This is a genomic window from Actinacidiphila paucisporea, assembly GCF_900142575.1.
Lineage (GTDB): Bacteria > Actinomycetota > Actinomycetes > Streptomycetales > Streptomycetaceae > Actinacidiphila > Actinacidiphila paucisporea.
In genome coordinates this window covers 57,182-114,852 of sequence record NZ_FRBI01000014.1, presented here as the reverse complement: position 1 = coordinate 114,852, position 57,671 = coordinate 57,182, and the positions used below count along the sequence as shown (strand labels likewise).

Here is a 57,671-nt window from a genome sequence, read left to right as displayed (position 1 = left end):
GAGCGACACCTCACGGGAGGCCTGCCCGTAGGTGTCGTTGTAGCAGCCGGTGATCACCACGTAGCGCCCGCCGCGGCGCAGCAGCCGGGAGTGCTCGGCGAACAGCAGGTCCAGCTCCACGTACATGGAGGACTCGTTGTTCCAGGACGCCGCGTAGGCGCCCGTGGTGAAGCCGGTGTCCAGCATGTTGCGGTGGTGGTAGCGCACCTTGCCGTCGATGCCCCGGGCGCGCGCCTGGCTGTTGGCGAAGTCCGCCTGCTTGGTGGAGAGCGTCACGCCGTCGGCATGGCAGTTGTAGCGCTGGTGCGCCACCACGCTGCCGCCGCCGCGCCCGCACCCGGCGTCGAAGACCCGGTCGGCGGGGGAGAGCGGCCCGAGACGGGAGGCGAGCAGCTCGGCCTGCGCCTGCTCCAGTCGGTGCAGTTCCGCGGTGACCCGCTCGGCCCGCCGCGCGGGATCGGACTCGTCGAGTACGGACCACTTGACGTCACCGACGCCGTAGTGGTGGTGGTACAGGTCGTCGATCCCGCCGAGTTCGAGGTTGACCGGGTTCTGCTCGGCGTTCCAGTAGTCCGCGACGCGGCTCTGGTACGTGGACTGGGCGGGCAGCGAAACGGTGGCGCCGGACTGGGTGATGGCCAACGGTGGCTCCTCGTGCTGGTGCGTGTGCTGGTACGGGTGCGGTGCTGCCGGTCGCCGCGGGTGCGTCGCGAGGACGCGCGGGGACGCGGATGTGCGCGGATGTGCGCGGGGTCACCAGTAGTTGGGCAGGAAGTAGCGGTGGCTGTTGGTCGCGTGCCATTCGTGGTTGCCGGCCACCCAGTCGGACAGGCCCAGGGCGTAGCGCTCCACGACGGGCGAGGTCACCGACAGCGTCGCGGCCTCCTCCTCGAAGGCCGCCATGATCGCGTTGTGGATCTCGACGCTCCGCAGATAGGCGGCCTTCAGGCCGCGCCCCTCGTTGGCGGCCACCACCTGCGGCAGGTTGAGGTGCTCGGGGTCGCTCGCCATCTCCTTGGCGAAGGAGTACAGGTCGTTGACGATGGTGGTCGCGTTGCAGGCCAGCGCCGTGATCCGCTGGATCTCGGGGCGGGCGTAGACCGGTTCGGGCAGCTCGTAGCCGTCGATCGCGTCCACGAGCGACAGGCACGGGCGGAAGTTGTTGAACTGCCGCATGACCAGGTACTCCCACACCTTCGGGACATACCGCGTCTCCGCCCAGGCGGCCTCGGCGAGGTAGCCCTGGTGCAGGCGGGCCATGTCGTGCACGAAACGGTCGGTCTGGCTTGGGGTGGCGAAGGCGGCGTAGTCCTTCATCGCCCAGTGGTAGGAACGCAGCGGCCCGTCGGCCTGCACGCCCTGCCGCCACTCGGCTTCCAGCTCCGGCGTGCCGTGGAAGGGGTCGATCGCCGACTGGGCCATGACCAGCGGGCCGCCGAGCCCGCGGTGCGACCCGCCGCGGCCCTCGTCCTCCTCGCAGTAGCAGCTGTCGACCAGGTTCTCGGCGAGCAGCAACTGGCCGGCGACGGTCACCCGGTCCAGGTCGGCGGCGCGCGGGTGCTGGAGCACCACGGCCCGGCCGAACTGGAAGCCGGCGAAGTCGCCGTTCCAGGCCGGCGGGAAGAGGTCCAGCTCCCTCGCCCAGGCCTCCACCCTGCGGTCGACCTCCTCGACCTTCACCGGGTCCGCCGGGACGGCGGGCCGGTATCGGAGCCCGGGGATCGCTCCGCCGCGCCGGGGACGGACGAGGGTCGGCGGCCCGGGCAGCCGGCGCGGTGCGTCGGCGTTCACGGGAGTGCTCATGGCGTACTCCACTGGGTCGCTCGGCCGCGCGGCCGTTCTTCGGCCGCCGAACCGGTGACGCCTTCCGGTGTGGACACGTTTTTCCTCCCGGCGGATGGACGCAGGTACGCGGCCCGGGCGCCCCCCATGGCAAGGCGCCCCGACCGCGGAACCAAGCCAACCAGCGGGCGCTCGGACCTGGTATGGCGTGAAAGGGGGCGCTTCGCGCACTGGTGGTGCCAAACGTCCACCTGAGGCAGCGGCGGGGGCGCGCCCCCGCCCCGCGCGCCCCCGCGCCTGCCGCGAAACGATGGAGACGCCTGGGCGGGCAGAAAACCCGGTTGATCCGGACGCCGGCGGAGGAAAAATGGGTGTCGTCCCAGGTGATCCGGTCTCCTTCCGGCGTTCCGCGGGGGACTGGTGGAGGAGCGGGCGAGAGATGACCATGCACGATGACCAGCTGGACCTGAGCACCGAAACGGTTGCGGCTTTGGTCCGGGAACAGTTCCCTCAGTGGAGCGGCAAGGCGATCCGGCCCCTGCCGTCGACCGGGACGGTCAACGCCATCTTCCGTATCGGGAGCGACCTCGCGGCGCGTTTCCCACTGCGCCTGGCCGATGCCGCCGAGACGCTGGCCTTTCTGGAACAGGAAGCCCGCGCGAGCGCGGACCTGGCGCGGGTGTCCCGGTTCCCCGCCCCGGAACCCGTCGCCTTGGGAAAGCCCGGAGCGGGATACCCCATGCCGTGGGCGGTCCAGACCTGGCTGCCGGGAACGGTCGCCTCGGATGCCGACCCGAGTGGGTCGGACGCTTTTGCCGAGGATCTCGCGGCCTTCATCGCAGCCCTCCGAAAGGCCGACACGCGAGGGCGGCACTTCAGTGGCGAGGGCCGCGGCGGCGTTCTCACTCACCACGACGATTGGATGGCGAGGTGCTTCGAGGAGAGTGAGGGGCTGCTCGACGTGCCCCGGCTGCGCCAGGTGTGGAACCACCTCCGGGAATTGCCGCGCTCGGGCGCCGACGTGATGAGCCACCGTGACTTGATCCCCGGCAATGTCCTGGTCGCGGGAGACCGGCTCAGCGGCGTACTCGACACCGGCGGCTTCGGCCCGGCCGACCCCGCGCTCGATCTGGTCAGTGCCTGGCACCTCTTGCAGCCGGGTCCGCGGGAGGTGCTCCGGCGGTCACTGGCCTGTGACGATCTGGAGTGGGAGCGCGGCAAGGCATGGGCTTTTCAACAGGCGATGGGTCTTGTCTGGTATTACGTCGAGAGCAATCCGCCGATGAGCGGAATGGGGCGCCGGACACTCGACCGCATTCTGGGGTCGACGGTGTGACGTCGCCCCGGTTTCCGACCGTGACCACTCGACGGCGTCCACTGAAGCCCGGCCAGGATGAGGCGTATGGATGCTGAAGTGCAGGCCTATGTCAACGGGATCACGTCGGTGCACCGTCCCCTGTTCGAGCGGGTGCATCGGCTGATCATGGAGGCGTACCCCGAGGCGGGCCTCGTGCTGTCCTACGGGATGCCGACCTACCGGGTCGGCGGCCGAAAGCTGCACGTCGGGGTCTGGCAGCACGGGGTATCGGTCTACGGGTGGGACAAGGAGCGGGCTGCGCCCTTCACCTCTCGCCACCCGGACCTCGTCAGCGGGAAGGGGACCATCCGGCTGCGCTCGGAACAGGCGGCGGGCGTCACCGACGAGGAGTTGGGCGAGCTCATCCGTGCTTCGCTCGAAGCCTGACCCGTTGACCGGCGGGCCCGGTCGCACGTGGTGGCGTGCGACCGGGCCCGCCGGCTGTACGGGATCGGGTCAGAAGCCGGAGTTGCCCGATCCTCGGGTGACGGTGTAGTTGCCGGGGTTGTTGAGGCCGCCCGAGGCCGCGCCGCTGACGGTGGTGTTGCTGACCGTCATGCTGCCGGTGACGTTGTTGATGTCGAAGCCGTAGGTGCCGGCCCCGGTGATCGTGTCGCGGTCGAAGGTCAGATTGCTGATCGTGTGGCCGTAACTGAGCAGGACGGCCTGGTAGGTGCTGTCCTTGATGGTGTTGCCGGTGACCTTCACCGGCTGGGTGATGTCGCCCTGGTTCGCCGCGTAGATCCACAGGGCGCCGATGTCGGAGGCCCAGTTGGAGTGGTAGGAGCCGGTGCGTGTCAGCAGGTTGTCGCGGACGGTGGTGGGGCCGGAGAAGTTCTGGCCGAAGTAGGTGCTGACCGTGATGCCCGAGCCGAAGGCGACCGTGTCGCTGACGGCGTTGTTCTGGATCGTGTTGTCGCCGCCGCCGTAGACGCCGATGCCGTTGGCCTGGATGGGGCTCTGCGAGGTGTTGTGCGAGACGGTGCAGTTGGTGACGTTGCCGCCCTCGGTGTCCAGGGCGATGGTGTCGTCGCCGGTGTTGCGCACCGAGGACTGCTCCACGGTGGAGCCCGAGGAGCCGCCGTGGATGTGGACGCCGTCGGCGAAGACGTCGCGCACGCGCAGTCCGGCCGCGTCGAGACCGGTGCCCGGCACCGCCCACAGGCCGACCTTGGTGTGCTCCATCCAGACGTCGAGGATCAGCGACCCGGAGGCGAACGACCCCTCGATCGCGGCCGCGCCCTGGTCGTTGTTACGGGAGGTCTGGTCGCCGGAGACGGTCAGGTCGGCGATCTGGTTGCGGCCGCCGGTCGTGTAGAGGCCACCGGAGCCGTTCTCGGCGGTGGACCGGATCGTGGTGTACCACTGGCCGGCCCCGCGCAGCGAGACGTTGTTCAGCGAGACCCGCCCGGAGATGGTGTAGGTGCCGGCGGGCAGCCACAGCCCCTGGCCGGTGCTGGAGAGCTGGCTGAGCGCGCTGTTGAGCGCCGAGGTGACGTCGGCGCCGCCGGGGGTGACGCCGTAGCCGGCCGCGGAGACGTAGCCGGCGGGCATCGCGTAGGCCGCGTCGACCTGTTCGGCGTCGACGGTGTCGACGGTGAAGGTACCGCCGGCCGTGCTGTCCTTCTGCAGTTTCAGCACGGTTCCTGCCGGCCAGGTCGCGGAGTTGCGGAAGCGGACCTCGTCGTAGAAGTGGTGGCCCGAGCCGTCGGCAGGGTTGTTGGTGTCGTAGTAGCCGCCGCCGTACAGCCACGCGTACGTGTTGGTCAGCGTCAGGTCGGTGACCTTGGTGCCGCCGGCGTACAGCGCGAGCGGGGCGGTGGTGGGCGTGCCGGTCGAGGTGTCTGGAATCGAGTAGCGCACGACCACCGCGTTCGCCGGCTTGGTGAGGGTGACCTGGACGTACTTCCCGGTGCCGGTGAGCTGGACGGCGCTGCGGCCGGTGGCCTCGGAGCTGAGGGAGGGATAGGTGCGGCTCACCGGCAGCACCGTGCCGTTGGTGGCGCCGTCGGCCGCTCGGTATTCGGTGTACGGCACGGTCGCGCCCTGGGCGGCGAGCGCGGCGCCGCCGGCGATCGACACCCCGTCGACGGCGACGCCGCCGCTGTCGCCCGAGTCGTGCTGCAGGCCGATCAGATTCAGGCCGGAGCGCAGGGTCACCGTCCTGGAGACCGACAGCCAGCCACTGCCCGCGGGAAGGCTGAGCTGGCCGTTCCTGATGCCGTTGAGGTAGAGCGAGAGGGTCTGCGCCGTGCCGGTGGAATTGGCGTAGGTGAGGGAGACCGGGTAGTCGCCTGCTGCCGGCACGGCGGTGTCCACCTGGGTCTGTGCGCCCTGGGCGGTGAATCCGGTGAGGTAGCCGCTGCCGTTGTATCCGGAGATCGAGGTGCCGACCGAGGGGCCGCCGGTGAAGAAGGCGGTCGCGGCGTCGTAGACCTGGCCGCCGGGCGGCGGGGACGTCGGAGGAGTGGTGGGCGGGGTGGTCGTCGTCGTGCCGACGGTGATGTTGTCCAGGTTGACGTTGCCGTTGTCGGTGCTGTCGAAGCGGTAGGCGACGGTGTTGGCGCCGGCGTTGAGGTTCAGGTTCTCGGTGGTGGTGCCCCAGGTGTCCCAGTTGGCGGTCGCGGGCAGTGAAGTGGCCACCGCCTTCGTGCCGTTGACGTAGACGGACAGGGTGCGGGTGCTGCCCGTGCCGTTGGCATAGCGCAGCGTGACCGGTGTGCTGCCGGCGGTGGCGGCGGTCACCGAGAAGGTGGTGGCGGCGGTGCCCTTGCCGGCGTCGGTGTAGCCGCCGACGAAGCCGCTGCCGGTGTAGCCGGTGTGGTCGGAGACGATGACCGCGCCACCGGACAGCGCGGCCGACTCGGCTTCGTACTGGCCGCTGGGCGGGACCGGGGCGGCGGCGAGGGTGATGTCGTCGAGGTTGACGTTGCCGCTGTCGGCGCTGTCGAAGCGGTAGGCGACGGTGTCGCTGCCTGCCTTCAGCGTGACGGGGGTGGTGACGGTGCTCCAGGTGTTCCAGTCGGTGGTGGCCGGCAGCGCGATCTGTACGGTCTTGGCGCCGTTGACGTAGACGGAGAGGGTCTGCGTGGCGGTGGTGCCGTTGGCGTAGCGCAGGGCGGAGACGTACCCGCCGGCAGTGGCGGCGCTTACCGAGAAGGTGGTGGCGGCGGTGCCTTTGTCGGCGTCGGTGTAGCCGCCGACGAAGCCGCTGCCGGTGTAGCCGGTGTGGTCGGAGGCGACGACCGCGCCGCCGGACAGGGCGGCCGACTCGGCTTCGTAGACGGTGCCGGTCGACGCGGTGGCGCGCAGCGCGGTCCAGCCGACGAGGGCGGCCAGCAGGGCGAGCAGCGCGACGACCGCGGCCGGCGCTGTTCTGGGCAAACGGGTACCCCGGGGGGATTCGGGCATGGGTGGACTCCGCAGCAGGAGGGGGGTGCTTGAGTGAGCGGCACCGTAACGCCGCGTCAATCCCGGTGCAATGCGTGAAGGCGATTCCGCGCAATGTCGGCGCTACGCCGCGGAATCCGGAAGCCATCCCCTGCATGTGGCCTGACCTGCTGGAACGTTGGCTGCAGCGGGTCGGTACTGCGGCAGGCGATGCAGGCGGCGAAGCTTTCCGGTCGGTTTCTTGCTCGGATCTGCAGGGTGAGCTGGGCAGTGCGCGGTCGCTCCCGGTCGGGTCCTGCGCCTTCTCCGCGCTGCCGCCCGCCGCCGGCCGCTTACAGCCCGGCACCGCCTGGAGCCGGTGCGGTGGAGTGGCGGACGACGAGTTCGGGCTCGTGGAGGAGTTCTTTGGGGGTGGGGTTGGTGCCGTTGATCTGGTTGGCGAGGAGGGTGACGGCGGCGCGGGACATGGCTTCGATGGGTTGGCGCAGGGTGGTCAGGGGTGGGTCGGTGTAGTTCATGAAGGCGGAGTCGTCGTAGCCGACGACGGACAGGTCGTGGGGGACGGTGAGTCCTTGGCGGCGTGCGGCTCTGACGGCGCCGAGGGCCAGGATGTCGCTGCCGCATATGAGGGCGGTGATGCCGGTGGTGAGCAGTTCGGTGGCCACGGCCTGGCCGCCCTCGAAGGAGAACAGGGCGTGGCCGATGGGATGGGTCCCGGTGGCCGATTGCCTGGCCAGGGTGGTGAAGGCGGCGGCCTTGCGGCGCGAGGGGGTGTGGTCGGCCGGGCCGACCATCAGGCCGATACGGGTGTGGCCGAGCGAGGTGAGGTGGGCGTAGGCCTGCTGGACCGCGGCCACGTCATCGGTCGACACCTGAGGAAAACCGCCGTGGTCCACGGCGGCATTGAGCAGCACCACCGGTACGCCCCGCTCTTTCAGAGCCCTGCTCTCGTCGGGGGTGAGCCCGCCGCAGAAGATGACGCCGGAGACCTGCTGGTCCAGCAGCATCGTCACGTACTCGGCCTCGGTGAGGCCGCCGGCCGACCGCGTGCACAGCACGGGGGTGAAGCCGAGCTGGACCAGCGCGCCGCCGGCGACCTCGGCCAGCGCCGGGAAGATCGGGTTCTGCAGCTCGGGCAGCACCAGACCCACCAACCGGGCACGCACCCCCCGCAGTTGCGTGGGACGTTCGTAACCGAGCACGTCCAGCGCGGTCAGCACCGCCTGCCGGGTGCTGTCCGACACCCCCGGCTTGCCGTTCAGCACCCGGCTCACCGTCGCCTCGCTGACCCCGACTTTTTGGGCCACCTGCACGAGTTTGCGCACCATGTGCGCACTATATACGCCAGCGGCCGTGGATTTTATGCGTGATGTTTGCGCTGCTTTCATCGTGCGCTGACGAATCCCTAAGGTTTTTGCGTAAATGTGCTTTCATATTGCACGCCTGGTGAGAGCGACGTAACTTGTGCGTCACCTCGGGCAGCGGCCGCCCCTCCACCACCCTCATGACCAGGGACAATCCATGACCGGTTTCCCGGCGGGCAGCAGAGCCCGCGTCTCCCTCATCATCGCCACGACGGCAGTGCTCGCGCTCACCGCGAGCGCTTGCGGTGGCGGCTCGGGCTCCTCGACATCCGCCGACGGCACCGTCACCGTCACCGTGAACGACATGCCCGCCAAGACCGACCCGGTGAACCGGAAGATCTTCCTGCAGGACGTGGCGGCCTTCGAGAAGCTCCACCCGAAGATCAAGGTGGTGCCGCACGAGGGTCAGATGGACCCCCAGACCTTCGCCACCAAGCTGGCCGGCGGCCAGTTGGAGAACGCCTTCTACGTCTACTACACCGACCCCGCGGGTCTGATCGCCAAGCACCAGGCCGCTGACATCTCCTCGTACCTGTCGCAGTTCCCGGCCGTGAACCAGGTCAAGCCGCAGCTCCGCAAGGTGTTCCAGGACGCGAGCGGCCATACCTACGGCCTGCCCGAGGGCAACTACTCGATGGGCCTGGTCTACAACCGCGCGCTGTTCCAGCGGGCCGGACTCGACCCGGACAAGCCGCCGGCGACCTGGGACGAGGTGCGGGCCGACGCGAAGAAGATCGCGGCCCTGGGCAAGGGGGTGGTCGGCTACGGCGACTACAGCAAGTCCAACACCGGCGGCTGGCACTTCACCGCCGAGATGTACTCGCGCGGCGGCGCCGTCGCCAAGCAGCAGTCCGACGGCACCTGGAAGGCCGACTTCGACAACGCCACCGGCAAGGCGGTGCTCCAGCAGCTGCACGACATGCGCTGGACCGACGGCTCGATGGGGCAGCGGCAGCTGCTGGAGTGGGCGGACCTGCTGCAGATGATGGGCGCGGGCAAGCTCGGCATGTACCTGGCCACCGCGGACAACATCCCCACCATCGCCTCGCAGTACAAGGGCGACCCCAAGGACTACGGCCTCGGCCCGATCCCCGGCGGCAAGGGCACCCTGGCCGGCGGCGGCGGGTTCATGTTCAGCCCCAAGGACACCCCCGCGCAGATCAAGGCCGCCATGGCCTGGGTGACCTTCAAGTACGAGAACCCCGACCGCATCGAGACGGGCGTCCAGCGCGCGTCGCAGGCCAAGCAGCCGGTCGGTCTGCCGGAACCCAACATCTGGACCGGCGCGGCCGCGCGGACCAAGTCCGCCGCGGACCAGAAGTACGCCAACCAGCCGGTCGCCAACTACGCGCCCTTCCAGCAGGCGCTGCCCGGCATCCCGCTGATCCTCGAACCGCCGAAGGCCCAGCAGCTCTACGCCGTGCTGGACACCGCCATGGCCAAGGTCCTCACCCAGAAGGACGCCGACATCGACGCCCTGCTGTCGGACGCCTCCCGGCAGGTCGACTCCCTGCTCGCGGCCCCGTAAGCCGCGCCGGGACCCCGACCCGCATCACCCGCGGGCGGCGCCGACCGGCGCGGCCCGCGGGCACCGACCAAGGAGATTCCCCATGGCCACTTCGCTGGCCCCCCGCCGTCCCGGACCTCCCGCGGCACCCGCCCGCGGCCGGAGCGGGGAGCGCTCCGCGCGCCACGCCCGGCTGCGCCGCCGGGTCGCGGACAACGCACTGGCGTACGCCTTCATGGCAGCCGGCATCGTGTGCTTCGCGGTGTTCTCGTGGTACCCGCTCTTCCGCGGCATCGTCCTGAGCTTCCAGCAGGACAACCTCATCACCGACCCGCAGTGGGTCGGCCTGGACAACTACCGCCACCTGTTCGACGACCCGCTGTTCTGGACGGCCTGGAAGAACACCGCGGAGTTCACCGGACTCGCGCTGCTGCTCGGCTACGCGGTGCCGTTCGCGATCGCGGTGCTGCTCAACGAACTGCGCCACTTCAGGGGGTACTTCCGCATCGCGGTCTACCTGCCGGTGATGCTGCCACCGATCGTCAGCGTGATGCTGTGGCAGTTCTTCTACGACCCCGGCGACGGCCTGTTCAACACCGCCCTGCGCGGCGCGCACCTGCCGACCTCGCAGTGGATCCAGTCGCCGCACACGGCGATGATCTCGCTGGTGCTGGTGTCGACCTGGGCCAACATGGGTGGCGCGACCCTGATGTACCTCGCCGCCCTCCAGTCCATCCCGGGCGAGCTGTTCGAGGCGGCGGAACTGGACGGCGCCGGCGTCTGGGCCCGGCTGCGGTACGTCACGCTGCCGCAGATGCGCTTCATCATGCTGGTCCTGCTCCTGCTCCAGGTCATCTCCACGATGCAGGTCTTCATCGAGCCGTTCCAGCTCACCGGCTTCACCGACCCGTCGACCATCACCGTGATGACGCTGATCTACCGCTACGCCTTCGCCGTCAACAACGACTTCGGACTCGCCGCGTCCATGAGCGTGCTGCTGTTCGCCGTGCTCGGCGTCTTCGCCGCGCTGTACCTGCGACTCACTCGCGAAGCGGACTAGGACGACGCGCCGAGGACCACCGGCGACCACCGGTGGCCATCGGCGACCGAGGGCCACAAGGACCACGAGGACCAGAAGGACACCGCCATGACCGCACACGAGTCCGCCGCGCCGGCGACCCGCAGCCTGATCTCCGACCAGGAGCTGGCCAGGCCCGGCTACCGGGCCGCCTACTTCACCGTGCTGAGCCTCACCACCGTGCTGTTCGCCGCGGCCTTCCTCTTCCCCCTGTACTGGATGGCCAGTTCCGCGCTGGAGACCCCGCGCGAGTTCGCCGCGCAGACCCCGACGCTGGTGCCCAAGTCCGTGCACCTGACCGCGTACCACGACGCGTGGACCCAGATGGACATCGCGCACTTCTTCCTCAACACCGTCTGGTACGCGGCCGGCGGCTGGCTGATCCAGATATCGGTGGACGTGTGCGCCGCCTACGCGCTGTCCAAACTGCGGCCGGTCTTCGGCAAAGCGGTCTTCGCCGGGATGCTGGCCAGCCTGATGCTGCCCTCCGCGGCGCTGCTGGTACCCGCCTACCTGACCGTCTCCGACCTGCCGCTGCTCCACCTCAACCTGCTGAACACCCCCTGGGCGCTGTGGCTGCCGGGAGCGGCCAACGCCTTCAACATCTACGTGCTGCGACGGTTCTTCGACCAGATTCCCGGCGAACTCCTCGACGCCGCCGCCATCGACGGCGCCTCCCGGCTGCAGACGCTGCTGCGGGTGGTGCTGCCGCTGTCGCGCCCGGTGCTCGCGGTGATCTCCATCTTCGCCGTCGTCGGGATGTGGAAGGACTTCCTGTGGCCGCTGCTGGTGCTCCAGGACCCCGGCAAGCAGACCCTGTCGGTGGCGCTGCACCGGCTGTCCACCTCGACCACGCAGGTCCCGCCGACCGAGATGATCGCGGGCCTGTCCATCGCGGCGGTGCCGATGATCGTGCTCTTCCTCTTCTTCCAGCGGCACATCCTGGGCGGCCTGTCCGCGGGAGCGCTCAAGGGCTGACGAAGCCACGACCGACCGCGGCGGAGGGACCACCGAGCGGCCCCTGGGGTCGCCGCCGTCCCGCTGCCCGCCCTTTACCGCATGAGCCCCCTGCGCGAACCTCCCCCATCACACAAGGAGCCAGCCCCCGTGGCCGATCAGCACGCCGCAGCCGAACCCGCCGAGTGGTGGCGTGACGCCGTCATCTACCAGGTCTACCCGCGCTCCTTCGCCGACGGCGACGGCGACGGGATCGGTGACCTGACCGGCGTCCGCGACCGCCTGCCCTATCTGGCCGACCTCGGCGTGAACGCCCTGTGGTTCAGCCCCTGGTACGCCTCCCCGCAGGCCGACGCCGGGTACGACGTCGCCGACTACCGCCGTATCGACCCCGCCTTCGGCACCCTGGAGCAGGCCGAGGCGCTCATCGCCGAGGCCCACGCGCTCGGCCTGAAGATCATCGTCGACGTGGTGCCGAACCACGTCTCCGACCGGCACGCCTGGTTCCAGGAGGCGCTGGCCGCCGGTCCCGGCGCCGAGGCCCGCGACCTGTTCTGGTTCCGGGCCGGCCGCGGGCCGCACGGCGCGCTGCCGCCGAACGACTGGCAGTCGGTGTTCGGCGGACCGGCCTGGACCCGTACCCGCAACCGGGATGGCGCGCCCGGCGAGTGGTACCTGCACCTTTTCGCCCCCGAGCAGCCCGACCTGAACTGGAACAACGCCAAGGTCCGCGAGGAGCACGAGAGCGTCCTGCGCTTCTGGTTCGACCGCGGCGCCGACGGCGTGCGGATCGACTCCGCGACGATGCCCGCCAAGGACCCCGCCCTCCCCGACTTCGGCCCGGACGCGTCGCCGGCCCCGCACCCGTACATCGACCGCGACGAGGTGCACGAGATCTACCGGGCCTGGCGCGCGCTCGCCGACAGCTACCCCCGGCCGCGGGCGCTGATCGGCGAGGTGTGGCTCGCCGACCCCAAGCGGTTCGCGCACTACCTGCGGCCCGACGAGATGCACAGCGCCTTCAACTTCGACTACCTCAACTGCCCCTGGGACGCGGCCGCGCTGCGCCGGGTCATCGACGCGACGCTGGCGGCGCACGCCTCCGTCGGAGCGCCCGCCACCTGGGTGCTCTCCAACCACGACGTCACCCGGCACGTCACCCGCTACGGCCGGGCCGACACCTCCTTCGGGCTGTCGCTGCGCCAGCACAAGGCCCCCACCGACCTGGAGCTCGGCACCCGCAGGGCGCGGGCCGCGCTGCTGCTCGACCTGGCGCTGCCCGGCTGCGTCTACCTCTACCAGGGCGAGGAACTCGGCCTGTGGGAAGTCGAGGACATCCCCGACGCGCTGCGCCAGGACCCGATCTTCCACCGCACCGGCGGCACCGACATCGGCCGCGACGGCTGCCGGGTGCCGCTGCCCTGGTCCGGCGACGCGCCGCCCTTCGGCTTCAGCCCCGCCGGCGCCTCCGCCCCGCCGTGGCTGCCCCAGCCGCGGCAGTGGGCCGCGTACACCGCGCAGGCCCAGGACGGCAGGCCCGGCTCGATGCTCACCTTCTACCGTGAGGCCCTGCGACTGCGCCGCGGCGAAGCCGGCCTGCGCGGCGCCGACTTCCGCTGGCTGCCCGAAGGATCCCCCGGCGTCCTGGGCTTCACCCGTGGCGACGGCTTCTCCTGCCTGGCGAACCTCTCGGGCGCCCCGGTGCCGCTGCCGGCCGGCGCGGACGTGGTCCTCGCCAGCGACCCCGGCGTCGGCCCGGGCGTCGACGAACTGCCGGCCGACACCACCGCGTGGCTGCGGCAGCGCTGAGCGGCGCGGCGGCCGGCATGAAGAAGCAGACGAAGACATCGGCCTGGAGAGCGGACGGCGAGTCATGACGCGGAGACTGGCGGAAGTGGCCAAGCGGGTGGGTGTCAGCGAGGCGACGGTGAGCCGGGTGCTGAACGGCAAGCCGGGGGTGTCGGACAGCACCCGGCAGGCGGTGCTGACCGCGCTGGACGTGCTCGGTTACGAACGTCCCACGCAACTGCGGGGGGTGCGGGCCCGGTTGGTGGGTCTGGTGCTGCCCGAGCTGCAGAACCCGATCTTCCCGGCGCTGGCCGAGGTCGCCGGCGGCGCGCTGGTCCAGCTCGGCTTCACCCCCGTGCTGTGCACGCGTACCGCGGGCGGCCTCACCGAGGCGGAGTACGTGACGATGCTGCTGGACCAGCAGGTCTCCGGCGTCATCTTCTGCGGCGGACTGAGCTCCGACGAGTACGGCACGCTGCTCCAGCGCGGCGTGCCCGTCGTCCTGCTCAACGCCGCCGTCGACTACGCCGCCGTCCAGGCGGAACTGTTCGCCGACCGGTCCGCCGCGGTCGTACAGGACCAGAGCGTCCGGGACCCCGGCCGCCCCGCGGGTCACCTCGTGGGGCGCCGGCCGAACCACCGCAGCTTCCGCACCCCCGGTTTTCCCCAGGTGTCGACGGATGACGTGGCCGCGGTCCAGCAGGCCTACGCCCACCTCACCTCGCTCGGCCACACCCGTATCGGCCTGATGGTCGGCCCCGCCGACCACACCCCCTCCCTGCGCAAGGCCGCCGCCTTCACCACCCTGGCCAGGCAGTCGGCCACCGGCGGCGGCACCGGGACGGGCCCGGGGACCCATCCCATCGGCCACGCCCTGTTCTCCTTCGAGGGCGGCCAGGCCGTGGCCACCGAACTGCTCACCACCGGCATCACCGCCCTCATATGCGGCAGCGACATCCTGGCCCTCGGCGCCGTCAGAGCCGCACGCCGCCAAGGACTCACCGTCCCCCACGACCTGTCCGTCGTCGGCTACGACGACTCCGCCTTCATGAACTACACCGACCCACCCCTGACCACCCTGCGCCAACCCATCGAAGCCATGTCCCGCGCCGCCGTCACCCTCCTCGCCAACCAGATCAACGGCACCAACCCGATCCCGAAGGAACTCCTCCACGAGCCCGAACTCGTCGTCCGCCACTCCACCGCACCCAGGCGCAACAGGGCGCTCCCCCCGATGGGCCTGCACGCCGTGACGGCCGACCGGCCCGCCGGTTGACAGTCGGCCAACCGCCGCCGGACTGCGGGAAACGCGGAGGGCCCGGAACCGCGAACGGCTCCGGGCCCCTGGTGCGCGAGCGCTCAGCCGCTCAGGCACCTCTCTCGGGGTCGTCGGCGTTGCCGCCGTAGGACCTCTGTGCCGCGTCGACACCGCGGTCGATCTGCTGGTCGTGCCGGTGCCCGGTGTGGTCCTGCACGAAGTCCTGCACCTTGTCGGCTGCCTTGTCGACCTGATCGGGGTGCTCTTGCGCCGCCTTCTTCGCCTTGGCGGCGAGGTCTCCCAGTCCGCTCATGTCCTTCTCCTCGCTTGTCCGTTCCCGGTCGGTGTGTTCGGCTCCGCGGGCGTGTCAGACGGTGCCCTGCCCGGAGCCGCGGACTTCGTCGATGCCGTCCCGAGCCGTCGAACGCAGGCCGTCGGCCGTCTCCTGCCCGGCCTGCCGCGCGTGGTCCCCAGTCGTCCTGGCACCCTCCGTGGCGGTGTCCTTCACCGACTGCACCGCCTCGGCGGCCGGCTCGCGCAGCTCCTCGCGTACTTCCTGCGCCGCCTGCAGGGCGGTCTGCTTGGCCGGTTCGACGAGTTGGTCGGCGTGCTCGCGCAGGTGACCGCCGACGTGCTCCTCCGCCTTCGTGGCCGGGATGAGTGCGGCGGCCAGCATGCCTGCTCCGAAGGCGATGACGCCCGCGGCCAGGGGGCTGCCCTGCGTCTGTTTCCTGATCTGCGCCGGTGCCTGCTGTGCCGCGTCGCCGACGGTGGAGGCGGTGCCGGTCACGGCGTCACCGACCCGTCCGGCGGCCTGGCCCGCGTGGTCGGAGAGGCCGTGCGCGGTGTCCGCCACCGTGTGGCCGCCGCTGTGCGCTGATCCCATGACACGCTCCTTGATTCCGCTCAGCCGGCTCTGGGTGGCGTCGATCTTGCGGCGGGCCACCCGGCCGGGCACCACCCGGTCGGCGAGACGGTCGACGTTGCGGGCCAGATGCGCTCGCGTCTGGTCGACGTCGCGCCTCAGTTCGTCGGGTTCCGTACCCATCGGGCATCCTCCTTCAGCGTTTCCACCGTCTGGTCGGGCTTGAGTTTCACGGCGCGCAGTCGCTTGCGGCCGTTGACGTACAAGATGCCGGCGGCGATCGCCCAGACCGCGGTGACGATCAGCGCCGCCCAGGCCAGGTCCATGACGTTGCCGAGCGCGAAGACCACCGTCAGGCTGGCGAGCAGCACGGCCAGGTGTCCCGCGTAACCGGCGCCGGCGAGCATGCCGCCCGCCTTGCCGGCCTTCACCGACTCCTGCTTGAGTTCGGCCTTCGCCAGTTCGATCTCGTTGCGGACGAGTTGCGACAGATCGCTGCTGATGTCGCTGATCAGCTCGCCCAGCGAAGGCTCGCCCGCGGCAGTCCCGGTGTCGGGACCCGCCTGCGGCGGGTAGTGCTCCGAGTCCGACAGGGCCATCGTTCAGTTCCCCTCGGGGTACGAGGCGCGGCCCTGGTCCGGCGTTGCGGCGGGCGGGTACACCGGGGCGGCAGGGACGGCGGCCCGCGGCTGGGGTGCGATCTGCGGCAGCGCCTCCGCCGACCCGGTGGCGCGCGGGCGGCTCGCCGTACCGGCGACCGCGCCCTGGCCGTTGGAGGACCCGGCGGCGGCTATCCCCTTGCCCAGCCGTGCCGCGGCGAAGCCCGCGACAGCCGCGCCGGCCAGGAACAGTCCGGGCCTGCGGCGGGCGAAGTCCCGCAGGTCCTCGACGACGCCCTCGGGGCCGCGGTTCTCCAGGTGCGAGGCCACCTGCCGGCCGCTGTCGGCGACCTGCCGCACCACCGCGGTGGCGGTCGAGTCCGGCTTGCCGTTCTCGCTCATCTCGTGCAGCTCGTCGGCCAGTCGGCGCACGTTGCCCGCCAACTGCTGTGCTTGCGCGCGGGATTGCCCCTGCAGCTGCTCCCGCAGCTCGCCCAGCAGGTCACGCGCCTGCGTGGCGACTTCCTGCGCGGTGTTCACGGCCTGGTCCTTGGCGGTGCCGGCGACGTCGGCCGCCTTCTCACCGACGAGTCCCGCACCTTCGGCCGCCTTGTCCTGTGCGGTGTGCGCTACCTCCGCCGAGCGAGTCGTGTCGGGTGTCTGCGCGGGGTCGAAGTCACTCAAGGCTCCTCCAAAACATGTCGATGCGGACGCCTTCCCTCCGCCGCATGCCCCTGCATTCTTCGAACAACGCGAAAAGGCCGCTCGAAAAAAGTCCCCCCGGTCGCATTGCCCCGGCAAAGGGTTCCGACGAGTGGCGGACGCCGTGCTGTGCCGCGAATCGTCCGGCTCGGACGGATAGGACGAGCGATCCAGGACAGGCGCACAGGGTCGGGCGGGCACCGGAAGCATGTGACCGGCCTGACTTTCCGTAAACGATTCTCACCCACAGTTACCATGACCACCGTCCACCACGGTCCCGCACGGGAGTCCGCCGGAGAAAGCGGCTTCCCGCCGCCCCGTCCCGCGCCAGGGCAGTGCCGGGTACGCGCCGGGCACGCAGAACGCGCTCACCGCGCGGTGCCGCAGCTCTCAGGAGGTTTCCCATGTCAGTTCCCAGCGCGTCCGACCCGCTCGCCGAGCTCTCCGCCGCCGGGGTGTCGGTCTGGCTGGACGATCTGTCCCGCGAGCTGCTGGCCGGCGGCGAGCTGAGGACGCTGATCGCCGACCGGCACGTCGTGGGGGTGACGACGAACCCCACGATCTTCGCCTCCGCGCTGTCCAAGGGCGACCGCTACAGCGAGCAGTTGCGCCGGCTGGGCGGCGAGGGCGCGAGCGTCGACGACGCCGTCTTCGCCCTGACCACCGACGACGTACGGGAGGGCTGCGACGTCTTCCGGCCGGTGTACGAGCGCACCGGCGGGACCGACGGGCGGGTCTCGATCGAGGTCGACCCGCGACTGGCCCGGGACACCGCAGCAACGGTCGACCAGGCCCGGAAGCTGTGGGCAACCGTCGACCGGCCGAACCTCCTGGTCAAGATCCCGGCCACCGAGGAGGGACTGGCCGCGATCACCGCCGTCATCGCCCAGGGCATCAGCGTCAACGTCACGCTGATCTTCTCCCTGGACCGCTACCGCGCGGTGATGGACGCCTACCTGAGCGGGCTGGAGCAGGCCCGCGACGCCGGCCGCGACCTGGCCGGCATCCACTCGGTCGCCTCGTTCTTCGTCTCCCGCGTCGACACCGAGGTCGACGCCCGGCTCGATGCCCTCGGCACGCCGGAGGCCCGGGCCCTCAAGGGCAAAGCCGCGATCGCCAACGCCCGGCTCGCCCACCAGGCGTACGAGGAGATGACCGCCGGACCCCGCTGGCAGGCCCTGGCCGCGGACGGCGCCCGCCCGCAGCGGCCCCTGTGGGCCTCCACCGGCGTCAAGAACCCGGACTACCCCGACACGCTGTACGTCAGCGAACTCGCGATCGCCGGCACCGTGAACACCATGCCGGGCAGCACCCTGGCGGCGTTCGCCGAGCACGGAACCCTCCCCGCCCACGCGCCGGCGCCCGACGGCTACGCCGCCGCGGCAGCCCACTTCGCGGCCCTGGAGCGAGCCGGTGTCGACTTCGCGGACGTCACCGAGACCCTGGAACGCGAGGGGCTGAGCAAGTTCGAGGCCAGCTGGACCGAGTTGGGGGCCTCCGTGGACCGCGAGATGCACAGCGCCTCCGGCGCCGACGAGCCCGCAGGCCGGCCCCACGGGGCGCCGCAGAAGGCGCCGGACGACGCCGGCCTGCTGGCGATCTACCTCAACGACCACCTGTCCGGCGCGACGGCAGGCCTGGAACTCTTCCGCCGGGCCGCACAGAACCGCAAAGGCCAGGACGACGCCGAGACGCTGGCCGAGCTGTGCCGGCAGGTGCAGCAGGACCGCGACTCGCTGACCCAGATCATGGCCGACCTGGGCGTATCCGCCGACCACTCCAAGGTCGCGCTCGGCTGGCTCGCGGAGAAGGCGGGCCGCCTCAAGCCCAACGGCCACCTCTTCTCCCGGTCGCCGCTCAGCGACCTGCTGGAGCTGGAGTCCATGCTGCTGGGCGTCCAGGGCAAGGCGGCGTGCTGGCGGTCCCTGCGGGAACTGGCCCGGACCGACAACCGGCTCTACCCCGAACACCTCGACATCCTGCTGGAGCGCGCCGAACACCAGATCGGCGTGCTGGAGAGGCTGCGTCTCGACGCGGCGGCCCGCGTCCTGCCCCCCACCCGGGCGTCCGTGTGATCGGCGCTTCTCGTCCCGCAGATCCAGGGCGGCGGCGATGGCGCGATCTCCCGCGCGCGAGCCGCGGCGCGTGCTGACACCGCCGGACCGGAGCCCTCAGCGGCTCGTCCCCTTGCCCGGGCAGACGTTCCGGTAGGCCGGGCCGGCCGGGATCTCGCCCTTCCACTCCTGAGGGGTGAAGGGGGCGATGACGCGTGCGCAGAGCGCGTCGGCGGTGGCCGTCACGTACGAGGTGTCCCACAGCTGGACGGTGCCGTTGCCGAGCCCGGCTGCCAGGATTGCCCGGCCGGGGTCGAATGCCACCGCGTTGACCGGGGCTGTGGTCACCAGGGGCGCACCGGCGGGACTGACGTCCGAGGTGCCGTAGAGCTGGATCGAGCCGTGGGCGCCATCGGCCATGCCGGCCGCGAGGACGTCCCCGTGCGGGTCGAGGGCCACGGACCTCACCGACGAGCTCGTGGTGATCGAGTACGTCGGCGTCAGGTCGGCTGAGGACGCCGCGTCGAAGACGTCCACGGTGCTGTCGGAGCGGGCGGCCGCGACCGTCGTCCCGTCGGGGCCGAAGGCAAGGGAGGTGTAGAACCGGTCAGCAGACGGGAAGTACGTTCCCGTGGCCTTGCCGGTCACGCTGTTCCACCGGACGAGCGGACCTTCGTCCGTCGCGGCGACGACCAGCGGGCGCCGGGGGGCGAACGCGACGGCGAACGCCCCCGACACGTCGAGTCCGGCGGGCAGGTCCAGGGCTTTGAGTCGCCTGCCTGTGGCGGTGTCCCAGCGCTGCACGCCGTACGCGCGACAGGTGCCGTCGCCGTCACCGGGGACGCAGGTGATGGCCACTGCCAGCGTGCTTCCGTCGCCACTGAAGGCGAGGGACTCCACCTCGGCGTCCACCACGTCGGGCGCGTTGACCGCCAGATCACGGGACTCGCGGCCGTCGAGTTGCAGTCGTACCGTGCCGTCGTAGGTACCGACGGCCGTCGTCGTCCCGTCGTGGCTGAAGGCCACCGTGTCGGCCCGGTCGGAGTCACCGACCGGGCTGCCCTTCGCGGGCGCGGCGGCCGCGGTGTCCCAGGCGGTGGCCCTGCCGTGGCCGCCGCCGGCGGCGACCAGCCTGCCTCCGCTGCCGGCGAAGGCGATCGAGTCCACCGTGCCGTGATGGCCGGCGAGGGTGGCGAGCGGCCGGCGGCCGAAGGGCCGCCACAACCGCACCCCGCCGACGTCCGTGGAGCTGGCCACGGTCCTGCCGTCAGGGCTGAAGGCGATGGCCCGGATCGAACCCTGCTGGCCGGTCAGTGAGGTGCCGGACTGCTGTCCGGTGGCCGTCGCCCACAACTCCATCCCCCTGTCCTCGACGCCTCCTGCCAGCGTGGCGTCGTCCGGGCTGAAGGCCAGGGCGTTCACCGCGCCGCCGGGGGCGGTGAGGTGCCGGCCTGTGGGCCTGCCCGTCGCCGTGTTCCACAGGCGTACGGCAGGACTCCCTCCCGTCGTGGTCGAGGTGCCGCCTCGGCCCGTGTCAGCGGTGGCCAGGGTGGCGCCGCGCGCGTCGAACGCCAAGGCGGTGACCGGACCGCCCGTCGCGCCGAGCGGCACAGGAGGTCCGGCGGGCGCGCGTAAGTTCCACAGGTACACCGGGGGCAACGGGCCTTCGCTCAGGAAGTGGACGTTTTCGTCCTTGACGGCGACGGCGAGGACTCCTGTCGCGCTGAACGCCAAGCCGGCTGTCGCCGCTCCGCCGCGCCTGCCCGTGGTCAGTCGCCTGATCATCGTCCCGGTCGTCACGTTCCACACCGGCACGCTGTCGTTCGGGCCGCCCTCGGCGAGCATCTTCCCGTCAGGGCTGAGCGCCAGGCTGGTGATCCGGCCCGCGCTGTCGGCCGGCCGGTCCAGGAGCTTGCTGCCCGTCGTCATATCCCACACCTGCACGGTGTCGCTCCCGCCGAACGCGCCCTGCGGCGTGAGGGCGACCGCGAGGAACCGCCCGTCCCTGCTGAGCGCCTTGCACCCCACCGCCCGATCGGTCACCGTCTCGTGGACGCCGGTGCCGGCGCCGACCGCGGTGTCCCAGCGGGAGACCGCGACGCCGTGTGTCGAGAAGTCGTCGCCCGCGACGACGAGCTTTCGCCCGCCGGGATCGAACGCGATCGCCTCGGCCGTATCGCCGATCGCCCCGAGGTCGGCCACCGCCGGACGTTCCAGGGAATGGAGCATGGCCTGGCGTGCGGCCGCGGTGGGCGAGATCCGCCAGGCCGCGAGGCTGAGCAGCGCGGCGGACGCGGGATCCTGGTTGCCTTCGGCCTCGCTCTTCGAGGCGAGTTGCAGCGAGATGTTGAGGTCGCGTCGCACCTCGGCCGTATGGCGTTGGCTGACCGCCTCCGCGTGTTGGCGCGCGGCCTCCGCGTCCTTGTTCTTCACATACGCCACTCCGCCCGCCGCGAGGACGGCGAGTGCCACGCCGGCGGCGACCGACGCACGGCGCAGCAGCCGACCGCGTCGGGCGTGGCGCGCGCCCTCCGCCAGGAACTCCCGCCCGACCGGGCCGAGGTCCTGTTCGTGGTTCGCCGCCCGTGTCGTGGCGCGGGCCGCGGCCAGGTTCGCTCCCCGGTAGAGCAGGGAGACGTCCCGGCCCCGGTCCTTCCATGCGGTGGCGTCGGTGACGATCCGCTGCCGGACGTGGAGCCAGTCCCGGTCGTCCTCGATCCAGCCGCGAAGCCGCGGCCAGGACCTCAGCAGCGCCTCGTGGGTGATGCCCGCGTACTCCCGGTCGAGGGTCACCAGCCGGGCGCGCGCGAGCGTGTCGAGCACCTCGCGACCGACCCTCGGATCGGGCAGCTTGCCGAGCAGTTCGGCGACGGCGACCCGCTGGGCCACCTCGGGGGCGCCTTCGTTGAAGCGGATCATCGACAGCAGTACCTGCCGGACGCAGTCCAGCGCCGCTTGCGACCCGGCGAACCTCCTGACCGTCTTCTCGCCGCTGACCTCGACCGCCCGCGCGATTCCCCCCGTGCTCAGGTACCCCTTGGCGGTCAGCGTCCCGTCCTCCTGCTGCCCCCACGTCCCTTGCAGGGCGTGCGAGAGCAACGGGAGCCGTCCCGCTTCGTATCCGCCGACGCGGTCGGCGCCCAGGTCGCCCAACAGGAGGTCCACCAGCTCCTGCTGGACGGTGAGGCCGGCCAGTGCGGCGGGCTCGGTGATCGCCGCGCGCAGCTCGGTGCGGCTCATCGGCCCGACCAGCACCGTGTCCTCCAGGGCGCCGGCCAGCTCCGGAGAGCGCGCGCAGTGCCCGTAGAACTCCGCGCGGAGGCCGAGCACCACCACGGCGGCCGCGGGCTCGGCTCCGTCCCCTCGGGCGAGCGCCGCGAGCAGCCGGATGAAAGCACCGCGCCCCGCCTCGTCCACGCTGTGCGTGAACAGCTGCTCGAACTGGTCGACGACGATCAGGAGCCGGGTGTCCGGCTGGTTCGGCTCCGTCCTGAGCCTGCCGGCGACCCGGCCGGGATGTTCGAGCACCGCGGCCGGGTCACAGCCGGCCAGTTCACCGATCCGCGCGGCCAGGGCGCCCGCCGGATCCTTTCCGGGCGTCATCGTCACCGTCGGCCATCCGCCGGAGCGCGGCACGCCCAGTTCACCCCGGCCGACCGCGGGCAGCAGCCCCGCGTGCAGCAGCGAGGTCTTCCCCGCGCCCGACGGACCGGTCACCACCAGCGGGTGATGGTGCCACAGCCGCTGGGCCACCCGCCGCACCAGATGGTTGGTCAGCTCGGTCCGGCCGCAGAAGTAGCCCTCGTCAGCTGCGAGATACGGGTGGAAGCCGCGGTACGGGCACGGTACGTCGGCACCGTGGGCCACCGGTCCCGCAGGGGCCGGCGGCTGCGCGGGACGGTAGGCCGCGTTCGGGCCCAGCACCAGTGCGCCGGAGAGGTCACCGGCCTGGCGACGCGGTACGGGACGCCCGCTCTCCCGGTGCGCCCGCCACTGGTACCGGTAGAGGTGGTCGAGCGTCAGGAAGGGCGGTGCGCCCGGATCGCCCTCGCGCAGCAGCTCGATCATCGTGCCGGTGAAGGCGGTGTACGGCTCGCCTGCGGGAGCCAGTGCCATTTCCTCGCCCGAGGCCGAGACGAGAAGGTGGCCGCGCCGGGTCGGTGGATCGGCCCGGCCGGAGAAGCAGCAGTCCAGGATGACGACCGTCGTCGGCGCCCGGCTGGTGCCCACGGCGGTGGCCAGGTGCTCGTACCGGACGGCCTGGTGATCGGCGAGGGCCGGGTGGAGCGTGCTCGTACCGGCGGTCGCCAGGTACAGGCTCCCGTTCCAGGACAGCAGCCCGTGGCCCACGTAAACGACCACCACCACCTCGTCGGCCAACTCGGCGGCCCGCGCCACCGCGAGAAGGACGTCCTCGGGGGCGGCCGGGTCCTGGACGACGAGCAGGTTCTCCGGAAGGAGGCCGCACGCCTCGACCAGTACCCGGCCGAGGTCACGCAGGGTCGCCTCGACCGCGGGCACGTCGCCGAGCACGGAGTCGGCGTCATGGCGCCCCGTACCGATCAGAACGACCCGCACGCCAGGTCCGGACAGGCCCGATCTCACGACGCCGCCGCACCGTGGCTGCCGCAGTCGTCGCCCTCCCCGCCGGCTTCGGGAGTGCCCGCGCCCGCCGGTGACTCCTGGCGCAGCAGCGCCGCCAGGCCGTCGATCCGCTCGGTCAGCTCGGCAGCGGTCCACGCCTCGGCGACCGCGGTTTCGATGACGATCTCGACCCCGTCGGCGCTTTTGAGCGACACCTTCAGAGGAACGACCGGCTGCCCGCCCCCACGCCCGTGGCGTATCCATTCCACGACCCCGCCCACCAGCACGGCGAGCGCACCGCCCGAGGCCACGGACGCCGATACCGCCTCGAGCACCGGGCCCAGGGTCCCCGGCGGGGGAGGGCGGTCGACGCCATCCAGCAGACAGGGATCCTGCCGACGCTCCAGCCACCCCAGCAAGTCGCGCAGGCGCGCAGCGGACGGGGTGTCCTCGTCCACTGTGATCCGAACTTCCACCGGCCCCCCTGGCTTCTGCTCCCGCACCGGAAGGGGAACAGGCTTCTTTGTCCACGTCATTGTCCACGTCGATTTGCACGGGCGTGCGGCTTTCGACGAGACGGCGCCGGCCTGGTCGGTGACCGGCCCCAGTGCCACGGCCACGACAGCGGCGCCTGCCGCTGCTCCCGCGCCCGCCACCCGTCTCCGCGTACTCCCCGGCACGGGCGCGTCGGGTCAGCTGACGGTCACGCAGTCGGCGGGGAGTCGATCGGGGCGGCCTGGTCGGCAGGCTGGTCGAGTGCCCCTGCCCCTGCCCCTGCCCCGGCCCGGCCGCGATCTGCCCGGCTTCCGTACCGGCCGGTCGGGGATCGCTGAGCCCGGAGGGGGTGTCTACGATGTCTGCGGCGGCACGTCCGCGGGAGCGGCCGGCCGCCCGGCGCTCGCAGGGGAGCGCCCGGCAGACCGCTCGAACGGCGCTCATGGGGGAGACCGCGGATGAGGTTCGCACTGCTCGGCCCGCTGACCGTCCAGGACCGGCACGGCACCGACCAGCCCGCCGGTCCGCCCATGACCAGGGCCCTGCTCGCCGGGTTGCTGATCGCGCCGAACCGGCCCGTCCCGCTGGACCGGATCGAGACCGCGCTGTGGGGCGAGCGGGCCCCGGCCACCGCGCGTTCCTCGCTCCACAACCACCTGACGCGGCTGCGCCGCGCGCTGGGCGAGCAGGACCGGATCAAGGCCGCGCCGCAGGGCAGCCTGGTCCTGCGGGTGGGCGACGGCGAACTGGACACCGCGGACTTCAGCCGACGGCTGGACGCGGCCCGGACCGCGCGCCTGGCGGGCGACTGGGCGGCGGTGACGCGGGAGACGCAGGCCGCCCTGGGGCTGTGGCGCGGCACGCCGCTGAGCGAGTTCCCCCGGCTCGCCGCCCTGGAGAGCGCACGCGTCGGCGGCTGGCAGGAAGCCAGGCTGCAGGCGGTGGAGTGGCGCTGCGACGCCGAGATGCGGCAGGGCCGACCCGACGGGCTGCTGCCCGAACTCCTCCGGATGACCGCGGAGTTCCCCTTACGGGAGGTCTTCCACGTCCAGCTCATGCAGACCCTGCACCGCGTCGGCCAGCGGGCCGGTGCGCTGGAGGCGTACCAGAGGCTGCGCCGCACACTCATCGACGAACTGGGGGTGGAACCCGGGCCGGCGGCCCGCGCGGCCCATCAGCAGATCCTCGCTGACACGCCTGCCCGCCGGGCTGCCGCACCACCGGCCCCGGCGGCCGGCCCCCCTGCCTCCGCCGGCCCGGTCCACGCCTCGCCGAACGCGGCGGCGCCCGGCCCGCCCTCCGCTCTGCCGCGCGACGTCGCCGCCTTCTCGGGCCGGGACGTCGCGGTCCGCGACCTGCTTGCCGCGGTCCGCGACGGCAACGACCCGCCGCCGGCGGTCGCCGTCCACGCGGTGGACGGCATGCCCGGCGTCGGCAAGACGGCGTTCGCCATCCACGTCGCGCACCGGGTGGCCGAACACTTCCCCGACGGTCAGATCTTCTTCCCGCTGCACGCGCACACCCCCGGCACCCCTCCGGTGGAGCCCGCTGACGCCCTCACCGGCCTGCTGCTGGCACTCGGTGAGATCCCCGAGCGGATCCCGGCCGACGTGGCGGCGCGGGCCGGGCTCTGGCGCAGCCGCCTGGCCGGCCGACGGGTTCTGGTGATCCTCGACGACGCCGCGAGCAGCGAGCAGATCGAGCCGTTGCTGCCGGGCACCCCGGGCTCCACCGTGCTGGTCACCAGCCGCCGGCGCCTGGTGGCGCTGCGGGATGCGGTGCCGGTCTCCCTGGGCGTGCTCCCCCCGCGCTTCGCCGCCCAACTGCTGGTGGCAAAGGCCGACCGCCCCGAACTCGCCGCCGAGAGCGGCGCGGTCGCCGAACTGGCCCGACTGTGCGGCTACCTGCCGCTCGCCCTGCACCTGACCGCCGCCCGGCTGCGCCACCACCCCTCCTGGACCGCCGCGGACCTGGTGGCCGACCTCGGCGCGGCGAAGGACCAGCTCACCGCGCTGGCCACCGAGCACACCTCGGTCGCCACGGCGTTCCGGTCGTCGTGGGCGGACCTGTCCGCGGACCAGAAGGCGCTGTTCCGCAGGCTCGGTACGCAGCCCGCGCCGGACGTCGACGCCTACGCCACCGCCGCGCTCCACGACGTGGACCTGGCGACCGCCCGCCGCCTGCTCGAAGAACTCGAGGACCACCACCTCCTGGAGGAGCTGACCCGCGGCCGCTACCGCATGCACGACCTGGTCCGCGAGTACGCTCGCGGTCTGCCGCCCGACGCCGGCGACGACGCGGCCGTGCGCCGCCAGCTGGACTACTACCTGCTGGCCGGGGCCCGGGCCGTCCGCCCGTTCACGCAGTTCGGTCTGCACGGGCTGCCTGAGCCGGGCCACCGGGCGGGTGAGCTGCCGGCGATGGACGGGCCGATGGCGACGACTGCCTGGATGCGGACCGAGCGGCTCAACCTGCGGTCCGCGGCCGAGTACGCCGCACGCAACGGGCTGAGCGTGCACGCGGTGTACCTGCCGGTCGTGATGAAGGAGTTCCTGCGCACGCACGGGTACCGGCAGGAGGCGCTGGCCCTGTACCGGACCGCCGTGGACACCGCCCGGGCGGCCGGCGACCGGGCAGGGCAGGCCACGTGCCTGCGCGACATCTCCACGTTCCAGGGCCCTGAGGAGGCCGAGGACAGCCTGCGGGAGGCACTGGCGCTGTCCCGCGCGCTGCCGGACCCCCACGGCGAGGCCATCGCCCTGCACCTCCTCGCGGGCATCGCGCGCGTGACGGGACGGTGCGACACGGCCGAGGACGCGGTGCGGCGCGCCCTGCAGCTCTTCATCGACGTGGGCGACGTACGGGGGCAGGCCGAGGCGTGGACCGAGGCCAGCCGGCTGCAGAAGATCGCCGGCCTGTACCAGGAGTCCACCGCGAGTCTTGAGCGGGCCCTGGCCCTGAGCGTCGCGGATTCCAACGAGCTGGGGCAGGCCGCCGCGCTCACCGCGCTCGGCTGTCTCGTCAGGTCGACCGGCGACTACGCGCGGGCTCTGCTCCGGTACCGCGCCGCCCTCGCGCTCTACCGCTCCCTGGACCACCCGGTGGGAACAGCCACCGTGCTGGCCGACCTCGGCGACCTGCTGAGGCAGACCGGGGCGTACGGGGAGGCCGCACGGTGTCTGGAGGAGTCCCTCGACCTGCTGTCCCGGACATCGGGCTCCCTGCTGGACCGGGTCAGGGCCCTCACCTACCGCAGCGCGCTCAGCCGGCGGGCCGGACACGTGGTGGCCGCGGAGAAGGACCTACGCGAGGCGCTCGCGCTGTGCACGCACGCTGACAGCGCCGCGGACCGGACGCGTGCGCTGGCGCGACTCGCCGAGGTCCAGGAGGCCGCCGGCGCCCACACCCCCGCGCTGGCCGACGCCCGCGCCGCCGTGGACCTCTCCCGCACGCTGCACGACCACCGCGGCAGGGCGGAGGCCCTCACCGTGCTCGGCGCGGTCCTGCTGGCCGAGGGGACCCCGGCGGCCATTGCCGAGGCCGGTGACTGCCACCGCCAGGCGCTTGCCCTGGCCAGGGCCGCCCAGGCACCGTACGAGGAGATGCTCGCCCTGGAGGCACTGGCCGGCAGCGCCCCCGCGGACCAGGCCGCCGGGCACCTGCGCCAGGCGCTCGTCCTCGCCCGGCAGCTCGTGGTCCCCGACGCTGAGCGCATCGAGGCCCGGCTCGCGGCGAGGTGACGGGCCGGCCCGTCGAACCGGGCCCGGTGGCCGATCCCGCGGCCGGCCGCGGGATCGGCCACCGGGGCTCATGCGAGGGTCACCAGGGGGCGCTGCAGGCGATGGCGCCCGCAGCGTCCTCCACGCACGCAACCGCCGAGTAGGTCGCACCGTCCCAGTACCAGCCGGTGTACGAGCTCGCGCCTTGGTCGTACACGTTGTGGTAGTCGGAGATCCGCTTGTAGTCGCCTCCGTTGACGGACCGCTCCAGCCACCCCGTGCAGACCTCGCCGTTGCTCGCCGTCTGGCTCTGGTAGGTCCCCATGCTGGCCTGCGACGAGTCGTTGGAGTACAGGATCGCCTCGCACTTACCCGCCCAGGCGGTGCCGCGTACGGTGGTGCCGGCCGCCGCGGCATGGGCCGCGGGAGCCATGAACACACCGGCGAGGGCCGTCGCCGCGACGGCCACCGCCTTCACCGCCAGAGCGGACCTTTTCGCTGTCATTCGCATTGCTCTCCTCACAGACGGGCCGCACCTTCGGCGACCGCTCCGCGAGTCTTGCGAACGGGTCCAACGGTTTCCCAACGCCCGCCCAACGAGCGTGCGGCGCTCCCCGACCGGGCCCGACGAGCTGGTCGCAGGGGGTGCTCGCACCCCTCCCACCGTGACCCGCCAGGCGCGCTCCTCCGCAGGCCGGCGGCCGGCACGGGAGCCGTGGACCGGCGAGGACCGGAAATCCTGTCTTCCCGTGGCAACCTGGTCAAAACCACTCGTTGACGACAGCGACGGTGACAGTGGCCCGACCGCATCGGGTCGTCGGCTGTCAGGGAAGGGCAGTTCACCGTCGGCGTCCCGGCGCCGGTGGGTGGAGGAGCGCAAGCTCACCACCCCGCCCGCGCCCACCTGCTGATGACGGTCTCGGTCGACGCCACGGCGGGGGATTCATGCGCACGGCGCCAGGAGCGGTTGCCGTCCTGGCAGACGTGCGCCGGTTCCGTCTGGCGGGTGGTGCCGTGGGCGGGGGGTGTCGCCACGAGCGGCGCACAGGACGGGCCCGTGGCGGGCTCAGCTCTGGCGCCACCGGGCAACGAGGTCGTCGGCGCTCGTCTCGCTCTTCGCGTCGGTCCCCACACTGCCGAGCCCTGTGCTGCCGCCTTCGCTCTGCCACTGTTCAAGCAGTTGCCGCTGCCGCTCACCGTCGAGGTGCTCCACCCAGGCGCGGTTCTCCGGCGACAACTGGCTGATCATCCTGTCCAACCCCTGTTCGGCCATCGCGCACGCCTCCCGCAATCATGACGACATAGCCTCACCTGCCGTCCTACGTCCAGGGTCCCAAGCGTCGCGTCCGCCCGCCACTCAGGCGACCGCGGCGGGGCGCGACACCGCGCGCGGTCACGCTCGATCCCGGCCGGCTTCCGACCTGCGGTGTCAGCGGGGCAGTCGCGGCGGCGCACAGGGCACGGGCTCGAACTGGGCCGGGGCCCCACCCCTCCAACCTTGTTCGATTCTCTGTTCGCTTCCATGGGTGAAAACGCGGCGAGCCGTCGCAGAAGCTGTGGGGTCAGACGAAGGCCGGCCTGGACTCCGCCGCCATCAAGCTGGAGCGAGAGCCCGACGTGGTGGGCGGCCACGCCCGCCGCGCCGGTACGGGGGGCTCCGCCCGCCATGGCTGTGAACGCCACGATCGTGTCGTTCACCCGCGGTGGCAGGGCGCTCCGGCCGGGATCGGCGGCATCGACTCCTGGCACACCGAGGTCGCGGGACCGCCGGGGTGGACGGTCTGCACCGAACGGTGACGCTCAGTTGTCGGGGAGCCGCCAACCCCGGTCGCCCGCAAGCCGCATGGCCGCCTCCGGGCCCCACGAGCCGCGCGCGTACGGCAGCGGGTCGGGGTGCTCACGCAGCACGGCGTCGCACACCTGCCACAGCCGTTCGATCTCCTCGGCGCCGGTGTAGAGCGTCTGGTCGCCGTGCATCGCGTCGAGCAGCAACTTCTCGTACGCTTCGAGCGGTTCCACGCTGGGGAACGCTTCGCCGAACCGCAACTCCAGCCGGGCGTCGGCCAGCACCATCTCCGGGCCGGGCTTCTTGGCACGCAGCACCACCGACACCTCTGGTTCGTCGGTGAGTTCCAGCACGATCTCGTTGGGATCGCCCTGCCTGCAGGAGGCCGCGCCGAACAGCGCCTGCGGCGGGTTGCGGAACCCGACGGTCACCACCCGGCGCGACTGGGCCATCGACTTGCCGGTCCGCAGCAGGAAGGGCACACCCTGCCAGCGCCAGTTGTCGATCCAGGCGCGGACGGCGGCGAAGGTCTCGACCGTGGAGTGCGGATCGACGCCATCCTCGTCGCGGTATCCCTCGTACTGCCCGAACACCACCTCGTCCTGCGCGAAGGGCCGCAGGGACTGGTAGACCTTGTACTTCTCGGCCCGCAGTTCCTTCCCGCCGATCCGCACCGGCGGCTCCAGCGCGACGAAGCCGAGGATCTGGCACAGGTGGGTGGTGACCATGTCCCGGAAGGTGCCGGTGCCCTCCATGAAGGCGGCCCGGCCCTCGATACCGAGGTCCTCCGGCACGTCGATCTGCACGTAGGCGATGTGGTCCCGGTTCCACGCCGGTTCGAACAGGCCGTTGGCGAAGCGCAGCGCGAGGATGTTCTGGACCGGCTCCTTGCCGAGGAAGTGGTCGATCCGGAAGACGCGTTCCTCCGGGACCACCTCGTGCACCGCCGCGTTCAGCGCCTTCGCACTCGCCTCGTCACTGCCGAACGGCTTCTCCATGATCAGTGACGCCTTCTCGGCGAGGCCGGTGGCGCCGACCATCTGGATCATGGGCTTCATGGTGCTCGGCGGGACCGACATGTAGACCAGCGTGCGGGCCCGCTCGCCCGCGTCCTGCTGTGCCTGCCGCACTGCGGCCGCCAGGTCCTCGCCGTCGTCCGCCGACGACGTCTGGAAGCGGATGTGGGCGGCGAAAGCCGTCCAGACATCGTCCTCGAACACCTCGCCGGCGTGTTCACGGACCTTCGCGGCCAATCTGTCGCGGAATTCCGCGTCGGTGCCGGGTGAATGCCGGCCCGAGCCGATGATCGCGAACTCGTCGGGCAGCATCTGGGCGCGAAAGAGTTTGTAGAGGCCGGGAAAGAGTTTCCGCCCGGCCAGATCGCCGGTCGCGCCGAACAGGACGAGGATCTGCGGATCCGCGGGGGCGGCGGAGGTCCGGTCGGCAGAGGTCATGGTGCGCGTCTCCTCGCTTTCGGGGTGCTGCGGCGCCTGCGGTGGATGTGCGGCACGGTCCTGCCGGGCGAGTCTAGGTTTCCGCACCGCCGATTCCGGCGACCCGCCGTCCCGGGCGTCCGCGGCGCCACCACGATCGACCGAACGGCGGCGCGTTCGACCACCCGACCGAGCCGCGGCCGACCGGCCGCGGCTCGGTCGGCCGCGGCTCAATTCCTGTCGTCCCGACGGTGCACAAAAGGCCCGCTGGATTGGCATTTGGCCAGGTCAGCGTGTTTTCAGCCCGATTCGAGATCATCCTTGCGGGACGCCCGACCGTCGGTTTCCTGCAAACCCCGGAGCGTTCGTCCCTGGTGCGGTGGGGGCGGGGCAGGCCGGGCTTCGCGGTGAGGCGGGTGCTGAGGGTGTCGCCGGCGCGGACGACGGTGTGCAGGTCGGGGTGTCATGGTGGAGTCGGGTATGGGAACTGCCCGAATGCCCTGCCGCTGACATGATCGACGGCGTTGTTCAGGGCTGGCAGGCTGGCGCGATGCGGATACCCAGACAAGCAGCCAGAGTCGCGGTCCTGGACCCAGCGGGGTCGATCTTCATGTTCCGGTATGACAACGAGGAAGTCGGCGTCCACTGGGCGATGCCTGGCGGCGGGCTGGATCCGGGAGAGTCACCGCTGCAGGCGGCTGAGCGCGAGTTGCGCGAGGAGACGGGGTGGACCGACATCGAGGTCGACGGCACCGTGCTGTGCCTGTGGGAACACGACTTCACCAGGGCCGGGGTGGCGGTTCGTCAGCACGAGCAGATCTTCCTCGCGCGTGGTCCCCGCCGAGATCCAGTCGGCGATCTGGCTGCTGCGCATGCCGCGGACAAAATCCTCCGATGGAGGTGGTGGTCGCCCGAGGATCTGGCCGGTGATTCCGAGCCGTTGTGGCCGCCGCAGCTGCCCGCATTGCTCGCCGTGTGGAAAGACGGTGCCCCGGCGACGCCCATCGACCTTGGCTACGTCCGCAACGGGGCCGTCAGCGCGAGCTGACCGGAAGGCGCATCTCAGGAGCCTTGCTTCGGCTGATCTCGGCTGATCTCGGCTGCGTAGGCGCCCCAGCCTCCGGCGGCGGCTCGTTGTCCCTCGCTCGGCCGGGAAGGTGAGATCGCGGGCGATCTTCTGGACCGGGCCCAGAGGCGCCGCCCTACCACTCCCTGACCCGCTGAATGCCAGCTCAGAGAGGGTGCGGCGGCAGCCGCCCGTCAGATGTCGCGGAAGATCTCGATCTGCGCACCGATCGTGTTCAGCCGCTCGGCCAGATCCTCGTAGCCGCGGTTGATGACGTAGACGTTGCGCAGCACCGAGGTGCCCTCGGCCGCCATCATGGCCAGCAGGACGACCACCGCGGGGCGCAGCGCCGGCGGGCACATCATCTCCGAGGCGCGCCAGCGGGTGGGGCCCTCCACCATGATCCGGTGCGGGTCGAGGAGCTTGACGGCCGCGCCGAGCCGGGTCAGCTCGGTGAGGTAGATCGCGCGGTTGTCGTAGACCCAGTCGTGGATGAGGGTCGAGCCCTGGGCGGTCGCGGCGATGGCCGCGAAGAAGGGCACGTTGTCGATGTTCAGGCCGGGGAAGGGCATCGGGTGGATCTTGTCGATCGGCGAGCGCAGCTTGGACGGGCGGACGGTGAGGTCCACCAGCCGGGTACGGCCGTTGTCCGCGCGGTATTCCGGGGTGAGTTCGAAGTCCAGGCCCATCTCCTCCAGGACCGCGAGCTCGATCTCCAGGAACTCGATCGGCGCCCGGCGGATGGTCAGCTCGGACTCGGTGACCACGGCCGCGGCCAGCAGGCTCATCGCCTCGACCGGGTCCTCGGAGGGCGCGTAGTCGACGTTCTTGTCGATGTGCGCCACGCCGTGCACGGTCAGCGTGGTGGTGCCGATGCCCTCGACCTTGACGCCCAGCTCTTCGAGGAAGAAGCACAGGTCCTGGACCATGTAGTTGGAGCTGGCGTTGCGGATGACGGTGACGCCCTCGTAGCGGGCGGCCGCCAGCAGCGCGTTCTCGGTCACGGTGTCGCCGCGCTCGGTCAGCACGATCGGGCGGTGCGGGGCGACTCCGCCGGCCACCTCGGCGTGGTAGAAGCCGTCGGTGGCGGTGACGTCGAGACCGAAGTGCCGCAGCGCGTTCATGTGCGGTTGGACCGTTCGGGTGCCGAGGTCGCAGCCGCCTGCGTACGGGATCCTGAAGCGGTCGGTCCTGTGCAGCAGCGGGCCGAGGAACATGATCACGCTGCGGGTGCGCCGGGCGGCCTCGGTGTCCATCGCGGCCAGGTCGAGCGTGGCGGGCGGGACGATCTCCAGGTCGTTGCCGTCGTTGATCCACCGGGTGCGCACCCCGATGCTGCCGAGCACTTCGAGGATGCGGTAGACCTCCTCGATCCTGGCGACCCGGCGCAGAGTGGTGCGGCCGGCGTTCAGCAGCGTCGCGCACAGCAGGGCGACGCAGGCGTTCTTGCTCGTCTTGACGTCTATGGCACCGGATAGCCGACGGCCGCCGACCACCCGCAGGTGCATGGGGCCCGAGTAGCCGAGGGAGACGATCTCGCTGTCGAGGGCCTCGCCGATCCTGGCGATCATCTCAAGGCTGATGTTCTGGTTGCCCCGCTCGATCCGGTTCACCGCGCTCTGGCTGGTGCCGAGCGCGTCCGCCAGATGGGTCTGTGTCCAGCCGCGATGCTGCCGGGCGTCCCTGATGAGCCTGCCGATACGTACGAGGTAGTCGTCGGTCATACGGGTGACCCTATCTCATATATGAGATGGAGCAACGCGGGTACCGCCATTCGTGGCCCTGTCCACCATGACCCGAACGGCCGCTTGCGCCCGCCCCGGACGGCGGCACCGGCCGACTTCACCGTACCTACTGTGGCCCGTCGCGCAACCCCCGCCACATACGTCACATCCGGGCCCGAGGTCGCGCGGGGAACGGTACGGCGGCCGCACATGAACCTTCCGCCGTCATGTACTAGAGTTATCTCGACATCGAGATATCTGCCGAGGCGTACCGGGACAGCGCTGGCAGCGCCGCCGCCGGGATGCGCGCAAGGACGCAGGACGACGCATGAAGGAGACTGCCGTGTCGGCGAACAGCTTCGACGCCCGCAGCACACTGCAGGTGGGCGACGAGTCGTACGAGATTTTCCGGCTGGACAAGGTCGAGGGCTCCGCCCGGCTGCCGTACAGCCTGAAGGTGCTGCTGGAGAACCTGCTCCGCACCGAGGACGGCGCGAACATCACCGCCGGGCACATCCGGGCGGTCGGCGGCTGGGACTCGCAGGCGCAGCCGAGCCAGGAGATCCAGTTCACGCCGGCCCGGGTGATCATGCAGGACTTCACCGGCGTGCCGTGCGTGGTGGACCTGGCCACCATGCGCGAGGCGGTGAAGGAGCTGGGCGGCGACCCGGCCCGTATCAACCCGCTGGCGCCGGCCGAGCTGGTCATCGACCACTCGGTGATCGCCGACCGCTTCGGCACCCCCGACGCGTTCGCGCAGAACGTCGAGTTGGAGTACGGCCGGAACAAGGAGCGGTACCAGTTCCTGCGCTGGGGCCAGACCGCCTTCGACGAGTTCAAGGTCGTCCCGCCCGGCACCGGCATCGTTCACCAGGTGAACATCGAGCACCTGGCCCGTACCGTCATGGTCAGGAACGGCCAGGCCTACCCCGACACCCTGGTCGGCACCGACTCGCACACCACCATGGTCAACGGCCTCGGCGTGCTCGGCTGGGGCGTCGGCGGCATCGAGGCCGAGGCCGCGATGCTCGGCCAGCCGGTCTCCATGCTGATCCCGCGGGTGGTCGGCTTCAAGCTGACCGGCGAGCTGCCCACCGGCACCACCGCCACCGACCTGGTGCTCACCATCACCGAGATGCTGCGCCGGCACGGGGTCGTCGGCAAGTTCGTGGAGTTCTACGGCGAGGGCGTCGGCGCCACGTCGCTGGCCAACCGCGCCACCATCGGCAACATGTCGCCGGAGTTCGGCTCCACCGCCGCGATCTTCCCGATCGATGCAGAGACCATCAACTACCTGAAGCTGACCGGCCGCTCCGAGCAGCAGGTGGCGCTCGTCGAGGCGTACGCCAAGGAACAGGGCCTGTGGCTGGACCCGGCCGCCGAGCCGGACTACTCCGAGAAGCTGGAGCTGGACCTGTCCACGGTGGTCCCCTCCATCGCCGGGCCCAAGCGCCCGCAGGACCGGATCGTGCTGGCGCGGGCCGCCGAGCAGTTCGCCGTCGACGTGCGCAACTACGTGACCGACGACGAGGAGGCGGGCAAGGAGTCCTTCCCGGCCTCCGACTCCCCGGCCATGCACAACGGCGTGCCGTCCAAGCCGACCCTGGTCACCGCCGAGGACGGCAGCACGTACGAGATCGACCACGGCGCCGTCACGGTCGCCGCCATCACCTCCTGCACGAACACCTCGAACCCCTACGTGATGGTGGCCGCCGCGCTGGTGGCCAAGAAGGCGGTCGAGAAGGGCCTGACCCGCAAGCCCTGGGTCAAGACCACGCTGGCCCCCGGCTCGAAGGTCGTCACCGACTACTTCGACAAGGCCGGCCTGACCCCGTACCTGGACAAGCTCGGCTTCAACCTGGTCGGCTACGGCTGCACCACCTGCATCGGCAACTCCGGGCCACTGCCCGAGGAGGTCTCCCAGGCGGTCAACGAGGCGGACCTTGCGGTCGCCGCCGTGCTGTCCGGCAACCGCAACTTCGAGGGCCGGATCAACCCGGACGTCAAGATGAACTACCTGGCCTCGCCGCCGCTGGTCGTCGCGTACGCCATCGCGGGCTCGATGAGGCTGGACATCACCCGGGACGCGCTGGGCATCGACCAGGACGGCAAGCCGGTCCACCTCGACGACATCTGGCCGACCGAGGCCGAGGTCAACGACGTGGTCGCCTCCGCGATCGGTGAGGACATGTTCCGCACCTCCTACAGCGACGTCTTCGCCGGCGACGCCCAGTGGCAGGCGCTGCCGATCCCGACCGGCGACACCTTCGAGTGGGACCCGCAGTCCACCTACGTCCGCAAGCCCCCGTACTTCGAGGGCATGGGCACGGAGCCCGAGCCGGTCACCGACATCAGCGGCGCCCGGGTGCTCGCCAAGCTCGGCGACTCGGTCACCACCGACCACATCTCGCCGGCCGGTGCGATCAAGGCCGACACGCCGGCCGGGCAGTACCTGACCGAGCACGGTGTGGAGCGTCGCGACTTCAACAGCTACGGCTCGCGCCGCGGCAACCACGAGGTCATGATCCGCGGCACCTTCGCCAACATCCGGCTGCGCAACCAGATCGCCCCCGGCACCGAGGGCGGCTTCACGCGCGACTTCACCCAGCCGGGCGGGCCGGTGGCGTTCATCTACGACGCCTCGCGCCACTACATCGAGCAGGGCACCCCGCTGGTCGTCCTGGCGGGCAAGGAGTACGGCTCGGGCTCGTCGCGCGACTGGGCCGCCAAGGGCACCGCGCTGCTCGGCGTCAAGGCGGTCATCGCGGAGTCCTACGAGCGCATCCACCGCTCCAACCTGATCGGCATGGGCGTGCTGCCGCTGCAGTTCCCCGAGGGCGCCACGGCGGCCACGCTGGGCCTCACGGGCGAGGAGACGTACTCCTTCACGGGCGTCACCGCGCTCAACGACGGCACGACTCCCCGCACGGTCAAGGTCAGCACCGACACCGGTGTGGAGTTCGACGCCGTGGTCCGGATCGACACTCCCGGTGAAGCGGACTATTACCGCAATGGCGGCATCATGCAGTACGTGCTGAGGTCGCTCATCCAGCGGTAGCCCGACCGGGGTTACTCGCAAGTAGTGCGGACCGCGTCTCCCCGTCCGGGGAGGCGCGGTCCGTCCCATTTGCGGAAGCCAATCGGTCGATCGTCCGCCATCGGCTCGCGGGGGTCGCCCTGACCTGCGGTTTTCTCGTCCCGCATTTCGGACAGGTCTCAACTCGGGAAAGCTTGCCGACCAAACGCCCTCTTGATCTTGCCCTGCCGGAGAGAAGTGGACTATACCTGTGCGCGTCCAGGGAACCTGCTGGAGCACGGGGTCAGGCGGGTCAATCGGCAGGGTGGCACCGCCGGTCGTCGGATATCGTTCCCTGCCTCACTGGATGCACGGCATCACTCAAGCTTCAACTGTTCGCGGGCGTCGGCGGATTCCGCTGCACCGCATGAGTCCTGGAGAAGGCGAGGACTTGAGCATGGGATCCGAGTTCAACCGGCGCGATGCAATCAAGCGGGCAATGGCGATCGGCGTGGTGGCGATTCCGTCGGGTTCGCTGCTGTCGGCATGTGCCACGTCCAGTGGTGGGGACAAGAACAAGCCGGTGGCGACCGGCACCAAGTCGGCCAACAACCCGCTCGGTGTCAAGAACGGCGCGCCGCTGGAGGCGTTCGTCTTCAAGGGCGGCTTCGGCGACGACTACATCAAGGCCGCCGAGTCCGCGTACAACACGAGCTACGGCGTAACTGTCAAGCACACCGGCACGCAGGCCATAGGGCCGAAGCTGCAGCCGCGCTTCGCCAACAACACGCCGCCGGACTTCATGGACAACTCCGGTGCCGACAACCTCGACACCGCGGCCCTCGCCAAGGAGGGCAAGCTGCTGGACCTGACGCCGCTGCTGGACGCCCCGACGATCGACGACCCGGCCAAGAAGGTCCGCGACGTCCTGATCGCCGGCACCGTCGAGCAGGGCCAGTTCGGCTCGCAGCAGATGTACGCGCTGAACTACGCCTTCACCGTCTACGGCAGCTGGTACTCCAACAAGCTCTTCCAGGCCAAGGGCTGGACCTACCCCAAGACCTTCGACGAGATGATCGCGCTCGGCGCCAAGACCAAGGCCGCCGGTATCGCGCTGTTCACCTACCCGGGCAAGTACCCGTACTACGTGCACTTCGACCTCTTCGCCCAGATCGGCAAGGTCGGCGGCAAGGAGGTCCTCAACGCCATCGACGACCTGGAGGACGGCGCCTTCCAGGTCGACGCGGTCAAGCAGGTCGTGGGCTACTACGAGGAACTGGCCGCCAAGAAGTACTTCCTGGCCGGCTCCGAGGGCAAGACGCACATCCAGATGCAGACCGACTGGACCAAGGGCAAGGCGGCCCTGGTGGCCGACGGCTCGTGGGTGGAGAACGAGGCCGCCCCGACCATGCCCAAGGACTTCGACCTGGCGGTCGGCCCGCTGGTCGGCGGCGGCGACAGCGACAAGCTGCCCTTCGGCACGCTCTACGCGGCAGCCGGTGAGCCCTTCATCGTGGCAGCCAACGGCAAGAACCCGGCCGGCGGCATGGAGCTGCTGCGCATCATGCTGGCCAAGAAGCAGACGGACAACTTCACCAACACCATCAAGTCGCTCACCTGCGTCGCCGGTTCGGCCGAGGGCCTGACCCTCACCCCGGGCCTGGCCTCGGCGAGCGCGGCGCTCAAGGCGGCGGGTCCGAACGTGCTCAACGCGCGCATCCAGGACTGGTACGTCAAGCTCAACCAGGAGACGATCGGCAACCTGACGGCCCAGCTGCTCACCGGGCAGATCAACGCCGCCAAGTGGATCGAGGGCGCCCAGAAGGCCTCCGACGCCACCAAGAAGGACTCGTCCGTGCCCAAGTTCAAGCACCTGTGATCGGTAACCCCCTCTAACGGCTGAGACGAGAGCGACCGGCGACATGCGACACGGCAAGTACCGGTTCATCATCGGGTTTCTGGCGATTCCCCTGGCGCTGTACGGGGTCCTTGTGATCTCGCCCTTCGTGCAGGACTTCCAGATCTCCTTGACGGACTGGACCGGGCTCACCCCCGACAAGCACTACATCGGGTTCGACAACTACCGGAAGATCATTCACAACCACCTCTTCTGGCAGTCGCTGTGGCACAACATCCTGCTGCTGCTGATCGTGCCGGTCGTGACGCTGGCGCTCGGTCTGTTCTTCGCTTTCATGCTCAACGTCGGCGGCCGGCGCAAAGGCAGCGCGTCGGTCGCCGGCGTCAGGGGGTCGGGCGCCTACAAGATCATCTTCTTCTTCCCCCAGGTGCTCTCCGTCGCGGTGATCGCCATCCTGTGGCAGCAGATCTACAACCCGGACCCCGAGGAGGGCGTGCTCAACGTCGTCCTGCACGGCATCGGGCTCGGCTCGCAGGCCCAGTCCTGGCTCGGCGACCCGAAACTCGCGCTGGCCTGCATCATGGCGGTGATGGTCTGGGCGAACGTCGGCTTCTACGTGGTGCTCTTCTCGGCGGGCATGTCCTCCATCCCGACCGAGATCTACGAGGCCTCGCTCCTGGACGGCGCCAACCGGACGACCACCTTCTTCCGGGTCACCCTGCCGCTGCTGTCCGACACCGTCGCCACCGGCTGGGTCTACATGGGCATCATCGCCATGGACGCCTTCGCCTACGTGCAGCTGATGTCGGTCAACAACGGCGGTCCCAACGAGAAGACCGACGTCGTACCGCTGCTGCTGTTCAAGACGGCCTTCCGGGACAACAGCCAGTACGGCCTGGCGGCGGCCATGGGTGTCGCCATGCTGATCGTGACGCTGGTGTTCGCCGTACTGACGCTGCGGCTGTCGCGCCGCGAGCGTATCGAGTTCTAGGGGTGCCCCGATGACAACCGAGACGATCGACGGGGCCCCGGGCTCCGCGCCCCGCAAGTCCGGCTCGCCCGCCTCCGACGCGGCCCGCTGGAAATGGCGGCGCAGCGAGGGCGGCGTGCTGAACGCCTTCAGCCATGTCTTCCTCGCCGTGTGGGCGCTGATGGTGGGCCTGCCGCTGCTGTGGGCGCTGTGGAGCTCCTTCAAGAGTTCAGGGGACATCCTCAGCCACCCGCTGTCACTGCCGACCCACCTGCACTTCGAGAACTGGTCCCACGCCTGGACGAAGGCGAACATGGGCCAGTACTTCATCAACACCATCATCGTGGTCGGCTTCTCGACCGTCGGCACCATGCTGTTCGGCTCGATGGCTGCCTACGTTCTGGCCCGGTTCGAATTCCCCGGCAACCGGCTGATCTACTTCCTCTTCGTGGGAGGCATGGCCTTCCCGGTGGTCATGGTGCTGGTGCCGCTCTTCTTCGTCACCACCAACCTCGGCATCATCAACACCCTGCCGGGGCTGATCCTGGTCTACATCGCCTACTCGCTGCCCTTCACCGTCTTCTTCATGACGTCCTTCTTCCGCACCCTGCCGACCTCGGTGGCGGAGGCGGCACTGGTGGACGGCGCGTCCCACACCAGGACCTTCTTCCAGATCATGGTGCCGATGGCCAAGCCCGGAATCATCAGCATCGGGATCTTCAACGTGCTCGGGCAGTGGAACCAGTACCTGCTGCCGCTGGTGCTGAACCAGGGCGACACCAACAAGTGGGTGCTCACCCAGGGGCTGGCCGACCTCGCCGTGCAGCAGGGCTATCAGGGCGACTGGGGCGGGCTCTTCGCGGGCCTGTCGATCGCGATGCTCCCGGTGCTGGCCGTCTACATCGTCTTCCAGCGCCAGGTGCAGGCCGGACTCACCGCGGGGGCCCTCAAGTAGCGCGCGCCCGCAGGCTCCCGCAGCCCTCCCCGGGCCCCCGTGGACCCTCCCGTGCACGGCCGGCCGGCCCCCGGCGGCTCCGCTTCCCGCGGAGCCGCCGCTCGGCGCTCCCCGAGCCGATTCGCATAACGGTGTGGTTCTCCCCCTTGACGGGACATCACCCCAAACACTCAACTTAGAGTTCACATGTTGTAGACGACGGGGTCTCGCTGGTGTGCTGCATCTGCATCAGGGCTCGGCCCCGTCCCGTGCGGGCAAGCGGACACGGGCCGCCTGCCGGGCAGGAGTGGATGTCGTGGAGACTCCGGGATCGCAGTCATCACTGCACCGGGCCAATCTGGAACGCGTGGTGCGCGCCGTACGACTGGCCGGATCGCTCACCCAGGCGGAGATCGCGCGCAGCACCGGTCTGTCGGCCGCGACAGTGTCCAATATCGTACGTGAGCTGCGGGACAACGGAACGGTGCAGGTCACGCCGACCTCCTCGGGGGGTCGGCGGGCGCGCAGCGTGGCGCTGTCCGGGGACGCCGGCATCGTGGTCGGCGTCGATTTCGGCCACTCCCACCTGCGGGTCGCCGTGGGCAACCTGGCGCACCAGGTGCTGGCCGAGCAGTCCGAGCCGATCGACGTGGACGCCTCGGCCTCGCAGGGCTTCGACCGGGCCGAGCAGCTGGTGGCCCGCCTCGTGGAGTCCACCGGCATCAGCGCCGACAAGGTGCTCGGCGTCGGCCTCGGGGTGCCCGGGCCGATCGACGTGGAGTCCGGCGCGCTCGGCTCGACCGCGATCCTGCCGGGCTGGAGCGGCATCAACCCGCGCCAGGAGATGTCCGACCGGCTCGGCGTCCCGGTCCAGGTGGACAACGACGCCAATCTCGGCGCGCTCGGCGAGCTGGTCTGGGGCGGCGGCCGCGGGGTCAAGGACCTGGCCTACATCAAGGTGGCCAGCGGAGTCGGCGCGGGCCTGGTGATAGACGGCCGGATCTACCGCGGCCCGGGGGGCACGGCCGGCGAGATCGGCCACATCACGCTGGACGAGTCGGGGCCGGTCTGCCGCTGCGGCAACCGCGGCTGCCTGGAGACCTTCACCGCGGCCCGCTACGTGCTGGAGCTGCTGCGCGGCAGCCACGGCGAGGGCCTGACCGTGCCGCGCATGGTGCAGCTGGCCCGCGAGGGCGACCCGGGCTGCCGCCGGGTGACCGGCGACGTCGGGCGGCACATCGGCATGGGCGTGGCCAGTTTGTGCAACCTGCTCAACCCCAGCCGGATCGTGCTCGGCGGCGATCTGGCGGAGGCGGGGGAGCTGGTGCTCGGCCCGATAAGGGAGTCGGTGTCCCGTTACGCGATCCCCAGCGCCGCCCAGCGGCTGTCGGTGGTACCCGGTGCGCTGGGAGCCCGGGCGGAGGTTCTGGGCGCTCTTGCCCTGGTCCTGAGCGAGATGGGCGATTCGACCCTTTTGGATGGGAATCAACCGGTTGACACACCGGCCTTTTCGGCATAACTGAGCGTTCACACTGCTAACGAAACGCGCCGTTGCCATCTCGTTAAGTGTTTACTTCTTGACGACAGGGTGTCAGCCGGAGTTGACTCACCAGCACCTCGGCCGCGGTGTTGCGGCCCTGTCAGGGAGGCATCTTCACATGAACGCAATGACGCGTCGCATCGTCGTCGGGACAGCAGCTGTTTCGATAGCGCTCACCATGGCCGCCTGCGGTAAGGCCGGTGACAACAAGAGCTCCAGCAGCAACAGCAGCAGCGACAGCAAGAACAAGTCCATCGGCCTGCTGCTGCCGGAGAACGCGACGACCCGGTACGAGAAGTTCGACAAGCCGCTGATCGAGAAGAAGATCGCCGAGCTGTGCCCGGACTGCAACGTGCAGTACGACAACGCGGCCGGTGACCCGGCCAAGCAGGCCCAGCAGGTCAGCAGCATGATCGCCAAGGGCGTCAAGGTCCTCATCCTGGACGCCCAGGACTCGACCGGTATCAAGTCCTCCGTCCAGGCCGCAGTCGACAAGGGCATCAAGGTCGTCGCCTACGACCGCCTCGCCGAGGGTCCGATCTCCGCCTACGTCTCCTACGACAACGAGAAGATCGGCGAGCTGCAGGGCCAGGCCCTGCTCGACGCCATGGGCCCGAAGGCCACGCCGTCCGCCAACGTTGTCATGATCAACGGTGACCCGGCCGACCCGAACGCCGCCATGTTCAAGGCCGGCGCCCACAAGGTGCTGGACGGCAAGGTCAAGATCGCCTACGAGCAGTCCGGCCTGTGGAAGGACACCGTCGCCGCGCAGAAGATGTCCGCTGCGATCACCCAGCTCGGCAAGGGCAACATCGCCGGCGTCTACTCCGCCAACGACGGTATGGCCGGTGGTATCGCGACCGCCCTCAAGGGCGCCGGCATCAACCCGCCGCTGACCGGTCAGGACGCGGAACTCGCGGGTGTGCAGCGGCTGCTGGCCGGCACGCAGACCAGCACGATCTACAAGCCCTACGCGCCCGAGGCCGACGCCACCGCCGAGATCGCGGTGGACCTGGTGAACGGCAAGGACTTCAAGAGCGTCGCCGACACCACCGCCAAGCAGCTCGGCGGATCCGAGATCCCGTCCAAGCTGCTGCCGGCCTTCTCCGTGACCAAGGCCAACATCAAGGACACGGTCGTGAAGGACAACCTGTACACCAAGGACCAGATCTGCACGTCGGACTTCGCCGCGGCCTGCGCCGCCGCCGGCATCTCCTAGTCCGGACCCCGCGGTTCGGGCCGGTTCACCGTCCCCGCACCGCAAACCGCAAGCCTGTCCGGCGCCCCACCCCGACAAAACACCCCGCTAGGGGCGGGGTGCCGGACGGAAACGCTTGCGGGAGCAGCAATCGGGGCAGGGGTACTACCCCTTCCCCGTTCACTTTGTAATCCTGTGCTCTGTGCACTCCCTCCGCGGCTGTTCTGTTCAGCACGCGGCATCCCCGCCGGTCAGGCGGCGAAGGAGATGGTTCACGTGTCCGCTACGCCCGTGCTGGCGTTGCGCGGAGTCTCCAAGCGATTCGGTGCGGTCCAGGCCCTCACCGATGTCGAGTTGGAGGTCCACGCCGGAGAGGTTGTCGCCCTTGTTGGTGACAACGGAGCCGGTAAGTCGACCCTGGTCAAGACCATCGCGGGCGTTCACCCCGTCGACGAGGGCGTTATCGAGTGGGAAGGCCGGCCGGTGCACATCAACCGGCCGCAGGACGCCCAGGGTCTCGGTATAGCCACGGTCTACCAGGACCTCGCGCTGTGCGACAACCTCGATGTTGTCGGTAATCTCTACCTCGGCCGCGAGCTGCTGCGTTACGGCAGCCTCGACGAGGTCACGATGGAAAAGCGCTCCCGCGAACTTCTGAACACGCTGTCGATCCGCATTCCCAGCGTCAGAATCCCGATCGCCAGCCTCTCCGGCGGCCAGCGCCAGGTGGTGGCCATCGCCCGCGCACTGATCGGCGAGCCCAAGGTCGTCATCCTCGACGAGCCGACCGCCGCCCTCGGTGTCGAGCAGACCGCCCAGGTCCTCGACCTGGTCGAGCGGCTGCGCGAGCGCCGGCTCGGCGTCATCCTCATCAGCCACAACATGGCCGACGTCACGGCGGTCGCGGACACCGTCCACGTGCTGCGCCTCGGCAAGAACAACGGTGCGTTCCCGGTCAAGGGCACCACCAACGAACAGATCATCGCTGCGATCACCGGAGCCACGGACAACGCCGTGACCCGCCGGCTGGCGCGCAACGCGGAGGCGACCCAGTGAGCGACAAGACCACGATGCGACAGCCGCTGGACGAGGTGCCGCCGCCGGCCGTGGCGCCGCTGGACCCCCGGCTGCTGGTCCGTGAGGAGGGCCTGAAGGGCTACCTCACCGAGTTCAAGCGCAAGTTGAAGGGCGGCGAGCTGGGCTCGCTGCCGGTCATCCTCGCGCTGGTGATCATCTGGACCATCTTCCAGCTGAAGGACAGCCTGTTCCTCAGCTCCGCGAACATGGTCAACATCTGCTACTTCATGGCCGGCACCGGCATGCTCGCCGTCGGCCTGGTCTTCGTGCTGCTGCTCGGTGAGATCGACCTGTCGGTCGCCTCGGTCAGCGGTCTGGCCGCGGCGGTCTTCGCCAGCCTGAGCGTCACCCACAACATCAACGCGTGGGTCGCGGTCGTGCTGACGGTCCTCACCGGTATCGCCATCGGCGCGATCCACGGCTTCTTCTTCGCCAAGATCGGCGTCCCGGCGTTCGTCGTCACCCTGGCCGGCTTCCTCGGCTGGACCGGTCTGATGCAGTGGCTGCTGCGCGGCACGGGCAGCCTCACGATCCAGGACAAGGGCCTGCTGCACGTCCTGGGCCAGCGCTCGTTCTTCATGAACCAGAGCATCGCCGGCGCGTACATCCTGGCGACCCTGGGCGTCGGCGCGCTGCTGGTCGGCTCGCTGATCGACCAGAGCCGCCGCCGGTCCGCCGGCGTGCCCTTCCGGCCCACCGGCGAGATCCTGGTCCGCACCGTCGCGCTGGCCGTCGTGGCGTACGTCGCCGCGTACGTGCTCAACAAGTCCGCCGGTGTGCCCAATGCCCTGGTGATCTTCCTGGCCACCCTGGTGATCTGTGACTTCGTGCTGCGCCGCACCACCTTCGGCCGCAAGATCTTCGCGGTCGGCGGCAGCATCGAGGCCGCCCGCCGCGCCGGTATCAACGTCGCCATGATCCGCATCGTCGTCTTCGCCATCTCCGGCGGCTTCGCGGCCATCGGCGGCCTGTTCCTGGCCGGCCAGACCTACACCGCCACCCTGCAGGCCGGTACCGGCAACCTGCTGATGCTCGCCATCGCAGCCGCCGTCATCGGCGGTACGAGCCTGTTCGGCGGTCGCGGCAACGTCTGGTCCGCCCTGCTCGGCATGCTGGTCATCCAGTCCATCCAGACCGGTCTTGACCTGCTGAACATGGACCAGTCGATCCAGTACATGATCACCGGCGCGGTTCTGCTCGCCGCCGTGGTCGTCGACTCGGTGTCCCGCCGCACCCAGCGCAGCTCCGGCCGCGCGTAACACGCACACCCCGCACCGCCGGTCGGACCTGGCCTTCCAGGACCGGCCGGCGGTTCGGCGTGCGCGGGCCCGAGGGAAGAGGGCAGGAGCGCCGTGACGGAGATCGCACGGGGCGGCCGACGCGCCGGTAACCGGAACATTAGACTCGTCCAAGGCCAGATCGGCCGGGAGCGACAGGCAGAGGAGGATCGGGTGGCAGTGCTGACCCGTATCAACGGACCACGCGACCTCGACCGGCTCGACCAGCAGCAGCTCGTGCAGCTGGCCGGCGAGATCCGCTCCTTCCTCGTCGAAGCGGTCTCCAAGACCGGTGGGCATCTGGGCCCCAACCTCGGCGTGGTGGAACTGACGATCGCGCTGCACCGGGTCTTCCACTCGCCCGCCGACCGCATCCTGTTCGACACCGGCCACCAGGCGTACGTGCACAAGCTGCTGACGGGGCGCCAGGACTTCGCCCGGCTCAAGAGCACCGGGGGCCTGTCCGGTTACCCCTCGCGCGCCGAGTCCGAGCACGACGTGATCGAGAACAGCCACGCCTCGACCGTGCTGGGCTGGGCCGACGGCCTGGCCAAGGCCAACGAGCTGCTGGAGCGCGACGACCACGTCGTCGCCGTCATCGGCGACGGGGCGCTGACCGGCGGCATGGCCTGGGAGGCGCTGAACAACATCGCCGCCGCCAAGGACCGCCCGCTGGTGATCGTCGTCAACGACAACGAGTGGTCGTACTCGCCGACCATCGGCGGCCTGGCCAACCACCTGGCCACCCTGCGCACGACCGACGGCTACGAGCAGTTCCTGGCCCGCACCAAGGAGCTCCTCGAGCGCACCCCGCTCATCGGCCGCCCGCTCTACGAGACGCTGCACGGCGCCAAGAAGGGCCTGAAGGACTTCATCACCCCGCAGGGGATGTTCGAGGACCTGGGCCTGAAGTACGTCGGCCCGATCGACGGCCACGACATCGAGGCAGTGGAGTCCGCCCTCCAGCGCGCCCGCCGCTTCGGCGGCCCGGTGATCGTGCACTGCATCACCGAGAAGGGCCGCGGCTACACCCCGGCCGAGCGCGACGAGACCGACCGCTTCCACGGCATCGGCCCGATCCACCCCGACACCGGACTGCCCATCGCCGCGGCCGGCGCCGACTGGACCTCGGTCTTCGGCGACGAGATGCTGGAGCTGGGCAAGGAGCGCTCCGACATCGTGGCCATCACCGCCGCGATGCTGCACCCGGTGGGCCTGACCAAATTCGCCGCCGCCTTCCCCGACCGGGTCTACGACGTCGGCATCGCCGAGCAGCACGGCGCCGTGTCGGCCGCGGGCCTGGCCACCGGCGGCCTGCACCCGGTCTTCGCGGTCTACGCGACCTTCCTCAACCGGGCCTTCGACCAGGTGCTGATGGACGTCGCCTTGCACAAGTGCGGCGTCACCTTCGTGCTCGACCGGGCCGGCGTGACCGGCAGTGACGGCGCCTCGCACAACGGCATGTGGGACATGTCGATCCTCCAGGTCGTGCCCGGCCTGCGGATCGCCGCCCCGCGCGACGCCGACCAGGTCAGGGCGCAGCTGCGGGAGGCCGTCGCGGTCGAGGACGCCCCCACCGTGGTCCGCTACTCCAAGGGCGCGGTCGGCCCGGCGGTCGCCGCGGTCGGCCGGGTCGGCGGCATGGACGTGCTGCGCGAGCCGGCCGGCGACGGGCAGCCCGACGTGCTGCTGGTCTCGGTGGGCGCGCTGGCCCCGATGTGCCTGGAGATCGCCGCGCTGCTCGACGCCCAGGGCATCACCAGCACCGTGGTCGACCCGCGCTGGGTCAAGCCGGTGGACGACGCGCTGCCCGGCCTGGCCGCCCGGCACCGCCTGGTGGTCACCGTCGAGGACAACGGCAGGGTCGGCGGTGTCGGCTCGGCGATCGCGCAGGCGCTGCGCGACGCCGAGGTGGACGTGCCGCTGCGCGACTTCGGCATTCCGCCGCAGTTCCTCGCCCACGGCTCCCGCAAGGACGTCATGGCCGCGATCGGGCTGACCGCGCCGGACATCGCCCGCCAGGTCACCGGGGTGTTCGCCACCATCGACGGCCGGTTCGCCGACGCGGCGGCCGGCGGCGGCGCGAGCAGCACCGCGGAGCTCGCGAAGGACTGACCGTGCCGCGCCCCCGGGACCGCGTGGCGGCCCGGGAGCCCCGTTAACGGGGCTCCCGGGACCGGTGGTAGAAATGCGCGAGAGCAGTGCGGATGATCGAGGTGGCGTAGCAATGACGGAGTCCAAGGGACCCGACACTCCGGGCGGTTCGGCGGCCCCGAAGAAGAAGCGCAGGTCCGTGGTCGACCGGCTGCGCCCGTACGCGATCGGCGTGACGGCGATGGTCGTGGTCTTCGGTGCGTCGGCGGTGATCGGTGCCCACGTCCGCGGCAACAAGGACGTGAAGGTCTCCGAGCCCAGCGGCGCGGTCGCCGCGGCCCGGCCGCCGGCGGCGCCCCCCACGGACGGCGCGTCACCGAGCCCCGCCCCCGCCGCGGGCCCCAAGCTCGCCATCCCGGTGCGCCCGACCGTCCCGGTGACCGTCACGGTCTACGAGGACCTGCGCAGCCCCGACTCCAAGGCCTTCCACGAGGAGTACGAGGCGACCTTCCAGCAGCTGCTGACCACCGGCCAGGTGACCATCGACTACCGCCTGGTGACCGTTTCGGACAAGCAGTACGGCGGCTCCGGCGCCCTGGTGGCGGCCAATGCCGCGGCCTGCGCGCAGGACCAGGGCCGCTTCTCCGCCTTCGTCGGCCAGGTGTGGAAGCACCAGCCGAGCGACCCCAAGGTCGACGGGTTCGCGAGCGAGAAGATGATGCGCAAGCTGGCCGACAAGGCGGGCAAGATCCAGACCGCCAGCTTCGACCCGTGCATCGAGCAGCGCGACCACGAGGGCTGGGTGGACAAGTCGCAGGCGGACTTCGCCGCCTCGGGCTTCGGTACGGTCCCGGTCGTGGAGGTCAACGGAGTCGCGGTCAAGACCGTGCACACCTCGCTGACGCCGGCGAAGCTGCGCGCCCAGATCCTCAAGGAGGCCAAGCGGGTCATCGCCCTGCAGGCCGTCCCGACGGACACTCCCGCGCTGGCCGGCTGACGCTCTTTCGGCTTTCTGCCGCCCCTCGCGATCGGGCGATTCACCCCTTCTTGCACAGATATCTCCGATTTCGTCAACTTTTCGGAGAAATCGGGTAGCAAGACAGGTGACGCCCGATCACAGAGGAGTGGTGTGCATGCCGATGCCGCTGTTCGACGACGTCGAACCACCGCCCGCCTGCGGATGCGAGGGCTGCGCACGGCAGCGCCTCGCCGACTCCCTGGCCCGAGACACCCGCGGGCCCGCCGGCACCGGCGCCACCAGGGCCCTGGTGGTGGCCGCCGTGGCGGGCACCGCGCTCAGCGGCACCGCGGCCGCCGCCGTGCCCCGCCCCGCCGCTGTCACCGGCCACACCACCGGCCGCGGCTCCCTGGCCGCGCCCGCCGCGCCCGTCCCGCTGCGGCTGACCCGCGCGCAGATCCTGCAACGGGCCAAGAGGTGGGTGACGGCCGGGGTGCCGTACAGCATGACCGCCCACTGGAAGGACGGCTACCGGCAGGACTGCTCCGGCTTCGTCTCCATGGCCTGGGGGCTCGGCGTCAACGCCTGGACCGGCGACCTCGCCCACTACGCGGTCCGCGTCACCCGCGACCGGTTGCGGCCGGGCGACCTCCTGCTCTTCCACAACACCGCGGACCCGCAGAAGGGCTCCCACGCCGTGATCTTCGCGGGCTGGGCGAACAGGTCGCGCACCCGCTACAAGGCCTACGAGCAGGCGGTCCCCGGCGCCAGGGCCAGGACGACGCCGTACGCCTACTGGGTCGACTCCGCGAAGTACGTCCCGTACCGCTACCGGTACCTGGCCGGCAGCCCCGGGCCCGCCGCCACCGGCTACCCGGGCCGGGCCGCGTTCGGCACCGGCCGCTCCGGCGCCGCCGTCGCCCGGCTCGGCAGCCTGCTGATCGGCCGCGGCGCCGGCGCCTACTACCGGGTCGGTCCCGGGCGGGTGTGGAGCGCGGCCGACCGCGCCGCCACCGCCGCCTTCCAGCGCGCCCAGGGCTGGACCGGCGCCAAGGCCGACGGCATGCCCGGCCCCACCACGTGGTCGTACCTGGTCCACCACAAGGGCCACGACATCGCCGGCGGCCCGCGGCGCACCACCGCCCACAAAACCACGGCCCCGTCGCACCCCGGGGCCGGGTCCCTCCGCCCGGAAGGCACCACTGGCCACAAGTCCACGGCCCCGCCGTACCCCGGGGCCGGGTCCTTCCGCCCCGGGCGCGGCAATGACAGCGTCCTCGCGCTCGGCCACCGGCTGGTCGCCAAGGGCTTCGGCGCCGGCTACCGCCCCAGCCGCCACTGGCGCGAGGCCGACCGCCGCAAGGTCGAGGCCTTCCAGCGCGCCCAGGGCTGGTCGGGCCGCAGCGCCGACGGACATCCCGGCCCCGAGACGTGGAGGCGACTGTTCTCGTGACACCACCCGACACCGCCGCACCCACCGGGCCCGCGGAGAGCCAGGAGCCAGCGCGGGCCGCCGAACGGCCCGCGCGGACCGCGGAAGCCGCCCAGGCCGGCGGCCTCGCGCAGGACGACCGTCCCGACGGCCCCGCCAGGGCGGACCTGCCCGAGCAGCCCGGCCCCTCCACCGAGCAGACGCTGCTGATGCCGCGGGTCCAGCCGCCCGCTGACGCGCTCGCCGAGCGGCCGGGTCCGTGCCTGCCGGGGTGGACGGCGGGGACCGCGCTGGCGGCCGCGGTCGGCGCCGCGGCGTGGCTGCTGTGGCGGGCGGGACTGCTCCCGCTGCCGCCGACCGGCGGGCTGCTGCCCGGGCCGCCGGACGGCGTGGTGCGGGGGAGCGGGCTGTGGAGCGGGCTGGTGCTCATCGGCGCCGTCGCCGCGCTCGCGGGCAGCGGGCTGACGCGGGGCCGGCCCGGCAGGGTCTGGGTGCTCACCCGGTACGGCGGCTACCGCGGCACGGTCCGCCGCACCGGGCTGCTGTGGATCAGCCCCCTGCTGCGGCGGCGCCGGATGGACGTGTCGCTGAGGCACTGGCGCAGCCGCCCGATCGACGCGGTCGACGCGTACGGCACCCCCGTCCAGGTCACCGTGCTGCTGGTGTGGCGGATCAGGGAGACCGCGCGGGCCGCCTTCGCGGTCGACGACTGCACCCGGCTGCTGCGCGAGGAGGTCGAGGCGGCGGTCGCCCGTGCGGTGTCCCGGCACCCGGCGGACGACTTCCGCGGTGACGCGGTGACGCTGCGGGACTGCGACCGGCTCGGCGACGAGCTGGGGCGCCTGGTGGCCGGCGCGGTGCGCGAGGCGGGCGTGGAGGTCTTCTCGGTGACGCCGGTGCGGCTGGACTACGCCCCCGAGGTCGCGGTGGCGATGCGCCGGGCCAGGATCGCCTCGCTGGAGGCCAGGCGGCGCAGGGCGGTGCTGGACGACGTCCTGACCGCGGTCGCCGACACCCTGCGCGGGATCGCCGAGCGCGGCCTGGTGGAGCTGGACGACTACGAACGCAAGTCTCTGGTCCGCGACCTGACGGTGGCCCTGCTCGCCGCCCCCGAGCCCGCGGGGGGCCGGCCGCGCGGCTGAGCCGGGGCTCGGAAAGGGCGGGGGCGGGAAACGGGAGGGGGCGGGGCCGCAACGGCCCCGCCCCCCTCGTATCGGTCCGCGTCAGGCCGGGACGCTCGCGACGCCCGGGGCCAGGAACGGCTTGCCGTTCACCCGCTGCGAGACGCCCTCACGGTCCAGGTAAGGAGTCACACCGCCCAGGTGGAAGGGCCAGCCGGCACCGGTGATCAGGCACAGGTCGATGTCCTGCGCCTCGGCGACCACGCCCTCGTCGAGCATCAGCCCGATCTCCTGCGCCACCGCGTCGAGCACCCGCTCCCGCACCTGCTCCTCGGTCAGCACGCTGTCGCCCTGCTTGAGCAGCGCGGCGACCTCCGGGTCCAGCTCGGGGCGGCCCGAGTCGTAGACGTAGAAGCCGCGCTTGCCGGCCTTGACGACCGCCGCCAGGTTCTCCGAGACGGTGAAGCGATCGGGGAAGGCGCCGTGCAGGGTCTGCGAGACGTGCAGGCCGATGGCGGGGCCGACCAGTTCCAGCAGCACCAGCGGGGACATCGGCAGGCCCAGCGGCTCGATCGCCTTCTCGGCGACCGCCACCGGGGTGCCCTCGTCGATGACGTTCTGGATCTCGCCCATGAAGCGGGTCAGGATCCGGTTGACGACGAAGGCCGGCGCGTCCTTGACCAGCACCGCGGTCTTGCGCAGCTTCTTGGCCACCGCGAAGGCCGTCGCCAGCGACGGGTCGTCGGTGCCCTCACCGCGGACGATCTCCAGCAGCGGCAGGATCGCGACCGGGTTGAAGAAGTGGAAGCCCACCACCCGCTCGGGGTGGTCGAGCTTCGCGGCCATCTCGGTCACCGACAGCGAGGAGGTGTTCGTGGCCAGGATCGTGTCCGGGCGCACCACCGCCTCCAGCTCCGCGAAGACCTGCTGCTTGACGCCCATCTCCTCGAAGACCGCCTCGATGACGAAGTCCGCGTCACCGAAGGCCGTGGCCTTGTCGAGGTGTCCGGTCACCAGCGCCTTGTAGCGGTTCGCCGCGTCCTGGCCGAGCCTGCCCTTGGCCAGCAGCTTGTCGATCTCGCCGTGGACGTAGGCCACGCCCTTGTCGATCCGCGCCTGGTCGATGTCGGTCAGCACCACGGGCACTTCGAGGCGGCGCACGAACAGCAGTGCCAGCTGCGAGGCCATCAGGCCCGCGCCGACCACGCCGACCTTGGACACGGGCCTGGCCAGTGCCTTGTCGGGGGCGCCGACCGGGCGCTTGCCGCGCCGCTGCACCAGGTTGAAGGCGTAGATGCCGCTGCGCAGCTCGCCGCCCATGATCAGGTCGGCCAGCGCCGCGTCCTCGGCGTCGAAGCCCCTCCCGAGGTCGCCGTCCTTGGCCGCCGCGATGATGTCCAGCGCCCGGTAGGCCGCCGGGGCCGCGCCGTGCACCTTGCCGTCGGCGATGAAGCGCCCGCGCTCCACGGCCTGGTCCCAGGCGTCACCGCGGTCGACCTCGGGGCGTACGACCTCGATCTCGCCCTTGAGGACGGCCGCGGTCCACGCCAGCGACTGCTCCAGGAAGTCCGCCGCCTCGAACAGCGCGTCTGCGATGCCCAGTTCGAAGACCTGGGCGCCCTTGAGCTGGCGGTTCTGGTTCAGCGAGTTCTCGATGATCACGGTGACCGCGCGGTCCGCGCCGATCAGGTTCGGCAGCAGCGCGCAGCCGCCCCAGCCGGGCACCAGGCCGAGGAAGACCTCGGGCAGCGAGAAGGCGGGCACCGAGGCGGAGACCGTGCGGTAGGTGCAGTGCAGGCCGATCTCGACGCCGCCGCCCATGGCCGCGCCGTTGTAGTAGGCGAAGGTGGGCACGGCGAGCGCGGACAGGCGCCGGAAGACGTCGTGCCCGCCCTTGCCGATGGCCAGCGCGTCCTCGTGGCGCTTCAGCAGCTCCACGCCCTTGAGGTCGGCGCCCACCGCGAAGATGAACGGCTTGCCGGTGATGCCGACGCCGGTGATCGAGCCGTCCGCCGCCTCCTTCTCGACCTGGTCGATCGCCGCGTCGAGGTTGGCGAGCGACTGCGGGCCGAAGGTGGTCGGCTTGGTGTGGTCCAGCCCGTTGTCCAGGGTGATCAGCGCGAAGCGGCCCGCGCCGGGCAGGTCGATGTGCCGTACCTGCGCGGCGGTGACGACCTCGCCGGGGAACAGCTCGGCCGCACCCTTGAGAAGTTCGGTGGTGGTGCTCACTTGCCGCTCCCGTCGAAGTGGGGGTTCTCCCAGACGACCGTGCCGCCCATGCCGAAGCCGACGCACATCGTGGTGATGCCGTAGCGCACGTGCGGCTGCTCCTCGAACTGCCGGGCCAGCTGGGTCATCAGCCGTACCCCGGAGGAGGCCAGCGGGTGGCCGAAGGCGATGGCGCCGCCGTACTGGTTGACCCGCGGGTCGTCGTCGGCGATGCCGTAGTGGTCGAGCAGCGACAGCACCTGGACGGCGAAGGCCTCGTTGACCTCGAACAGCCCGATGTCCTCGATGCCCAGGCCCGCCTTGGCGAGCGCCTTCTCGGTGGCCGGGATCGGGCCGATGCCCATGACCTCGGGCTCGACGCCCGCGAAGGCGTACGACACCAGGCGCATCTTCACCGGCAGGCCCAGCTCCCGGGCGACGTCCTCGGCGGCGAGCAGCGAGGCGGTCGCACCGTCGTTGAGGCCCGCCGCGTTGCCCGCGGTGACCCGGCCGTGCGCCCTGAAGGGCGTCTTGAGCCCGGCCAGCTGCTCCAGCGTGGTGCCGGGGCGCATCGGCTCGTCGGCGGTCGCGAGGCCCCAGCCGGTCTCACCGGCCTCGGCGTTCGTGCGGCGGACCGCGATCGGCACCAGGTCCTGCTGGATCCGGCCGTTGGCGTACGCCTTCGCCGCCTTCTCCTGGCTGCGGAGCGCGAACTCGTCGGCCCGCGCCCGGGTCAGCCCCGGGAAGCGGTCGTGCAGGTTCTCCGCGGTCATGCCCATGAACATCGCGGACTCGTCGACGAGCTTCTCCGAGACGAACCGCGGGTTCGGGTCCACGCCCTCGCCCATCGGGTGCCGCCCCATGTGCTCGACACCGCCCGCGACGACCACGTCGTACGCGCCGAACGCGATCCCGCCGGCCGTCGTCGTCACCGCGGTCATCGCACCGGCGCACATCCGGTCGATCGAGAACCCGGGCACGGTCGTCGGCAGCCCGGCCAGGATGCCCGCGGTACGCCCCAGGGTGAGCCCCTGGTCGCCGATCTGGGTCGTCGCGGCGACGGCGACCTCGTCGACACGTGCCGGGTCGAGGTCCGGGTTCCGCCGCAGCAGCTCCCGGATGCACTTGATCACCAGGTCGTCGGCGCGGGTCTCGTGATAGATGCCCTTCGGGCCCGCCTTGCCGAACGGGGTACGGACGCCGTCGACGAAGACGACGTCCCTCGCTGTACGGGGCACGAGGTACTCCCTTTTTTGTGTTCGCTCGCCTCCGGGCGCTTGGACCCGGTGTCGACAGTCGATCGTGCTCGGCCGTTGCTCACGACCTCTTTGCCTTCCCCCTCCGAGAGGGGAGAAAGCGACTGACGCTCATGCTACTCGCGGGTAACCGTTGGGGACAGTGCGACCCGGGGAAGCGGCGTAGGTCACACGGAAGGGGGCTACTCGTCCGCCGGCGGGCGGGCGGTGAGGGACTCGGCCAGCAGCGGCGCGGTCAGCCCGATCTGCCACGGGCGGGCCCCCAGCTCGGCCAGCGCCGCGGCGACCGCCTCGGGCGAGCGGTCCCCGGGTGGCGCCCAGCAGACCCGCCGGACGGTGTCCGGGGTGATCAGGTTCTCCTGCGGGAGATTCAGCTCCTCCGCCAGGGCGGTGACCGCGGCGCGGGCCGCCGACAGGCGGGCGGCGGCGACCGGATCCTTGTCCGCCCAGGCGCGCGGCGGGGGCGGCCCGGTGTACGCGGCCGTCGGCTGCGGCAGCTCGCGCTCGGGAAGACCGCGGGCCCGGTCCACCGCGGCCTGCCACTGGTCGAGCTGGCGGCGGCCCATCCGGTGCCCGAAACCGGGCAGCGCGGCCAGCGCGTGCACGTTCGGCGGATTCTCCAGCGCTGCGGCCACGATCGCCGCGTCGCTCAGCACCCGGCCCGGCGAGACGTCCCGCTCCCGGGCGGCACGGTCCCGGGCCAGCCACAGCTCGCGCACCACGCCGATCTGGCGGCGCCTGCGCACCTTGTGCATGCCCGACGTCCGGCGCCACGGGTCCACCCGGGGAGCCGGCGGCGGGGCGGCGGCGATCGCCGCGAACTCCTGCAGCGCCCACTCCAGCTTCCCCTGGGTGCGCAGCTCCTCCTCCAGCGCGTCGCGCAGGTCGACCAGCAGCTCGACGTCCAGCGCCGCATACCGCAGCCACGGCTCGGGCAGCGGGCGGGTGGACCAGTCGACGGCGGAATGACCCTTCTCCAGGGCGAAGCCCAGCACCTGCTCGACCATCGCGCCCAACCCGACCCGCGGGAAACCGGCCAGCCGCCCGGCCAGCTCGGTGTCGAACAGCGAGGTCGGACGCATGCCCAGCTCGGCCAGGCACGGAAGATCCTGGGTGGCGGCGTGCAGCACCCACTCGGTGCCGTGCAGCGCGGCGTCCAGGGAGGACAGGTCGGGACACCCGACGGGGTCGATCAGCGCGGTCCCTGCTCCGGCGCGGCGCAACTGGACCAGATAGGCCCGCTGTCCGTAGCGGTAGCCGGAGGCGCGCTCGGCATCGACGGCGACCGGGCCCGAACCCGCGGCGAAGGCCGCGACGACTTCCTTGAGAGCCTCCGGGTCTGCGGTCACCGGCGGAATGCCCTCGCGCGGGTCCAGCAGCGGAACCGGCGCCGCGTCTTCTTCCGGGGTTGCGGTCTCTCTGGCGTCGGTCACCTGTCAAGGCTACCCGTGCCGCGCCCTCCGGGGGTTCGCTCGTCCCTCCCGGGGTGCCCCCGACCCCTTTCCCGGGACCTTCCCCCGGTGGTGGGCTTGCCGCGCCGTACCCCGCGCCCCTGGTGTCCTGCCCCTTGCGGTGCGCCTTCGCCTTACGCGCCGTCGTGGCTGGTCGCGCAGTTCCCCGCGCCCCCGAAAACGCTCACCCTCCGCACAGAGGGCAAGCCCCTCAGGGGCGCGGGGAACTGCGCGCGCGACCACCGCGGTGGGCAGGCGAGCGGTCGTCGCAAGGGGCACCCCCCTGCGTGGGGGCGGAACGTTCCGCCCCCGGAGGGGTCAGTGGATGATGCCCGTGCGCAGCGCGACCGCGACCATCCCGGCACGGTCACCCGTGCCGAGCTTGCGCGCGATCCGCGCCAGGTGGCTCTTGACGGTCAGGGCCGACAGGCCCATCGACACGCCGATCGCCTTGTTGGACTGGCCCTCGGCGACGAGCCGGAGGACCTCCACCTCGCGGCCGGACAGCTCCCGGTAGCCGTTGCCGGGATGGCCGTTGGCCCCAGGGGGCCGGCGTTGCATGCGGGCGGCTGTGGCGCCGAGGGGGGCGAGGCCGGGGCGGCCGGCAATGGATCCCGGGCTGTTGCGCGTACCGGTCACGACGTAGCCCTTGACGCCGCCCGCGAGGGCGTTGCGCACCGCGCCGATGTCGTCGGCGGCGGAGAGCGCGAGGCCGTTGGGCCAGCCGGCCGCGCGGGTCTCGGCGAGCAGGGTGAGCCCGGAACCGTCGGGGAGATGGACGTCGGCGACGCAGATGTCGCGGGGATTACCGACCCGGGGCCGGGCCTCGGCGATCGACGAGGCCTCGATCACATCGCGAACCCCGAGAGCCCACAGGTGTCGGGTGACAGTGGAGCGGACGCGGGGGTCGGCTACGACGACCATGGCCGTCGGCTTGCTGGGACGGTAGGCGACCAGGCTCGTGGGCTGCTCGAGAAGAACGGACACCGGGCCTCCTGTGGCAAAGGGGACTGAAACGGTCACAGTTTCCTTCGGCAGCAAGTGCCCCGGGCTTTAGGGAAAGATCACGATTTATTGAGCATTATTTCCGGCAAATCGGACGGTCGATCGAACGCCAGAGCAGGCGGGGCACAGCTGTGCCCGGACACCGCCGTGCGGTGCCCGGGGTTGTCGGCCCGTCAGTCAGGTGCGCCGCTTCGGCAGCGGCACCACGCCCGCCGTACCGCGTACCGAGGCGTCAGGGCCCTCGGCGGGCGGCAGGCCCGCGCAGGTGCACAGCAGGTCGCACCAGGCCGCCAGGTGGGCCGTCACGTCGATCTCGCCGCCGGGCCGCTCCCGCGGCGACCACGAGGCGCGCAGTTCGATCCTGGTCTCGTCCGGCCGGTCGGCGAGGCCGCCGAAGAAGTGCGAGGACGCGCGCGAGACCGTACCGCTCGGCTCGTCGTGGTCGGCGCCGCGGGCGTCGAGCGCGCCGGTCAGCCAGGACCAGCTCACCTCGGGCAGCAGCGGGTCGCCGGCCATCTCCGGCTCCAGGTCGGCCCTGGCCAGTGTCACCAGCCGGAAGGTGCCGTGCCAGGCGTCGTGGCCGGCCGGTTCGTGCAGCAGCACCACCCGGCCGTCGGCCAGCTCCTCGCCGTCGGCCACCACCGTGGCCTCCAGCGCGTAGGCGTACGCGGCCAGCCGGCGCGGCGCCGTCACCTCCTCGATCCGCACTTCGGACCGCACCCGCGCCCCCCGCAGGGCGTCCACCGCATGCCGAAAGGGATAGGGGAC

At 71.1% G+C, this 57,671-nt stretch carries 40 protein-coding genes and 1 pseudogene (2 of these 41 running past the window's edge); 22 read left to right on the top strand and 19 right to left on the bottom strand.

Features of this window, described 5'->3' with window-relative positions:
* Nucleotides 1-642 carry the 5' portion of a geranyl diphosphate 2-C-methyltransferase gene (locus BUE44_RS21310; protein WP_073500569.1) on the bottom strand. Its footprint begins 231 nt before the window's first position, so the window shows 642 of its 873 coding nt (coding positions 1-642); it begins with the start codon at nt 640-642; its stop codon lies off the left edge, out of view.
* Nucleotides 643-753: 111 nt separating this feature from the next.
* A complete protein-coding gene (locus BUE44_RS21305) occupies nt 754-1,803 on the bottom strand; it encodes a family 2 encapsulin nanocompartment cargo protein terpene cyclase (RefSeq protein ID WP_073500568.1) in 1,050 nt (349 codons plus the stop codon).
* 418 nt (nt 1,804-2,221) lie between these two features.
* Between BUE44_RS21305 and BUE44_RS21300 the strand changes: the two genes are divergently transcribed.
* Together BUE44_RS21300 and BUE44_RS21295 are read left to right on the top strand one after the other, a co-directional pair.
* Nucleotides 2,222-3,118, top strand: a complete 897-nt coding sequence (locus tag BUE44_RS21300; RefSeq protein WP_073500567.1) for an aminoglycoside phosphotransferase family protein — start codon at nt 2,222-2,224, stop codon at nt 3,116-3,118.
* A gap of 66 nt (nt 3,119-3,184) precedes the next feature.
* Nucleotides 3,185-3,526: an iron chaperone gene (locus tag BUE44_RS21295; RefSeq protein ID WP_073500566.1), complete on the top strand. Its 342-nt coding sequence runs from the start codon at nt 3,185-3,187 to the stop codon at nt 3,524-3,526.
* A 69-nt stretch (nt 3,527-3,595) separates the two neighbouring features.
* Here the strand turns inward: BUE44_RS21295 and BUE44_RS21290 are convergent, their stop codons facing one another.
* Nucleotides 3,596-6,523, bottom strand: a complete 2,928-nt coding sequence (locus BUE44_RS21290) for a CBM35 domain-containing protein (RefSeq protein WP_235002319.1) — start codon at nt 6,521-6,523, stop codon at nt 3,596-3,598.
* 338 nt (nt 6,524-6,861) lie between these two features.
* On the bottom strand, nt 6,862-7,857 hold the full coding sequence (locus BUE44_RS21285; protein ID WP_073500564.1) for a LacI family DNA-binding transcriptional regulator: 996 nt from the start codon (nt 7,855-7,857) through the stop codon (nt 6,862-6,864).
* Nucleotides 7,858-8,050: 193 nt separating this feature from the next.
* Between BUE44_RS21285 and BUE44_RS21280 the strand changes: the two genes are divergently transcribed.
* From BUE44_RS21280 to BUE44_RS21260, 5 genes are all read left to right on the top strand, one after another.
* A complete protein-coding gene (locus tag BUE44_RS21280) occupies nt 8,051-9,421 on the top strand; it encodes an extracellular solute-binding protein (protein ID WP_073500563.1) in 1,371 nt (456 codons plus the stop codon).
* 82 nt (nt 9,422-9,503) lie between these two features.
* A complete protein-coding gene (locus BUE44_RS21275) occupies nt 9,504-10,460 on the top strand; it encodes a carbohydrate ABC transporter permease (protein WP_073500562.1) in 957 nt (318 codons plus the stop codon).
* Nucleotides 10,461-10,547: 87 nt separating this feature from the next.
* Entirely contained in the window at nt 10,548-11,456 is a 909-nt protein-coding gene (locus BUE44_RS21270; protein WP_073500561.1) for a carbohydrate ABC transporter permease, read from the top strand.
* Between the two features lie 129 nt (nt 11,457-11,585).
* Complete coding sequence (locus BUE44_RS21265; RefSeq protein ID WP_073500560.1) at nt 11,586-13,244, top strand: glycoside hydrolase family 13 protein; 1,659 nt, start codon at nt 11,586-11,588, stop codon at nt 13,242-13,244.
* Between the two features lie 64 nt (nt 13,245-13,308).
* Nucleotides 13,309-14,499 (top strand): LacI family DNA-binding transcriptional regulator, encoded by a 1,191-nt coding sequence (locus tag BUE44_RS21260; protein ID WP_073500559.1) that lies wholly within the window; start codon nt 13,309-13,311, stop codon nt 14,497-14,499.
* Nucleotides 14,500-14,590: 91 nt separating this feature from the next.
* Here the strand turns inward: BUE44_RS21260 and BUE44_RS21255 are convergent, their stop codons facing one another.
* The 4 genes from BUE44_RS21255 to BUE44_RS21240 are packed head-to-tail and all read right to left on the bottom strand — an operon-like array spanning nt 14,591 to nt 16,629.
* Complete coding sequence (locus BUE44_RS21255; RefSeq protein ID WP_073500558.1) at nt 14,591-14,794, bottom strand: antitoxin; 204 nt, start codon at nt 14,792-14,794, stop codon at nt 14,591-14,593.
* Nucleotides 14,795-14,848: 54 nt separating this feature from the next.
* Nucleotides 14,849-15,529, bottom strand: a complete 681-nt coding sequence (locus BUE44_RS21250; protein WP_073500557.1) for a DUF3618 domain-containing protein — start codon at nt 15,527-15,529, stop codon at nt 14,849-14,851.
* Nucleotides 15,505-15,945 (bottom strand): phage holin family protein, encoded by a 441-nt coding sequence (locus BUE44_RS21245; RefSeq protein WP_079189925.1) that lies wholly within the window; start codon nt 15,943-15,945, stop codon nt 15,505-15,507. Before BUE44_RS21245 ends, BUE44_RS21250 begins: the two co-directional genes overlap by 25 nt.
* Before the next feature lie 3 nt (nt 15,946-15,948).
* Nucleotides 15,949-16,629: a hypothetical protein gene (locus BUE44_RS21240; RefSeq protein ID WP_073500556.1), complete on the bottom strand. Its 681-nt coding sequence runs from the start codon at nt 16,627-16,629 to the stop codon at nt 15,949-15,951.
* A 422-nt stretch (nt 16,630-17,051) separates the two neighbouring features.
* Between BUE44_RS21240 and tal the strand changes: the two are divergent.
* Nucleotides 17,052-18,167, top strand: a pseudogene (gene tal / locus BUE44_RS21235) (transaldolase); the annotation flags it as partial.
* Between the two features lie 651 nt (nt 18,168-18,818).
* Here tal and BUE44_RS21230 read toward each other — a convergent pair.
* Entirely contained in the window at nt 18,819-23,279 is a 4,461-nt protein-coding gene (locus BUE44_RS21230; protein WP_073500554.1) for a caspase, EACC1-associated type, read from the bottom strand.
* Nucleotides 23,280-23,302: 23 nt separating this feature from the next.
* Nucleotides 23,303-23,905, bottom strand: coding sequence for an effector-associated constant component EACC1 (locus BUE44_RS21225; protein WP_143172537.1), 603 nt, complete (start codon nt 23,903-23,905; stop codon nt 23,303-23,305).
* A 333-nt stretch (nt 23,906-24,238) separates the two neighbouring features.
* On the opposite strand from BUE44_RS21225, the gene BUE44_RS21220 reads away from it, so the two are divergent.
* The gene (locus tag BUE44_RS21220; RefSeq protein WP_073500552.1) at nt 24,239-27,520 is read left to right on the top strand and encodes an AfsR/SARP family transcriptional regulator; all 3,282 of its coding nucleotides are present in this window, start codon (nt 24,239-24,241) and stop codon (nt 27,518-27,520) included.
* Between the two features lie 79 nt (nt 27,521-27,599).
* Here the strand turns inward: BUE44_RS21220 and BUE44_RS21215 are convergent, their stop codons facing one another.
* The 3 genes from BUE44_RS21215 to zwf all read right to left on the bottom strand — a co-directional run bounded on the left by BUE44_RS21215 (nt 27,600) and on the right by zwf (nt 30,739).
* The gene (locus BUE44_RS21215; RefSeq protein ID WP_143172536.1) at nt 27,600-28,004 is read right to left on the bottom strand and encodes a hypothetical protein; all 405 of its coding nucleotides are present in this window, start codon (nt 28,002-28,004) and stop codon (nt 27,600-27,602) included.
* Between the two features lie 561 nt (nt 28,005-28,565).
* Nucleotides 28,566-28,772: a hypothetical protein gene (locus BUE44_RS21210; RefSeq protein ID WP_073500550.1), complete on the bottom strand. Its 207-nt coding sequence runs from the start codon at nt 28,770-28,772 to the stop codon at nt 28,566-28,568.
* Nucleotides 28,773-29,299: 527 nt separating this feature from the next.
* Entirely contained in the window at nt 29,300-30,739 is a 1,440-nt protein-coding gene (gene zwf, locus BUE44_RS21205; RefSeq protein WP_073500549.1) for a glucose-6-phosphate dehydrogenase, read from the bottom strand.
* Nucleotides 30,740-31,229: 490 nt separating this feature from the next.
* On the opposite strand from zwf, the gene BUE44_RS21200 reads away from it, so the two are divergent.
* Nucleotides 31,230-31,766 (top strand): NUDIX hydrolase, encoded by a 537-nt coding sequence (locus tag BUE44_RS21200; protein WP_235002318.1) that lies wholly within the window; start codon nt 31,230-31,232, stop codon nt 31,764-31,766.
* 212 nt (nt 31,767-31,978) lie between these two features.
* Here BUE44_RS21200 and BUE44_RS21195 read toward each other — a convergent pair whose 3' ends face one another.
* Nucleotides 31,979-33,508, bottom strand: a complete 1,530-nt coding sequence (locus BUE44_RS21195) for a helix-turn-helix domain-containing protein (protein ID WP_073500548.1) — start codon at nt 33,506-33,508, stop codon at nt 31,979-31,981.
* Between the two features lie 343 nt (nt 33,509-33,851).
* Between BUE44_RS21195 and acnA the strand changes: the two genes are divergently transcribed.
* From acnA to BUE44_RS21135, 12 genes are all read left to right on the top strand, one after another.
* Nucleotides 33,852-36,566 (top strand): aconitate hydratase AcnA, encoded by a 2,715-nt coding sequence (acnA, locus tag BUE44_RS21190; protein ID WP_073500635.1) that lies wholly within the window; start codon nt 33,852-33,854, stop codon nt 36,564-36,566.
* Between the two features lie 415 nt (nt 36,567-36,981).
* A complete protein-coding gene (gene ngcE / locus BUE44_RS21185) occupies nt 36,982-38,403 on the top strand; it encodes an N-acetylglucosamine/diacetylchitobiose ABC transporter substrate-binding protein (protein ID WP_107415793.1) in 1,422 nt (473 codons plus the stop codon).
* Nucleotides 38,404-38,446: 43 nt separating this feature from the next.
* Nucleotides 38,447-39,373: a carbohydrate ABC transporter permease gene (locus tag BUE44_RS21180; RefSeq protein ID WP_073500546.1), complete on the top strand. Its 927-nt coding sequence runs from the start codon at nt 38,447-38,449 to the stop codon at nt 39,371-39,373.
* A gap of 10 nt (nt 39,374-39,383) precedes the next feature.
* On the top strand, nt 39,384-40,307 hold the full coding sequence (locus BUE44_RS21175; protein ID WP_073500545.1) for a carbohydrate ABC transporter permease: 924 nt from the start codon (nt 39,384-39,386) through the stop codon (nt 40,305-40,307).
* Between the two features lie 295 nt (nt 40,308-40,602).
* On the top strand, nt 40,603-41,805 hold the full coding sequence (locus tag BUE44_RS21170) for an ROK family transcriptional regulator (RefSeq protein ID WP_073500544.1): 1,203 nt from the start codon (nt 40,603-40,605) through the stop codon (nt 41,803-41,805).
* Between the two features lie 139 nt (nt 41,806-41,944).
* Entirely contained in the window at nt 41,945-43,045 is a 1,101-nt protein-coding gene (locus BUE44_RS21165; RefSeq protein ID WP_073500543.1) for a sugar ABC transporter substrate-binding protein, read from the top strand.
* Nucleotides 43,046-43,291: 246 nt separating this feature from the next.
* Nucleotides 43,292-44,080 carry an ATP-binding cassette domain-containing protein gene (locus BUE44_RS21160; RefSeq protein ID WP_073500542.1) on the top strand — a complete coding sequence of 263 codons (789 nt, stop codon included), beginning with the start codon at nt 43,292-43,294 and terminating at the stop codon, nt 44,078-44,080.
* A 14-nt stretch (nt 44,081-44,094) separates the two neighbouring features.
* Complete coding sequence (locus tag BUE44_RS21155) at nt 44,095-45,360, top strand: sugar ABC transporter permease (RefSeq protein WP_073500634.1); 1,266 nt, start codon at nt 44,095-44,097, stop codon at nt 45,358-45,360.
* A gap of 192 nt (nt 45,361-45,552) precedes the next feature.
* Nucleotides 45,553-47,493, top strand: coding sequence for a 1-deoxy-D-xylulose-5-phosphate synthase (gene dxs, locus BUE44_RS21150; protein ID WP_073500541.1), 1,941 nt, complete (start codon nt 45,553-45,555; stop codon nt 47,491-47,493).
* 112 nt (nt 47,494-47,605) lie between these two features.
* The gene (locus BUE44_RS21145; protein ID WP_235002317.1) at nt 47,606-48,469 is read left to right on the top strand and encodes a DsbA family protein; all 864 of its coding nucleotides are present in this window, start codon (nt 47,606-47,608) and stop codon (nt 48,467-48,469) included.
* 136 nt (nt 48,470-48,605) lie between these two features.
* Complete coding sequence (locus BUE44_RS21140; protein WP_073500540.1) at nt 48,606-49,883, top strand: peptidoglycan-binding protein; 1,278 nt, start codon at nt 48,606-48,608, stop codon at nt 49,881-49,883.
* On the top strand, nt 49,880-51,004 hold the full coding sequence (locus BUE44_RS21135; RefSeq protein WP_073500539.1) for an SPFH domain-containing protein: 1,125 nt from the start codon (nt 49,880-49,882) through the stop codon (nt 51,002-51,004). The genes BUE44_RS21140 and BUE44_RS21135 overlap by 4 nt, the downstream gene beginning before the upstream one ends.
* Nucleotides 51,005-51,085: 81 nt before the next feature.
* On the opposite strand, the gene BUE44_RS21130 is transcribed toward BUE44_RS21135, so the two are convergent.
* The 5 genes from BUE44_RS21130 to BUE44_RS21110 form a co-directional block, all read right to left on the bottom strand.
* Nucleotides 51,086-53,212 carry a 3-hydroxyacyl-CoA dehydrogenase NAD-binding domain-containing protein gene (locus BUE44_RS21130; protein WP_073500538.1) on the bottom strand — a complete coding sequence of 709 codons (2,127 nt, stop codon included), beginning with the start codon at nt 53,210-53,212 and terminating at the stop codon, nt 51,086-51,088.
* Nucleotides 53,209-54,429, bottom strand: a complete 1,221-nt coding sequence (locus tag BUE44_RS21125) for a thiolase family protein (protein ID WP_073500537.1) — start codon at nt 54,427-54,429, stop codon at nt 53,209-53,211. Before BUE44_RS21125 ends, BUE44_RS21130 begins: the two co-directional genes overlap by 4 nt.
* Nucleotides 54,430-54,629: 200 nt before the next feature.
* A complete protein-coding gene (locus BUE44_RS21120) occupies nt 54,630-55,880 on the bottom strand; it encodes a ribonuclease D (protein WP_073500536.1) in 1,251 nt (416 codons plus the stop codon).
* 336 nt (nt 55,881-56,216) lie between these two features.
* Complete coding sequence (locus BUE44_RS21115; protein ID WP_073500535.1) at nt 56,217-56,885, bottom strand: response regulator transcription factor; 669 nt, start codon at nt 56,883-56,885, stop codon at nt 56,217-56,219.
* Between the two features lie 195 nt (nt 56,886-57,080).
* On the bottom strand, nt 57,081-57,671 hold the 3' portion of the coding sequence (locus tag BUE44_RS21110) for a DUF3000 domain-containing protein (protein ID WP_073500534.1). It continues 39 nt past the right edge of the window; only the last 591 of its 630 coding nucleotides appear in the window; its start codon lies beyond the right edge, outside the window — the gene reads right to left on this strand; its stop codon occupies nt 57,081-57,083.

Coding starts and splice junctions, on each gene's coding strand:
- zwf (WP_073500549.1), bottom strand. CDS start 30,739: ATGACCTCTGCCGACCGGACCTCCGCCGCCCCCGCGGATCCGCAGATC.
- BUE44_RS21275 (WP_073500562.1), top strand. CDS start 9,504: ATGGCCACTTCGCTGGCCCCCCGCCGTCCCGGACCTCCCGCGGCACCC.
- BUE44_RS21155 (WP_073500634.1), top strand. CDS start 44,095: ATGCGACAGCCGCTGGACGAGGTGCCGCCGCCGGCCGTGGCGCCGCTG.
- ngcE (WP_107415793.1), top strand. CDS start 36,982: ATGGGATCCGAGTTCAACCGGCGCGATGCAATCAAGCGGGCAATGGCG.
- BUE44_RS21245 (WP_079189925.1), bottom strand. CDS start 15,945: ATGGCCCTGTCGGACTCGGAGCACTACCCGCCGCAGGCGGGTCCCGAC.
- BUE44_RS21220 (WP_073500552.1), top strand. CDS start 24,239: ATGAGGTTCGCACTGCTCGGCCCGCTGACCGTCCAGGACCGGCACGGC.
- BUE44_RS21195 (WP_073500548.1), bottom strand. CDS start 33,508: ATGACCGACGACTACCTCGTACGTATCGGCAGGCTCATCAGGGACGCC.
- BUE44_RS21255 (WP_073500558.1), bottom strand. CDS start 14,794: ATGAGCGGACTGGGAGACCTCGCCGCCAAGGCGAAGAAGGCGGCGCAA.
- BUE44_RS21300 (WP_073500567.1), top strand. CDS start 2,222: ATGACCATGCACGATGACCAGCTGGACCTGAGCACCGAAACGGTTGCG.
- BUE44_RS21250 (WP_073500557.1), bottom strand. CDS start 15,529: ATGGGTACGGAACCCGACGAACTGAGGCGCGACGTCGACCAGACGCGA.
- BUE44_RS21210 (WP_073500550.1), bottom strand. CDS start 28,772: ATGGCCGAACAGGGGTTGGACAGGATGATCAGCCAGTTGTCGCCGGAG.
- BUE44_RS21160 (WP_073500542.1), top strand. CDS start 43,292: ATGGTTCACGTGTCCGCTACGCCCGTGCTGGCGTTGCGCGGAGTCTCC.
- BUE44_RS21215 (WP_143172536.1), bottom strand. CDS start 28,004: ATGACAGCGAAAAGGTCCGCTCTGGCGGTGAAGGCGGTGGCCGTCGCG.
- BUE44_RS21180 (WP_073500546.1), top strand. CDS start 38,447: ATGCGACACGGCAAGTACCGGTTCATCATCGGGTTTCTGGCGATTCCC.
- BUE44_RS21175 (WP_073500545.1), top strand. CDS start 39,384: ATGACAACCGAGACGATCGACGGGGCCCCGGGCTCCGCGCCCCGCAAG.
- BUE44_RS21295 (WP_073500566.1), top strand. CDS start 3,185: ATGGATGCTGAAGTGCAGGCCTATGTCAACGGGATCACGTCGGTGCAC.
- BUE44_RS21165 (WP_073500543.1), top strand. CDS start 41,945: ATGAACGCAATGACGCGTCGCATCGTCGTCGGGACAGCAGCTGTTTCG.
- BUE44_RS21305 (WP_073500568.1), bottom strand. CDS start 1,803: ATGAGCACTCCCGTGAACGCCGACGCACCGCGCCGGCTGCCCGGGCCG.
- BUE44_RS21260 (WP_073500559.1), top strand. CDS start 13,309: ATGACGCGGAGACTGGCGGAAGTGGCCAAGCGGGTGGGTGTCAGCGAG.
- BUE44_RS21285 (WP_073500564.1), bottom strand. CDS start 7,857: ATGGTGCGCAAACTCGTGCAGGTGGCCCAAAAAGTCGGGGTCAGCGAG.
- BUE44_RS21140 (WP_073500540.1), top strand. CDS start 48,606: ATGCCGATGCCGCTGTTCGACGACGTCGAACCACCGCCCGCCTGCGGA.
- BUE44_RS21280 (WP_073500563.1), top strand. CDS start 8,051: ATGACCGGTTTCCCGGCGGGCAGCAGAGCCCGCGTCTCCCTCATCATC.
- BUE44_RS21200 (WP_235002318.1), top strand. CDS start 31,230: ATGATCGACGGCGTTGTTCAGGGCTGGCAGGCTGGCGCGATGCGGATA.
- BUE44_RS21145 (WP_235002317.1), top strand. CDS start 47,606: ATGACGGAGTCCAAGGGACCCGACACTCCGGGCGGTTCGGCGGCCCCG.
- BUE44_RS21270 (WP_073500561.1), top strand. CDS start 10,548: ATGACCGCACACGAGTCCGCCGCGCCGGCGACCCGCAGCCTGATCTCC.